Source organism: Mesorhizobium sp. BR1-1-16 (assembly GCF_020165495.1).
Classification (GTDB): domain Bacteria; phylum Pseudomonadota; class Alphaproteobacteria; order Rhizobiales; family Kaistiaceae; genus Kaistia.
Window position 1 is genome coordinate 1 of record NZ_JAIUIE010000020.1, and the last position, 48,785, is coordinate 48,785.

47 protein-coding genes, 5 tRNA genes and 1 riboswitch are annotated in these 48,785 nt (G+C 64.7%); of the genes, 27 read left to right on the top strand and 25 right to left on the bottom strand.

The window, feature by feature from the left end; genetic code table 11:
- A partial coding sequence (fcl, locus tag LB518_RS23645; protein ID WP_224580299.1) for a GDP-L-fucose synthase occupies positions 1 to 931 on the top strand: 931 nt, incomplete at its 5' end.
- A 342-nt stretch (positions 932 to 1,273) separates the two neighbouring features.
- Here the strand turns inward: fcl and LB518_RS23650 are convergent.
- Positions 1,274 to 2,524, bottom strand: a complete 1,251-nt coding sequence (locus tag LB518_RS23650; RefSeq protein WP_224580300.1) for a hypothetical protein — start codon at positions 2,522 to 2,524, stop codon at positions 1,274 to 1,276.
- A gap of 666 nt (positions 2,525 to 3,190) precedes the next feature.
- On the opposite strand from LB518_RS23650, the gene cbiB reads away from it, so the two are divergent.
- Positions 3,191 to 4,192, top strand: a complete 1,002-nt coding sequence (gene cbiB, locus LB518_RS23655) for an adenosylcobinamide-phosphate synthase CbiB (RefSeq protein ID WP_224580301.1) — start codon at positions 3,191 to 3,193, stop codon at positions 4,190 to 4,192.
- Here cbiB and LB518_RS23660 read toward each other — a convergent pair.
- The 9 genes from LB518_RS23660 to LB518_RS23700 form a co-directional block, all read right to left on the bottom strand.
- Complete coding sequence (locus LB518_RS23660) at positions 4,167 to 5,624, bottom strand: cobyric acid synthase (protein ID WP_224580302.1); 1,458 nt, start codon at positions 5,622 to 5,624, stop codon at positions 4,167 to 4,169. The genes cbiB and LB518_RS23660 overlap by 26 nt on opposite strands.
- Before the next feature lie 22 nt (positions 5,625 to 5,646).
- Positions 5,647 to 6,270 carry a cob(I)yrinic acid a,c-diamide adenosyltransferase gene (gene cobO, locus LB518_RS23665; RefSeq protein ID WP_224580303.1) on the bottom strand — a complete coding sequence of 208 codons (624 nt, stop codon included), beginning with the start codon at positions 6,268 to 6,270 and terminating at the stop codon, positions 5,647 to 5,649.
- Positions 6,267 to 9,962: a cobaltochelatase subunit CobN gene (cobN, locus tag LB518_RS23670; RefSeq protein WP_224580304.1), complete on the bottom strand. Its 3,696-nt coding sequence runs from the start codon at positions 9,960 to 9,962 to the stop codon at positions 6,267 to 6,269. Before cobN ends, cobO begins: the two co-directional genes overlap by 4 nt.
- A gap of 4 nt (positions 9,963 to 9,966) precedes the next feature.
- Positions 9,967 to 10,980 (bottom strand): cobalamin biosynthesis protein CobW, encoded by a 1,014-nt coding sequence (cobW, locus tag LB518_RS23675; RefSeq protein ID WP_224580305.1) that lies wholly within the window; start codon positions 10,978 to 10,980, stop codon positions 9,967 to 9,969.
- Positions 10,977 to 11,525 (bottom strand): bifunctional adenosylcobinamide kinase/adenosylcobinamide-phosphate guanylyltransferase, encoded by a 549-nt coding sequence (gene cobU / locus LB518_RS23680; RefSeq protein WP_224580307.1) that lies wholly within the window; start codon positions 11,523 to 11,525, stop codon positions 10,977 to 10,979. The genes cobW and cobU overlap by 4 nt, the downstream gene beginning before the upstream one ends.
- The gene (locus LB518_RS23685; protein ID WP_224580309.1) at positions 11,522 to 12,262 is read right to left on the bottom strand and encodes a CbtA family protein; all 741 of its coding nucleotides are present in this window, start codon (positions 12,260 to 12,262) and stop codon (positions 11,522 to 11,524) included. The genes cobU and LB518_RS23685 overlap by 4 nt, the downstream gene beginning before the upstream one ends.
- A gap of 11 nt (positions 12,263 to 12,273) precedes the next feature.
- Positions 12,274 to 12,462 carry a CbtB domain-containing protein gene (locus LB518_RS23690; protein ID WP_224580311.1) on the bottom strand — a complete coding sequence of 63 codons (189 nt, stop codon included), beginning with the start codon at positions 12,460 to 12,462 and terminating at the stop codon, positions 12,274 to 12,276.
- A 32-nt stretch (positions 12,463 to 12,494) separates the two neighbouring features.
- A riboswitch (cobalamin riboswitch) is annotated at positions 12,495 to 12,713 on the bottom strand.
- A gap of 35 nt (positions 12,714 to 12,748) precedes the next feature.
- The gene (locus LB518_RS23695) at positions 12,749 to 13,006 is read right to left on the bottom strand and encodes a hypothetical protein (protein WP_224580313.1); all 258 of its coding nucleotides are present in this window, start codon (positions 13,004 to 13,006) and stop codon (positions 12,749 to 12,751) included.
- Between the two features lie 250 nt (positions 13,007 to 13,256).
- Positions 13,257 to 13,332 (bottom strand) — tRNA-Asn (locus LB518_RS23700).
- A gap of 449 nt (positions 13,333 to 13,781) precedes the next feature.
- Between LB518_RS23700 and LB518_RS23705 the strand changes: the two genes are divergently transcribed.
- From LB518_RS23705 to LB518_RS23720, 4 genes are all read left to right on the top strand, one after another.
- Positions 13,782 to 13,855, top strand: a tRNA-Gln gene (locus LB518_RS23705).
- Between the two features lie 671 nt (positions 13,856 to 14,526).
- Complete coding sequence (locus LB518_RS23710) at positions 14,527 to 15,765, top strand: ABC transporter substrate-binding protein (RefSeq protein ID WP_224580315.1); 1,239 nt, start codon at positions 14,527 to 14,529, stop codon at positions 15,763 to 15,765.
- Between the two features lie 86 nt (positions 15,766 to 15,851).
- Positions 15,852 to 16,772 (top strand): carbohydrate ABC transporter permease, encoded by a 921-nt coding sequence (locus tag LB518_RS23715; protein WP_224580316.1) that lies wholly within the window; start codon positions 15,852 to 15,854, stop codon positions 16,770 to 16,772.
- Entirely contained in the window at positions 16,765 to 17,586 is an 822-nt protein-coding gene (locus tag LB518_RS23720; RefSeq protein ID WP_224580317.1) for a carbohydrate ABC transporter permease, read from the top strand. Before LB518_RS23715 ends, LB518_RS23720 begins: the two co-directional genes overlap by 8 nt.
- Before the next feature lie 21 nt (positions 17,587 to 17,607).
- Here the strand turns inward: LB518_RS23720 and LB518_RS23725 are convergent, their stop codons facing one another.
- Positions 17,608 to 18,360, bottom strand: a complete 753-nt coding sequence (locus tag LB518_RS23725) for a GntR family transcriptional regulator (RefSeq protein WP_224580318.1) — start codon at positions 18,358 to 18,360, stop codon at positions 17,608 to 17,610.
- A gap of 173 nt (positions 18,361 to 18,533) precedes the next feature.
- A complete protein-coding gene (locus LB518_RS23730; protein ID WP_224580319.1) occupies positions 18,534 to 19,691 on the bottom strand; it encodes a Gfo/Idh/MocA family protein in 1,158 nt (385 codons plus the stop codon).
- Positions 19,692 to 19,855: 164 nt separating this feature from the next.
- Between LB518_RS23730 and LB518_RS23735 the strand changes: the two genes are divergently transcribed.
- The 6 genes from LB518_RS23735 to LB518_RS23760 all read left to right on the top strand — a co-directional run bounded on the left by LB518_RS23735 (position 19,856) and on the right by LB518_RS23760 (position 26,239).
- Complete coding sequence (locus LB518_RS23735) at positions 19,856 to 20,932, top strand: Gfo/Idh/MocA family protein (RefSeq protein WP_224580320.1); 1,077 nt, start codon at positions 19,856 to 19,858, stop codon at positions 20,930 to 20,932.
- On the top strand, positions 20,929 to 21,771 hold the full coding sequence (locus tag LB518_RS23740) for a sugar phosphate isomerase/epimerase family protein (RefSeq protein ID WP_224580321.1): 843 nt from the start codon (positions 20,929 to 20,931) through the stop codon (positions 21,769 to 21,771). The genes LB518_RS23735 and LB518_RS23740 overlap by 4 nt, the downstream gene beginning before the upstream one ends.
- 521 nt (positions 21,772 to 22,292) lie before the next feature.
- On the top strand, positions 22,293 to 23,378 hold the full coding sequence (locus LB518_RS23745; RefSeq protein ID WP_224580361.1) for an ABC transporter substrate-binding protein: 1,086 nt from the start codon (positions 22,293 to 22,295) through the stop codon (positions 23,376 to 23,378).
- 100 nt (positions 23,379 to 23,478) lie between these two features.
- Positions 23,479 to 24,363 carry an ABC transporter permease gene (locus LB518_RS23750; RefSeq protein ID WP_224580324.1) on the top strand — a complete coding sequence of 295 codons (885 nt, stop codon included), beginning with the start codon at positions 23,479 to 23,481 and terminating at the stop codon, positions 24,361 to 24,363.
- The gene (locus tag LB518_RS23755; protein WP_224580326.1) at positions 24,360 to 25,142 is read left to right on the top strand and encodes an ABC transporter permease; all 783 of its coding nucleotides are present in this window, start codon (positions 24,360 to 24,362) and stop codon (positions 25,140 to 25,142) included. The genes LB518_RS23750 and LB518_RS23755 overlap by 4 nt, the downstream gene beginning before the upstream one ends.
- A gap of 26 nt (positions 25,143 to 25,168) precedes the next feature.
- A complete protein-coding gene (locus LB518_RS23760; RefSeq protein WP_224580328.1) occupies positions 25,169 to 26,239 on the top strand; it encodes an ABC transporter ATP-binding protein in 1,071 nt (356 codons plus the stop codon).
- 25 nt (positions 26,240 to 26,264) lie between these two features.
- Here LB518_RS23760 and LB518_RS23765 read toward each other — a convergent pair whose 3' ends face one another.
- A complete protein-coding gene (locus LB518_RS23765; RefSeq protein WP_224580330.1) occupies positions 26,265 to 27,251 on the bottom strand; it encodes an aldo/keto reductase in 987 nt (328 codons plus the stop codon).
- Between the two features lie 129 nt (positions 27,252 to 27,380).
- On the opposite strand from LB518_RS23765, the gene LB518_RS23770 reads away from it, so the two are divergent.
- On the top strand, positions 27,381 to 28,259 hold the full coding sequence (locus LB518_RS23770; RefSeq protein WP_224580331.1) for a LysR family transcriptional regulator: 879 nt from the start codon (positions 27,381 to 27,383) through the stop codon (positions 28,257 to 28,259).
- Between the two features lie 16 nt (positions 28,260 to 28,275).
- On the opposite strand, the gene kdsA is transcribed toward LB518_RS23770, so the two are convergent.
- The 6 genes from kdsA to LB518_RS23800 form a co-directional block, all read right to left on the bottom strand.
- Positions 28,276 to 29,112 (bottom strand): 3-deoxy-8-phosphooctulonate synthase, encoded by an 837-nt coding sequence (kdsA, locus tag LB518_RS23775; protein ID WP_224580332.1) that lies wholly within the window; start codon positions 29,110 to 29,112, stop codon positions 28,276 to 28,278.
- A gap of 80 nt (positions 29,113 to 29,192) precedes the next feature.
- A tRNA-Arg gene (locus LB518_RS23780) sits at positions 29,193 to 29,269 on the bottom strand.
- A 16-nt stretch (positions 29,270 to 29,285) separates the two neighbouring features.
- Positions 29,286 to 29,591 (bottom strand): ETC complex I subunit, encoded by a 306-nt coding sequence (locus LB518_RS23785; RefSeq protein WP_224580334.1) that lies wholly within the window; start codon positions 29,589 to 29,591, stop codon positions 29,286 to 29,288.
- A gap of 39 nt (positions 29,592 to 29,630) precedes the next feature.
- Positions 29,631 to 29,707 (bottom strand) — tRNA-Pro (locus tag LB518_RS23790).
- 81 nt (positions 29,708 to 29,788) lie between these two features.
- On the bottom strand, positions 29,789 to 30,223 hold the full coding sequence (locus LB518_RS23795) for a DUF192 domain-containing protein (RefSeq protein WP_224580335.1): 435 nt from the start codon (positions 30,221 to 30,223) through the stop codon (positions 29,789 to 29,791).
- 47 nt (positions 30,224 to 30,270) lie between these two features.
- Positions 30,271 to 30,855 (bottom strand): cold-shock protein, encoded by a 585-nt coding sequence (locus LB518_RS23800; RefSeq protein ID WP_224580336.1) that lies wholly within the window; start codon positions 30,853 to 30,855, stop codon positions 30,271 to 30,273.
- A 292-nt stretch (positions 30,856 to 31,147) separates the two neighbouring features.
- Between LB518_RS23800 and LB518_RS23805 the strand changes: the two genes are divergently transcribed.
- Positions 31,148 to 31,564: a VOC family protein gene (locus LB518_RS23805; RefSeq protein WP_224580338.1), complete on the top strand. Its 417-nt coding sequence runs from the start codon at positions 31,148 to 31,150 to the stop codon at positions 31,562 to 31,564.
- A gap of 110 nt (positions 31,565 to 31,674) precedes the next feature.
- A tRNA-Glu gene (locus LB518_RS23810) sits at positions 31,675 to 31,749 on the top strand.
- A gap of 110 nt (positions 31,750 to 31,859) precedes the next feature.
- Here the strand turns inward: LB518_RS23810 and LB518_RS23815 are convergent.
- From LB518_RS23815 to LB518_RS23825, 3 genes are all read right to left on the bottom strand, one after another.
- Positions 31,860 to 32,261: a DUF1398 domain-containing protein gene (locus tag LB518_RS23815; RefSeq protein ID WP_224580340.1), complete on the bottom strand. Its 402-nt coding sequence runs from the start codon at positions 32,259 to 32,261 to the stop codon at positions 31,860 to 31,862.
- 41 nt (positions 32,262 to 32,302) lie between these two features.
- Positions 32,303 to 32,755: a MarR family winged helix-turn-helix transcriptional regulator gene (locus tag LB518_RS23820; protein ID WP_224580341.1), complete on the bottom strand. Its 453-nt coding sequence runs from the start codon at positions 32,753 to 32,755 to the stop codon at positions 32,303 to 32,305.
- Between the two features lie 173 nt (positions 32,756 to 32,928).
- Positions 32,929 to 33,504, bottom strand: a complete 576-nt coding sequence (locus LB518_RS23825) for a methylated-DNA--[protein]-cysteine S-methyltransferase (protein WP_224580342.1) — start codon at positions 33,502 to 33,504, stop codon at positions 32,929 to 32,931.
- A gap of 158 nt (positions 33,505 to 33,662) precedes the next feature.
- On the opposite strand from LB518_RS23825, the gene LB518_RS23830 reads away from it, so the two are divergent.
- From LB518_RS23830 to lexA, 4 genes are all read left to right on the top strand, one after another.
- Positions 33,663 to 34,247, top strand: coding sequence for a hypothetical protein (locus LB518_RS23830; RefSeq protein WP_224580344.1), 585 nt, complete (start codon positions 33,663 to 33,665; stop codon positions 34,245 to 34,247).
- Positions 34,248 to 34,281: 34 nt separating this feature from the next.
- A complete protein-coding gene (locus LB518_RS23835) occupies positions 34,282 to 34,908 on the top strand; it encodes a L,D-transpeptidase (protein WP_224580345.1) in 627 nt (208 codons plus the stop codon).
- Positions 34,909 to 34,981: 73 nt separating this feature from the next.
- Entirely contained in the window at positions 34,982 to 36,004 is a 1,023-nt protein-coding gene (locus LB518_RS23840; protein WP_224580347.1) for an amino acid ABC transporter substrate-binding protein, read from the top strand.
- A gap of 159 nt (positions 36,005 to 36,163) precedes the next feature.
- A complete protein-coding gene (lexA, locus tag LB518_RS23845) occupies positions 36,164 to 36,868 on the top strand; it encodes a transcriptional repressor LexA (protein ID WP_224580349.1) in 705 nt (234 codons plus the stop codon).
- 239 nt (positions 36,869 to 37,107) lie between these two features.
- Here lexA and cobT read toward each other — a convergent pair whose 3' ends face one another.
- On the bottom strand, positions 37,108 to 38,136 hold the full coding sequence (cobT, locus tag LB518_RS23850) for a nicotinate-nucleotide--dimethylbenzimidazole phosphoribosyltransferase (protein WP_224580351.1): 1,029 nt from the start codon (positions 38,134 to 38,136) through the stop codon (positions 37,108 to 37,110).
- A 110-nt stretch (positions 38,137 to 38,246) separates the two neighbouring features.
- On the opposite strand from cobT, the gene cobS reads away from it, so the two are divergent.
- Both cobS and LB518_RS23860 read left to right on the top strand, forming a co-directional pair.
- Positions 38,247 to 39,044 (top strand): adenosylcobinamide-GDP ribazoletransferase, encoded by a 798-nt coding sequence (gene cobS, locus LB518_RS23855; RefSeq protein WP_224580352.1) that lies wholly within the window; start codon positions 38,247 to 38,249, stop codon positions 39,042 to 39,044.
- A complete protein-coding gene (locus tag LB518_RS23860) occupies positions 39,041 to 39,274 on the top strand; it encodes a DUF1289 domain-containing protein (RefSeq protein ID WP_224580353.1) in 234 nt (77 codons plus the stop codon). The genes cobS and LB518_RS23860 overlap by 4 nt, the downstream gene beginning before the upstream one ends.
- On the opposite strand, the gene LB518_RS23865 is transcribed toward LB518_RS23860, so the two are convergent.
- Both LB518_RS23865 and dusA read right to left on the bottom strand, forming a co-directional pair.
- Positions 39,225 to 40,208 (bottom strand): bile acid:sodium symporter family protein, encoded by a 984-nt coding sequence (locus LB518_RS23865; RefSeq protein WP_224580354.1) that lies wholly within the window; start codon positions 40,206 to 40,208, stop codon positions 39,225 to 39,227. The genes LB518_RS23860 and LB518_RS23865 overlap by 50 nt on opposite strands.
- Before the next feature lie 96 nt (positions 40,209 to 40,304).
- Complete coding sequence (gene dusA, locus LB518_RS23870) at positions 40,305 to 41,297, bottom strand: tRNA dihydrouridine(20/20a) synthase DusA (protein ID WP_224580355.1); 993 nt, start codon at positions 41,295 to 41,297, stop codon at positions 40,305 to 40,307.
- Positions 41,298 to 41,515: 218 nt separating this feature from the next.
- Between dusA and LB518_RS23875 the strand changes: the two genes are divergently transcribed.
- The 6 genes from LB518_RS23875 (at position 41,516) to LB518_RS23900 (ending at position 48,761) form a co-directional block, all read left to right on the top strand.
- Positions 41,516 to 42,499: a zinc-dependent alcohol dehydrogenase family protein gene (locus LB518_RS23875; RefSeq protein ID WP_224580356.1), complete on the top strand. Its 984-nt coding sequence runs from the start codon at positions 41,516 to 41,518 to the stop codon at positions 42,497 to 42,499.
- A 507-nt stretch (positions 42,500 to 43,006) separates the two neighbouring features.
- Positions 43,007 to 43,972: an acetamidase/formamidase family protein gene (locus LB518_RS23880; protein ID WP_224580357.1), complete on the top strand. Its 966-nt coding sequence runs from the start codon at positions 43,007 to 43,009 to the stop codon at positions 43,970 to 43,972.
- Between the two features lie 157 nt (positions 43,973 to 44,129).
- Positions 44,130 to 44,840 (top strand): FadR/GntR family transcriptional regulator, encoded by a 711-nt coding sequence (locus tag LB518_RS23885; RefSeq protein ID WP_224580358.1) that lies wholly within the window; start codon positions 44,130 to 44,132, stop codon positions 44,838 to 44,840.
- A 13-nt stretch (positions 44,841 to 44,853) separates the two neighbouring features.
- Positions 44,854 to 45,885 (top strand): ABC transporter ATP-binding protein, encoded by a 1,032-nt coding sequence (locus tag LB518_RS23890; protein WP_224580362.1) that lies wholly within the window; start codon positions 44,854 to 44,856, stop codon positions 45,883 to 45,885.
- Entirely contained in the window at positions 45,882 to 46,967 is a 1,086-nt protein-coding gene (locus LB518_RS23895; protein WP_224580359.1) for an ABC transporter ATP-binding protein, read from the top strand. Before LB518_RS23890 ends, LB518_RS23895 begins: the two co-directional genes overlap by 4 nt.
- 285 nt (positions 46,968 to 47,252) lie before the next feature.
- Positions 47,253 to 48,761, top strand: a complete 1,509-nt coding sequence (locus LB518_RS23900) for an ABC transporter substrate-binding protein (RefSeq protein WP_224580360.1) — start codon at positions 47,253 to 47,255, stop codon at positions 48,759 to 48,761.
- Positions 48,762 to 48,785 lie beyond the last annotated feature (24 nt).

Genomic DNA, 48,785 nt, shown 5'->3' on the forward strand with positions numbered 1-48,785 from the left:
GCTCTCGAAGCGGCGGGTCTATGTCGCGGGGCATCGCGGGATGGTCGGTTCGGCCGTTGTCCGCAGGCTCGAGCGCGACGGGGTGGAGGTCGTGACGGCGACTCGCGAGGAAGCTGATCTGCGCGATCCTGCGGCGGTCACCGCATTCCTGAAGCGAACCAAGCCGGACGTCGTGATCGTTGCGGCGGCCAAGGTCGGCGGCATTCTGGCCAACGACACCTATCCGGCCGACTTCCTCTACGAAAACCTGATGATCGAGGCGAACCTCATCCACGGCGCCTTCACCGTGGGGACCGACAAGCTGCTGTTTCTCGGCTCGTCCTGTATCTATCCGAAGGTCACGCCGCAGCCGATTCCCGAAGACGCGCTGCTGACCGGACCGCTCGAGACAACCAACGAGTGGTACGCGATCGCCAAGATTGCCGGCATCAAGCTTTGCCAGGCCTATCGCAAGCAGCACGGGGTCGACTACATCTCGGCGATGCCGTCGAACCTCTATGGGCCGAACGACTATTTCGACCCGCAGAAGAGCCATGTCATCCCTGCCCTGCTCCGCCGGTTTCATGAGGCCGAGCAGCGCGGCGATGCCTCGGTCACATGTTGGGGCACCGGCACGCCGCGTCGTGAATTCCTCTATGTCGACGACCTCGCCGATGCCTGCGTGTTCCTGCTGCAGAACTATTCCGGCTATGAGCACCTCAATGTCGGCACCGGCTCGGACATCACCATCGCCGAGCTCGCGGACACCGTCCGCCGTGTCACCGGCTTCAAGGGCAAGATCGACTGGGACCGGACCAAGCCGGACGGCACAATGCTGAAGCGCATGGATGTCGAGCGCATCAATGCTCTCGGCTGGCATGCGACGACCTCATTCGAGGACGGCCTCTCCAAGGCCTATCACTGGTTCCTCGAAAACCCGATCCGCACCTGACGGAGGCGGTGGCCGCGTCCATGCGCGGCCCGCCGACCACGGTCAATCAATTCGCGTGTACGCGACTCAGTTCGGGCGTGAACTCGGGGCGGAGCCGTTTATGAATCTTGCCAGCCAATAGGGCATCCAAAGCGGCAGCCGGCGATAGGGATGGCCGGGCGGAAGTCTCTTTCGCAGACGCCGCGCCTTTTGGGCCTCGTCGCGAGCGAGCATCGCATCGAGCGGTAGCGGATAGACGCTGACGATTGGATCGTGCGGACGAAGCTTCGATCGCTCCACGGGTTACCTTCCTTGACTGTTTCTTCTTAGTTTGCGCTCAGGCCCGGGCAAGAGCGGTCGTCCTCAGGACGCCTCATCCTTTTTGGAGCCAGCCTCTCCGCCGTTGCGGCGTCGGCCGATGTCCTCAAGTACGCGGACGACCACGTCGGCCATCGCCTTCATCCAGATCTCGAGATCGGCACGATTGGGTTCGCGGTTCGGATTATCGAGCCCGAAGCGCGGCTGGTAGTGCACATGGCCATCAGCTTCGGAAAGCCGAACAGTCCCGAGCGGCTTTGGCAGTCCTTTGACGATGAGATCGAGCCCGCCATCGACCTTTCGCAATTCGATCCGGTTGCTCGTACGGAGAGCGGCTTCGGCGAGCAACTGACCGGTCGAAAGCTGGTCAGCTGCGGCATGCAGGCGGCGCAGCCTGGGATCGGCGATCACATCAGGCTCAGGGAACGCGGCGCCAGCCTCCTCGAAGCTTTCCGCTACGTCCTCTGCCAAAACCTCGGCAGCGTCGTCCTCGACATTGGCCTCCTCCGGACGGGCGGCATCAGCACTTTGGCGACGCCCGAGGCCGGGCAGCCGGAACCGCGACAGCAGCCTTTCAGTCAAACGCTGCCTTGGCGCCTCGGTTTCGATCGCTTCCTGCAGGTCAGCCCCGTCTTCGAGATCCTCCTCGATCCATTCCGGCTCGTCGTCGGATGGTTCTTCGCTCTCCTCGTCGACGACATCAGGCGTAACGACCGGCGCGGTCGGCGGCGGCGGCAGGTCCGCCGGCTTCGGTCCGTCGCTCGATTCTTCCGCCGCGGCCGGCGCGTTTGGCGTTGCGTCGAGCGTCGGACCGGGCTGGGGTTCCTCGATCTGGGGCTTCTCCACACTGGCCCTCGCCGCAGACGCAATCATCGCCTCGAACGACGGCAGTTCGGCGCCGGGCCGGGGCCTCGCCTCCGGCTGAAGCGGCACGGCAACGATCGGGTCGCTTGGAATGAGCGGAGCCTCAGGGGACTGTTCGCCTGCAACGGGCGCCGTGCGAACCTCGGAAGGAGTTGGCGCCTGACGCGGCGGATGTTCCGATTGCGGTCCGGGATGATTGACCGTGGCGGACCGCTCGGCGGCCTCCCTTTGGGAGGTTCTCCGCATCGCCGATGCGGCTTTCGTTTCCTCGCCCGGCGATGGCTTCGCAGCCTCGGCGCCATTCTTCTCGTCGCGGTCTGGTTCGGCTGCGTTGATCAGCGATGTCAGGCGATCATCCAGCAGAATCAGGAGACGGGCGGCCTCGTTCGCGTTCAGATCCTTGATCAACGAATCCATTGCGGAATGGAGCATCGAATGGATCTTCCGCAACTCCAGAAGATGCGCCTCGGAGGCTCTCAAATTCGACACTTCAGGTGCGTCTCCGCGGCCTTTGGGGGAACGTCAGTGACGCGCATGAACACGCGCCCTCACCTTTACACCCTCACTTGAAACCCAACCTGCCCGGGGAAACCTATGGCAATGCTGGACGCGTTGCGCAACGGGCAACGGACGCAAAACGCGAATTCGCACGCGTTTCCGAGACCGGGTGACCCAATGAGCGCTGCGGACCCTCAGCAGATTGGCATGCGCCGTCGAGCCGGCGCGGGGATCTGGAGACTGGAGGGACTAGCCGATAACCTTGCACAGGATCTTGGCGACGCCGTAGGGCATCCAGACGGGGACACGGCGATAGGGGTGACCTTTGGGCAGGTGAAGGCGCTGACGCCGTGCATTGCGCGCTTCGAATTGCGCTCGCCTTGCGCTCATCGGCAAAGGAAACTGGCTGACGGCAGGGTCAAATGGCCGTAATTCGTCCATGAAACAGTCCGCATCCATTTGGTCAGCTGCCCGCCAGCCGCCGGCGCGGATTTTAGCGAGATGAGTACCAATTTTGGATGATGGATTTGTATCGAATGATTGCTGGAGTGTGGGGCGAATGACTCAAGACGACGATTTTTGCTTTCCGGCAGCATCACGGTGATCGAATCAGCCTTCGAATGGCGGCTGTGGCTTCTCGTGGCCGCCATCCTCATCGATGGTTTCATCGGCGATCCCGACTGGCTGTGGCGCCGACTGCCGCATCCCGTCGCGTGGTTTGGCAGCTTGATCGGCTGGGTCGACAGCACCTGGAACGCTGCTCCCCCGACCGCCGGCGACCGGCGCGCGGATGCGCTCCGCCGCGTGACTGGCTTGCTCGCCATCATATTGCTCGTCGCCATCTCCGCAGGCGCGGGATTTGTCATCGAGGCCCTCCTGGCGCGCTGGTCCTATGGCTTCGTCGCCATTCCCATCATCGCGTCGATCTTCCTCGCGAGCCGCGGCCTCTACGATCACGTCGCGCGCGTGCGCGATGCCTTCGCCGAAGGCGGTCTCCAGGCGGCACGCCGCGCGGTCTCGATGATTGTCGGCCGCGACCCCGACAGTCTCGACCAGGCCGGCATCTGCAGGGCAGCCATCGAATCGACTGCCGAGAATTTTTCCGACGGCTTCGTCGCGCCGGCGCTCTGGTTCGCCCTGCTCGGCCTGCCCGGCCTCTTCGCCTACAAGATGATCAACACAGCTGATTCGATGATCGGCCATCGCAGCGAGCGCCATCGCGCTTTCGGCTGGGCCTCGGCCCGGCTCGACGATGTCGTCAATCTGCCGGCGAGCCGGCTGGCCGGCTTCCTCATCGTGATGGCGGCACCGTTTGTCGGAGCATCGATCGGCACCACCTTCGTCGTTATGCTCGATAACGCCCGCAAGCACCGCTCGCCGAATGCCGGCTGGCCTGAGGCCGCCATGGCCGGTGCGCTCGATCTGGCGCTCGCGGGGCCGCGCCGCTATGGCGCGCTCGTCGTCGACGATCCCTTCCTCAATCCAGCCGGCCGTACCGATGCCGACCCGGCCGACATCACCCGCGCATTGAAGGTGCTGAAGGTCGCGACGATTCTCGCCGCGACGCTCGTCGTCATCATCGCGCTGTGGCTGCAATCTTGAGGATCAAGCCGATATCGAGATGCGCTTCGAGATGATCGGCGAGCCGGTCGAGCACGGCATCCACCTCCGCCTCATAGTCGAGCTCTGAGGGCGCCGCCCCGATCGAAGCGAGGAAATCGCGGCGGAAGGCATCGGCCGCGAACAGGCCGTGCACATAGGAGCCACGAACATGGCCATCAGGTGATACCGCGCCCTCTCCGCCCCCGGGCCCGATCAACCAGGGCCGCTGGCGATCCACGCCATCGCTTCGGCCAAGATGAATTTCGTAGCCGCTGACGGCGAGGCCGCTCGCCGCCTCATGGCCGGAAAAGGCAGTCGTCGTCTTGTCGTCGCCGAGCACCGTATCGATGGCCAGCAGCCCGAGCCCCTCCACAGTACCGGCCGTGCCCTCAATGCCGTCGGGATCGGCGATGCTGCGGCCAAGCATCTGATAGCCACCGCAGAGGCCGACCACCCGGCCGCCGCGACGATGATGGGCGCGGATATCGATGTCCCAGCCCTCAGTGCGCAGGAAGGCGAGATCGGCGATCGTCGATTTCGAACCCGGCAGCAGCACGAGATCGGCGACAGGGATCGGCTCGCCCGGCTTCACCAGCACGAGTTCGACTCCCGGCTCCTGTGCCAGCGGATCGAGATCGTCGAAATTGGCGATGCGCGGCAGCAACGGCACGGCAATGATGCAGCCCTTGCCATCAGGGCGCGTGCGGCCAAGATCCAGGATGTCTTCCGCAGGCAGCTTGCCGGCTTCCGGAAACCACGGCACGACACCCAGCGACGGCCAGCCTGTCGCACCGGTAATCGCCGTAAGCCCGGCATCGAACAGGCTGACATCGCCGCGCATGCGGTTGATCATATAGCCGGCTATCCGGTCACGATCAGCACGCGGCAGCACGGCGCGCGTGCCGACAAGGCTCGCGATGACGCCGCCGCGATCGATGTCGCCGACAAGGATGACAGGAAGCCCGACCGCCTCGGCGAAGCCCATATTGGCGATGTCACCGGCACGCAGATTGATTTCGGCCGGACTGCCGGCGCCTTCGACCAGAACTATATCGGCTTCAGCTGCCAGACGCCGATAGCTTTCCAGCACGAGCGGCAGCAATTCGGCCTTGCGGCTTCCATATTCGCGCGCCCGCATCGTGCCGAAACGCCGTCCTTGCACGATCACCTGTGCGCCGATCTCGCTTTCCGGCTTCAAGAGCACGGGGTTCATATGCACGCTGGACGGCACGCCGGCAGCGCGCGCCTGGAGCGCCTGCGCCCGGCCGATCTCGCCGCCATCGACCGTCACGGCAGCGTTGTTGGACATGTTCTGCGGCTTGAACGGCACCACCTTCATCCCGCGGCGCGCCAGCAGGCGCGCAAGGCCGGCAACGATCGTCGACTTGCCGACATTCGAGCCCGTGCCCTGAAACATGACGGCTGCGGTCATGGCGCCGGACATCCTCCGTGCCTCAAAACTCGATGCCCTTCTGCGCCTTCACGCCGGAGCGGAACGGATGCTTGATCATCTCCATTTCGGTGACGAGGTCAGCGATCTCGATGAGCGCATCCGGCGCGTTGCGGCCGGTGATGACGACGTGAACGTCGGCAGGCTTTTCCGCCAGCAGGAAGTCGATCACCTCCTGGACGGGCAGATAGTCATAGCGCAGCACGATGTTGAGTTCGTCGAGCAGCACGATGTGATGCGCCCCGCCGCGAATGAGATCCTTGGCGGTTTCCCAGGCGTGGCGCGCGGCGGCGATATCGCGTTGTCGGTCCTGCGTCTCCCAGGTGAAGCCTTCGCCAAGCGTGTTGATCGAGACGAGATCACCGAAGCGCTCCAGCGCGAACCGCTCGCCGGTCTCCCAGGCGCCCTTGACGAACTGCACCACGGCAACCGGGAACCCATGGCCGAGCGACCGGAACACCATGCCGAAGGCGGCCGTCGACTTGCCCTTGCCCTTCCCGGTGTGAACGATGATCAGCCCCTTCTCGACCGTCTTGGTCGCGAGGATCTTGTCGCGCACGGCCTTTTTCTTCTTCATCTTCTCGGCGTGGCGCGCGTCGATATCCGGGGCGACTGGTTCATCCGTCATGCTGTTGTCTCCGAAAGAGCGGTGGGCTGGCCCGAAAGGGCCGCAAGGCGGGCACGGGTGCTGTTGCGCAGCGGCGACCAGAGGCCTCGTTCGATCGCGGCCTCAAAGCGCGCCGCCATGTCGGCGAGTGCCGCCGGATTGGCATCGGCCATGAAATCCGCCACCCGCTCATCGGCGAGATAGGCGTCGTAAAGCGCATCGAAATGGTGATCGCCGACCGCATGCGTGGTTGCGGCGAAACCGAACAAGAGGTCGACGGTCGCCGCGATCTCGAAGGCGCCGCGATAGCCGTGGCGCATGGCGCCTTCCACCCACTTCGGATTGGTCGCCCGGCCCCGGACCACGCGGCCGATCTCTTCTGAAAGCGGCCGCACCACAGGATTGTCCGGAGAGGCGTGGTCGCCGTGATAAAGGCGCGGCGCCCGACCCGCGACGGCCTCCGCCGCCAGCGCCAACCCGCCCTGGAACTGGTGATACTCGTCACTGTCGAGGATGTCGTGCTCGCGGTTGTCCTGATTATGCAGGATGGCATCGACCGCGCCGAGCCGCGTGCGAAACTGGTCGCCGGCCGCCCTGCCCTCCGCGCCGCCGCCATAGGCAAAGCCGCTTGCGCCCAGAAAGGCGTCGGCGAGATCCGCGCGATCGCGCCAGATGTCATGATCCATCATGGCCTGAAGTCCGGAGCCATAGGCGCCCGGCTGGCTGCCGAAGATGCGCAGCGCATCGCCCTCCCGCCGCCGCGCCGCCGCGATCGGATTGGCATCCTCAGGCTCGTCGCGCTCGGCGATGGCGCGGATCGCCGAATCGATGAGATCAATCTGCTCGGGAAACGCATCACGGAACATGCCGGAAATCCTGAGCGTGACGTCGACACGCGGCCGCTTCAGCTCGGCGAGCGTCAAGACGCGAAAGCCAGTGACGCGGCCCGTGCCCGCTTCCCAGACCGGTTCGGCGCCGATCAGCGCCAACACCTGAGCGATGTCGTCGCCGCCCGTGCGCATATTGGCCGTGCCCCAGACGGTGAGCGCAATGGCACGCGGCCATTCGCCCTCATCCTGCATGTAGCGGAGCACAAGCGCCTCGGCCGCGCGGCGACCGATCCGCCAGGCCGCCTCCGTCGGGACAGCCCGCGTATCGACCGAGAAGAAATTCCGCCCCGTCGGCAACGAATCCGGCCGGCCGCGCGAGGGAGCGCCAGCCGGGCCAGGCGCCACAAAGCGGCCGTCCAGCGCCGTCATGACGGCGACCGTCTCGTCCATGCCGCAGCGGGCGAGAGCAGGCGCGAGATCGTCAGCGATCCAGTCCAATACCGCATCTGTTGCGGCGCCGAAACGCGGCGGGCCCTCATTCACCGTCGCAGCGACCAAGCTCAGCGCCAGCAGCTCGATGCGCTCGGCCGTGTCGCCGGCACTTCGCCAAACCGCGTCGTCGGCGGCGATGAGGGCGGCAGGCCTCGCCCCGCTCCAAGGCGCCGCGTGATCCGGCGCCAGCGGATCGAAATCCCCAAGGCCGAGATCGGCGGCGAGGGCTCGTAGCAGCGATGCATCGGCTGGGCGCCCGCCAGACCGAGAAATCCGGGCGATCGCCGCAACGGTGGTGGCCAGCGCTTTCCCGCCGGGGCTTTCACCGAAGATGTGCAGCCCGTCGCGGATCTGCAGTTCCTTGATGTCGCAGAGGTGAGCATCGATCGCCCGCAGCGCCTTTGAGGGATCGCCATCGCCGATTTCGAGATCGTGGTCGATGCCGTGGCGGGCGGCGCGTTCAAGGATCTCGCGTTCGAGATCGTCGCGCCTGCGCGGGTCGGCGCCGAGCGCCAGATGATATTCGTCAATCAGCGTTTCGAGTTCGGCAAAGGGACCATGCGCCTCGGCGCGCGTGATCGCCGGCATCAGATGATCGACGATGACGGCGGCGCTGCGGCGCTTCGCCTGGGCGCCTTCGCCGGGGTCGTTGACGATGAACGGGTAGATGAGCGGCACAGGCCCAAGTGCTGCTTCCGGCCAGCAATCCGCCGAGAGGCCGATCGCCTTGCCGGGCAGCCATTCGAGATTGCCATGCTTGCCGACCTCGACGATCGCATCGGCATCAAACACGCGCCGTAGCCAGGCGTAGAAGGCGAGATAGTGATGCGGCGGCGGCAACAGCGGGTCGTGATAGGTCGCCTTGGGATCGACGCCATAGCCCCGCGCCGGCTGCACACCGACCGCGATATTGCCGAAGCGGCGGATGGCGAGTCTGAAGGCGCCATCCACGAAGGCGGGATCCTGTTCCGGCGCGCCCCATCGGTCAGCGAGTTCTTCGCGCAGACTATCGGGCAACGCCCTATGGAACGCCAGATATTCGGCGAGCGGGATCGTAATGCCGTCTGTCTCGCCGCGCGAGCCGGGTCCCCTCGTCGACGGATCGGCGGCGGCGTGAACGGCCTCAAGCGCCGCAATGAGCGCCCTCCCCGTTTGGGGGAAGTCAGGCAGTTCGTAGCCTGCCTCTCGCATGGCCGACGCGATGCGCATCGTGCTTTCAGGCGTATCAAGGCCGACGCCGTTGCCGATGCGCCCATCGCGGCCGGGATAATTGGAAAGGATGATCGCAATCTGGCGTTGGGCGGCCGGTTTGCGGCCGAGTCGGACCCAGCGCGCCGCCTGCGCCGCGACGAAGGCGATGCGCTCGCGATCAGCATGATAGGCGACGATACGGCTGTCGGTGACACCGTCGCGCGGCAGCTCCTCCTTGAACGAAACCGGCCGCGTCAGGATGCGCCCGTCGACCTCGGGCAGCACGACGTTCATGATCATGTCGCGCGGTCCGAGACCGCGCGCTGATTGCTGCCAGGCCTCACGCGTCGTCCCGGCAAAGACGATCTGCAGCACCGGGCGGCCCGAACGATCGAGCACCGTCGGTTCCGTCCGTCGGCCAGGCTTCGACAAAGCGAAGGCCGTCCCGTTGATGACGATGTCGGGCGGTGTTTCTTCGGCAATCTCTGTGATGAACGCAGCCGCCTCGGGGTTTTTCGGGCTGCTGACGAAAACCGCTCGTGCCGCGATCCCCTCGTTCTCAAGCGCCGCGATCAAGGCATCCACCGGCCCCGTCGAGCCGCCTTCGATCAACGCGCGATAGAACACGATCAGCGCCAGTGGCCTTCCGTCCGCGCCGTCATGATGCAAGCCCGCGACCGGAAGCGGTTCAGCTTCACTCGGGCGCTCGTCGCCATCGACAAGATGACGGGCGAGCTGCAAAGCACGGTCGATATTGCCGGGGCCGCCCGCGACTGCCGCCCGCCAGAACTGGCGGCAATCTTCCAGCGCCACGGTGCAATAGGCCTCAAGCGCCGGATCCCAGCGTTCATCGCCGCCGGGAACGACGATGATCCGGGGGCCACCGCCACGCGACAGCGCCCGGAGCGCCTCCAGCCCATAGGGCCAATAGCCCGCACTGCCGATGAGCCGCAGCACCACCAGCTTCGCCTTTGCGAGCGTTTTCTCCAGATAGAGATCGACCGAATAGGGATGGCCGAGCCGCATCAGATTGGCGAGGCGGATACTCGGGCCCGCCGTCTTCCGGCCGGCTGCGGCCGCAAACGCAGCAAGCTCCGAATCGGCGGCGGAGATCAGCACGATGTCGCCGGGCGACTGATCGAGATCGACGGCTGAGCTTCCATCGTCGATCCGTTCCGTTTCGCCGGCGACCAGATGCATCGTGCTAGCCCAGCGCCGCTTCGATCGCCGCGCGGTCGAGCCCCCGTTCGCCGATCACCACAAGCCGGCCCGTCTCGCCACCGGCCGCGAAATAGGTCTCGACGCGCGGCCCGACCGCCTGCACCACGGCCGGCAGCGGCTTGCCCGTCACGCTGGCACGGCCCTTGATGCGTAGCACGCCTGGCAAGGCCATGGCGCGGGCAATACTGGCTCCGAGCGCCTCAATCGAAGCGGCAACGGGCGCCCGAACCGTGAAGCTGTCGAAATCGTCGTGGTCATGTTCCTCACCTTCGAGGTCATGATGGCTCTTGCGCTCGAAAGCATCGTCCTCCGCGGCAGCGCCAATGCCCAGCAGCACCTCAACCGGCAAGTCGCCCTTCTCCGCATGGACACTGCGAGCCGCCGGACGGGCTTCGCGGCGGACGAGCGCCTCGACCTCGGCGAGCGCCCCGGCATCAATGAGGTCGGTCTTGGACAGAACGATCAAATCGGCGCAGGAGAGCTGATCCTCGAAGAGTTCCTCGATCGGGTCCTCATGATCGACCGATGGATCGGCGATCCGCTGCGCTGTCACCGCCGCTTCGTCATGCGCAAAACGGCCATCGGCGACAGCGGCGGCATCGATCACCGTCACGACGCCATCGATGGTGACCCGGTGACGGACTGACGGCCATGTGAATGCGCGCACCAGCGGCTGCGGCAGCGCGAGGCCAGATGTTTCGATGACGATATGCTCGGGCGCCGGCTCGCGGGCGAGCAGCATTTCCATGGTCGGCAGGAAATCGTCGGCGACCGTGCAGCAGATGCAGCCGTTCGTCAGTTCAACGACCGTGTCGGGCTTGCACGCGTCATCGCCGCAATCGGACAACAGGCCGCCATCAAAGCCCATATCGCCGAACTCGTTGACGATGAGCGCGATGCGGCGTCCGTTCGACTGGGCGATGAGATTGCGGATGAGCGTCGTCTTGCCGGCGCCAAGAAAGCCGGTGACGATCGTGGCGGGAATGCGGTCGGTCAAAGCTGCAACTCCGGAGCGGGTTTGAGCCGCAGCGGCTGGCCGGCTGCGACAAGAATGACTTGGGACGCCGCGGCGGCGACGATCTGGTTGAGCCGGCCCTGGGCATCGGCGAAACGCCGGGCCAGCGCATTGATCGGCACGATCCCGGCGCCGACCTCATTGCTGACGAGAACGAGCGGACCTGTCGCCTGCGACAAGTACGAGGCGAGCGCCTTGCCCTCGGCCTCGACATCGCGATCCGCCTCGATGAGATTGGACAGCCACAGCGTCAAGCAGTCGACAAGCACGACCGCATCCTCCGACGCGGCCGTCTCAAGCGCCGCGACGAGAGCGAGTGGCTCCTCGACCGTCGTCCAGCCGGCGTCAGAGCGCATCCGTTGATGCGCCGCGATCCGCGCGGCCATCTCTTCGTCCCGCGCCTCGGCCGTTGCCACATAGACCGGCACCAGCCCCGTGCCGAGCGCCAGGCGCTCCGCAAACCGGCTCTTGCCGGAACGGGCGGCGCCGATGATCAGCGCCGTCCGCTGCGGGACGTCGGTGCTCATCCGGGCGCGCGCGACAGGCGCTGGTAGAACCACGCCGAGGACAGCCCGGCCAACGACCAGAGCAGCGCGCTTGCCACCAGCGAGGCCACGACGAACTCCGCGCCGAGCGCCGCCGGATAGGCCGCCTCCAGCGTCGGCGGCTGCGGCGCGCCGATGACATGCGGCACGATGGCGAGCATGACACCGAGCAGCTTGAGGAGATAGCCTCGCGCGAAGACGACGAGACCGAGCGCGACGGCCGAGGCCGCGGCCGTGCCGAGCCACCAGAACTGGCGCGAGCCGATTTCGGCTGGGGCCGTGCCTGGCAATTCCGGTGCGAGACCAAGCGCCGGCATCAGGCTCGCTGCGAAGAAGCCGCCAAGCCCCCAGAGCACGCCGCGCCGGGCGTCGATCGGATCGCCTTTCAGCGTCATGACGCCGAGCAGGATGGCGGAAACGGCAACGCCCATGAGCAGATTGGCCAGCAGCGTATAGGCCGAACGCTCGAAGCCGTCGGCCGGCTGCCAGGCATTGCCATCGTGATGATGCGCCTCGCTGGCCGCTGCGGCGCCGTGGTCATGCGTCGCCATCGACATGGCGGGAGTTGGCGCAGCCTCAGGCGCCGGAGCCTCCGCGGCCTGTTCATAGGTTTCGCCGTGAAGAATCAGCGGCTCGGTGGTGACGAACTGCACGGCGGTCAGAATAACGCCCACGAGCAATCCAGCGCCGAAGGCGCTCAAAACGATCGATTTCAGCATGATGCACCCCGTCAGTGGCAGGGCAGGCCGAACGCGTGACGCGTGTCATGCGTCGCGTTGTGGATCTGGCTCGGCGCGGCAAAGCCGGTCGCGAGGAAGACCACGAGCCCGAAGGCGAGCGCAGCAAATCCGGCAGCGAAACGTGTCGCAGCCAGCGGCCGGCCGGAAATGGACGGGGAGGAAGCAGTCGAAGCGTTCATGTCGTCTCCTTGGCCGTCCCACCGACGGCCGGCTCGAGTTCCATGCGCTGGCTGGTCTCCTGGCTTGCGGGTCGCAGCTTCCTCGACGCCTTCCCGGTTTCCCAGTGGCCTTCATGCGAGGTCGCTCACCGCTCACAGTTGCGGGGGCAGCTCCGGTTTCCGAGCCCCGTCAGGGTCACTCGTCACCGGATTCCCATTTCATCCCCCAGGGTCTCAGACCCATCGGGGGAACCAGTGCAATAAACAACGCTAGTGCCGTTCGCCGCGCCGCGCAAGGCGGCACGACTTATTCCGCGGGTGTCACGGCACGGCCGCGAAAACGCGCCCAGCGGCGCGCGAGGCGGACGTCCCATTTGCGTCGAAAACGGCGGATGCGCGGAAAATCATGCGACAGCACGATCAGCCCCACCGGCAGCATCCAGATCCCGAGCACAGGGAGGAACGAGAACACGCCCCCGGCCACGAAGGCACCGCCGATCCCCACGCGAAGGAGGCGGCTCTGCGGCAGCTTGATCGACTTCTTGCCAAACCGGATCGATGGCATGGGGCGGGCGAGGCTCGCGGTTCACAAAATTTGACTATTGTTAGCGGATCGCGACTGCCGCCCGCAAGCGCCGAGCGCAGAAACAGCCGATGGCGACTGGCCGCCCCACCCGGTTTTGCGCTGCGGCCGGCGATCTGACCCGGCGCCATTTCATGCTGCGCGACGACCCGGACTGCATCGGAATTTCGACAAATGACCGCCCAAAACGATCAAGGGGCTGAGCCTATCCGGCTCAACCCCTTGAAGAATCTGGCTCCGCGAGTTGGACTCGAACCAACGACCCGGTGATTAACAGTCACCTGCTCTACCAACTGAGCTATCGCGGAACAGCACGTCTCGTGCCGCGGGCGTCGCTATAGCAAAGGCTTGATCGGCTTGCAAAGCCTTAAAATGGCGAAAGCCACCCGCCATCCACAGGCGCGGCCGCAGATCCCGGCTAAATGGCGCGGCGGCACGATGCCAGGGACGGTCGATCTCGCGGATCGTCGGAATTTCGTCGACCCGAGGGTTCGACCTGCACTGTGCCTCCGACAAGAGACGTCACGAAGCCAAGAGCGCGCCGACGGGTCGCAGCCGAGATGCGTAGATGACCACACTCCCAGCCACAGACGGCTTCGGGATAGCCTGTCATTGCCCTGTCATCCACAGCTCGCCAAGCGCTCGGATTGAGTGTTGACGCTGCCAACGCGGCGCTGTACGTAACTGCCGCCGAACGCAATCCGGCTGCGCAACATTTACCGCGCTTCAGGATAAGGCCGTAACAGGCTGATGCGATTGGGGAATAGTTTAATGGTAGAACAGCGGACTCTGACTCCGCTAGTCTTGGTTCGAATCCAGGTTCCCCAGCCACCTTCCTGAAATCGGCGCTCAACGCCTCGAATACCGGCTCGCAAACCAGCGCGACACCAAGTCCGAAGCAGCGGTCGATGGTGCGCAATCGTTTAGCGCTTGAGGCGGTCGCGCCAGTGCGCAGCACCCGGATGCAGCCGCAGTCGATGTCGGCCAGACGGTTGATAAACGGGGCGATCGCCGACAGCGTCGGCGGCAGGTTATGAGATCAGCAGCCGTACTCCAGGACCGGTTGATCAACTGAGCTGTGCCTTATGTGACGCGGCCGACATGTCGACCCGCCCCTGCCGAAACCAGCCGGCTTCCCCCTAGGCGCCTCGGCGGTGTAGCGCACCGCAGCGACAGCCCTCGCCTCATTATGCAGAGCCTTATCAAGGTCTTGGGGCGGCTTGCTCTGTTGAGCCGTTCTGAAACGCCCTCGGTTTGAACTGCACGACGCCCCACGAATGAAGTGTGCCTGGATTAGGGCTCAAGCCGGCGCGGGAGCCAGCAAAACGCGAAGCCGTTCCGTCGTCGAAGCGAGCGCCGGCCTGACGCCTCCCTAGCGGCTCCGCTTCTTGACACGTTATGCTAATATAACGTACGCCTGTCTGGCCGGGCGGAGAGATCAAAGCGCGCGCCAAGAATGCGCCTCGCATGCGATGCCGGCTGTGATCCAGGGAGGATTGAAGATGCAGTTGAGCACACTGGCTCGCGCAGCCGCGGCTGCGCTCGCGCTGGCCTTCGGCGGCGTGGCGGCCGAGGCGGCACCGGTCGAGCTGACCTTCGCGAATGCGCTGTCGCTGCCCCAGGTCGAGCCCTATCAGAAGGCGATCGACGAGTTCAACGCCGCCAATCCCGACATCCATGTCACGATGCTGAATGCGCCGTGGTCGGAATACTGGCAGCAGCGGCAGGTCGATACCGCCTCCGGCAAGCTGCCCGACGTGTGGCTGTTCGTGCCCGGCTTCGGCGCACAGTGGCTCTATGGCGACCAATTGCTGCCCCTCGACGACTACATCGCTAAGGATCCCGGCATCAACCTGCCCGACGCCAATCAGACCATGCTCAAATACATGACGCTGAACGGCAAGCTCTACGGCATCGGCTACGACTTCAACGGCGTCGCGATCTTCTACAATCCGGCCCTCTTCGAGGAAGCCGGCGTTCCGCTGCCCAAGGATGGCTGGACGACGGACGATTTCGCCAATGCGGCGAAGACGATCAGCACGAAGCTGTCCAAGGATGGCCGCAAGGTCTGGGGCCTCGCCGGCATCGGCACCGACTGGGTGCTCGACGGCTGGTATCGCGCCTTCGGCACGACGATGATCGGCGCGGACGGGAAATACGACGCCAACAATGACGCTGGACGCGCCACGATCCAGTTCTTCGCCGACATGGTGAAGGACGGCGTGGCCCCCATTCCGGACCAGAAGGACTCGTCCGGCCAGGCCCAGTCGCTGTTCATCTCGGGCAATCTCGCGATGGCCCTCGGCGTCGGTCACACAGTGACAATCCTCGACGATGCCGGTGTCGACTACAACATTGCTCGGCTGCCCGTTGGCCCTGCGGGTCAGGCCGGCGTCGGCCTCGGCGGCTCCTATGTGATTTCCGCTGCGACGCCCCATAAGGACGAGGCCTTCAAGTTCCTCTCCTACATCACCAGCGGCCCGGTGCTCGCCAAGGTCGTGACGACGGGCGTACCAGCGCGTGAGTCGGCGTGGTCGAACCTCTCGGAGCACATGGCGGACTTCGCCAAGAAGATCCAGGGCTTCGCCGCGTTCAACGCCCCCAAAGGCTCGTTCCAGGTGATGGACCTGCAGAACCAGGTTCTGTCCGGCGTCTGGAACGGCTCCGTCGACGTCCCGACCGCCATGAACGACCTGACGCAGAAGGCCGATGCCGCGCTCGCCGCGGCCGCAGGCAACTGACCGAGCCGAAGCCCGGCCGGGCGGCCGACGACCTGAAGTCGTCCGGCCGCCCGATCCTTTCTCCTCCACCACAAGGAAGACGGGGCATGTCCGTGCTGGCAGCCGAGAATGCATCCGAGCGGCGGAGCGGTTTCTTCGCGCGGATGTCCCGCGAGGAAGCTGCTGCCTGGCTGTTCCTCGTCCCCTCGCTGATCCCGTTCGTCATCTTCACGCTGATCCCGGCGGTCGCGACCTTCGTCCTGACCTTCTACCAATGGGACTTCATCGGCGCGCCGCGCTATGTCGGGCTCAAGAACTGGATCGACCTGTTTTCCGGCGGGGTGGCGGGCTACAGCGTGATGGTGACGCTGCTCTTCGCGGCGATCACCCTGCCCTGCTCGCTCGGCCTCGGTCTCGCCCTCGCGATGGCCCTCGATCGTATGCCCTTCGGCAAGATCGTGTTCCGCTCGATCTTCTTCATGCCGATCGTGACGTCGCTGGTAGCGATCTCCTTCGTGTTCCAGAACATGTTCGCGACCGAGACGGGACTGATCAATTACGGCCTCAGGCTGGTCGGGCTCGGGCCTGTGGCGTGGCTGACCTACCCGGGTATGGCGATCGTCTCCGTGTCGATCATGATGGTCTGGTCCATGACCGGCCTCGCCATGCTGATCTACCTCGCCGGCCTGCAACAGATCGATCGCGCGCTGCTCGAGGCGGCGGCGCTCGACGGCGCCAGCCCCTGGCAAAGCTTCTTCCATGTCGTCCGGCCACTGCTCGCCCGCTCGACGCTCTTCCTCGTCGTGACGCAGACAATCTCGGTCCTGCAGACCTTCGAGGCCGTCTATGTGCTCACCAATGGCGGCCCGGGTCAGGCGACCACGACCATCGGGCTCTTCATCTACAAGTCGTCCTTCCGCAATTTCGATGTCGGCAGCGGCACGACCGCCTCAATGGCGCTGTTCGGCCTGATGCTGCTCGTCACGATCTTCCAGCTGCGGATGCAGAAGAGGGTGCTCAATGTCTAGGTCGAGGACAGTCGAGATCCTTCGCTACGTCTTCGTGCTGATCATCGCGGCGATCTTCCTCTTGCCGTTCGTCTGGATGGCGTCGCAATCACTGAAGGCCCTTGGCCAGTATTATGCGCTGCCACCCCAGATCATCCCGACGAAGATCCGCTGGGACAACTACACCAAGATCTTCGCCAATTACGGCGTCATGGCCGCGGCCATCAACAGCCTGATCGTCGCCGTGGCGGTGACGGCAATCCAGCTCGTGACGGCCTCGATGGCCGGCTTCGCCTTCGCAACGCTGAAATTCCGCTTCAGCCGCGCCACCTTCCTCGTCCTGCTGACCCAGACCATGCTGCCCGTCGCGGTGGTTTTGATCCCGATGTTCAAGGTCGTCCAGGCGCTCGATCTCGTCGGCACCTACTGGGGCATGATCCTGCCCTTCGCCTTCACGGCCTATGGCACGTTCCTGATGACGCAGTATTTCCTCGGCATTCCAAAGGAAATCTTCGAGGCCGCGCGCGTCGATGGCGCATCCTTTTTCCGCATCTGGTACCAAATCTACCTGCCGCTCGCCCCCGCCGGGCTGGCGACGCTCGGCGCGCTCTGCTTCGTCTATTATTGGAACTCGCTGCTGTGGCCGCTGCTCATCTCGGCCGGATCGGGAACGCAGACGCTGCCCGTTCTGCTGGCACAAATGGTCGGCATCAGCGCCTCGAGCCCGCAATTAGTGATGGCGGGCGCCGCCTTCGCGGTGTTCGTGCCGCTCTGCCTGTTCCTCGCGCTGCAGCGCTTCTTCGTGGCGGGCGTGGTCTCGGGCAGCGTCAAATAGACTGGGTGGCGGAGCTCATGCTCACGCCGCCGGGGCGCGCCCGATCCCCGACTGGTAGCTGTCGAGAAACTCGATCGAGTTGCGCAGCGACGTCTCGAGATGGCGCCGGAGCGCCTGCAGCGAGGACTTCGCCTCCCCCGTTTGGAGGGCGGCAATGATGGCCCGGTGCTGGGCGATCGTCTCGCTGCCATAGCCAGGCTTCGGAAGGCTCAGCAGCCGGCAGCGGTCCATCTGGGCCTTGTAGGTGTCGACGACCTTCCAAAGCATCGGCAGTTCGCTGATCTGGGCGATGTAGCGGTGGAAGTCATCGTCGCGCTGGATGGCCTCGTCATAGCGCTGGCGGGCAAGCGCCGTCTCATGCGCCTGGATGATGTCGCCAAGATTGAGCAGATGCTGCTCGTTGATCAGGGGCACCGCTCGCTTCAGGCTCTCCGCCTCAAGCGCGCTGCGGATGATATAGGCCTCCTCGACCTCCTTGCGGCTGATCTCGGCCACGAAGGTGCCGGCCTGCGCCAGCACGTCGATCAGCCCCTCGTCGCTCACCTTCTTGACGGCCTCGCGCACCGGCGTCCGCGAAACACCGAGGCTCGCCGCGATCTCGATCTCGTTGACGGGCGCCCCAGGCTTGAGCTTGCCCGTGACGATCGCGCGGCGGACCAGCACATAGATCTGGTCGCGCAGCGGCGCGGACCGGTTCAGCGTCGCATTGCCGAGAAATGCCGCCGTCGACGATGCGGGCGGCGTGGCCGGAGGAATGCTCGTCAGGTCGCTCATGCGTGCCATCCGTTGACCCCAAATCGGTGGGTCGAAAATCCATCCGCGCCAAGGCCTTCGATCTCAAGAAATGCGCCGACGCGCCTGCCGTGCCCCAATCAGTCCCCCGATGTCCATCCGCTCCACGCGCCTCATCCACCGCCCGATGGATTTCGTCAAGCGGACGGCTTCCCTCAAGCCGCGGCCACCTTCGTCCAGCGTCGCTCCGCCGCCGAGTTCAACACGGCTTCGGTGACGAGATCGGTCGCGAGCGCTTCGCGGAAGGTCGGAACCTCGGACGGCCCGCCAAGGGACCCGCCAAGGCCGGCAAGGAAATCGGCAACCTGATGGATGAAGGTGTGCTCGTAGCCGATCTGCAGGCCCGGCACCCACCAGTTCTTCATATAGGGATGGTCGCTGTCGGTGATGTGCAGCGTGCGCCAGCCGCGCAGCCCGCTCTTGTCGCCATGGTCGAAGAATTCGAGCAGGTGGAGATTGTGCAGGTCCCAGGCGATCGAACCGCGCTCGCCATTGATCTCGAATGTGTGGAGAGCCTTGTGGCCGCGGGCATAGCGCGTCGCCTCGAAATTGCCGAGCGCGCCATTGGCAAAACGAGCGATCACAAGGCTGGCATCGTCGATCTTCACCTCGGTTCGTGCGCCGGTGAGGCTGTGCACCCGTTCCTTGATGAAGGTCTCGGTGGCCGCCGACACCTCGTCGATGCCGCCGTTCAGCCACAGCGCCAGATCGACCGAATGGGCGAGGAGATCGCCGGTCACACCGCTGCCGGCAACCTCGGCGTCGAGGCGCCAGGTCGCCGTCCCACCCTGCGGGACATCAGGCGAGATCGTCCAATCCTGCAGGAACTTTGCCCGGTAGTGGAAGATCCGTCCAAGACCGCCATCGGCGATCAACTGCTTGGCGAGGGTCACCGCAGGAGCGCGGCGATAGTTATACCAGACCATGTTGGCGACGCCGGCGGTCTCCACGGCCTCGGTCATGGCGCGGGATTCGGCTGTGTTGCGGCCGAGCGGTTTCTCGCAGAGCACCATCTTCCCCGCCTTCGCCGCAGCGATGGCGATCTCGGCATGGGTGTCGTTCGGGCTGGCGATGTCGATGATATCGATGTCGGCGCGCTCGATCATGCGGCGCCAGTCGGTCTCATGGGTTGCATAGCCCCAGTTCTCGGCAAAGGCCGCCGCCTTGTCCGCCGAACGCGAGCAGACCGCGGCGAGTTCGAGCCGATAGGGGCTCTGGAAGAACTGGCCGACCTGGCGGAATGCGTTGCTGTGTGCTCGCCCCATGAAGCCCGTGCCGATCAGCCCGACGCCCAGTCTCTCCTTGCCCGCCAACATCACCTCCCTCGGTCGCGGCACCGTTCAGCCGTGCCATCACATTGCATCGAGCATTATATTAGTGTAACAAGATTTGCAATTGAGCGTCGGATTCCACCGCCGCCGCGGCCGGCCCCGAGCCGGCAGGCATTCTTCAGCCACCCAGGGAGACGACCCCCCAAATGACTCGATACAGTGTAGCCATCGCCGGCTGCGGTCCGCGTGGCGCCTATCATGCCGAAGGTTTCGCAGCGAATGCCGATCGCTTCGACGTCACCGCATGCTGCGATCTCGATGTCGGGCGCGCCGAGGAATTCGCGCGCCGCTTCGGGATCGGGAAGGTCTATAGCGATGTCGATGCGATGCTGGCGGCAGAGAAGCCCTATGTGTTCTGCTTCGCGACACTTCCCGATGTCCGCCTCTCGCTCGTCGAGCTCGGCATCAAGCACGGCGTCAAGGTGATCGCCTTCGAAAAGCCGGTGGCGACCGAGCTTGCCGAGGCCCAGCAGATCTTCGAGCGCTGCAGGGAGGCGGGCATCAAGCTGGTGGTCTCGCACCAGCAGAAATACGGCCCGCATTTCCAGGCGGTGAAGCGGATCGTCGAATCGGGCGAAATCGGCAAGGTCACCAAGATCCATGCCACAGCGCGCCCCTGGCTAAGCCAGCTCGGCACGCATTTCATGGACTACATGCTCTATTTCAACGGCCGCAGTCCGGTGAAATGGGTCGTCGCGCAGGCGATCGGCACGGGCATGCTGACCGATTCCCACCCTTCGGCGGACTATGTCATCGCCGATATGGAATTCGAGAACGGCGTTCGCGGTATCTTCGAATGCGGCGCCCACGCACCGCATTTCGTCCCCGGTGAGAACCCGCTGCGCGACATCAAATTCTGGACAGACTCCTCCATTACGATCCACGGCACGCACGGCTATGCCGAAGTGACGACCGGCAATGGCTACCGCGCCTTCACCCGCAACAGCCAGGGCGAGATGATCGAGGGCGACGGTAATTTCAATCCGTCCTACGAGCAGCCGCTGTATATCCGCGACCTCGCCGACTGGCTCGACGGCAAGATCGCGACGCATCCATGCGACGGCGACATCGCCTATCACGGCTTCCAGGCGGTGATGGCGATGTACATGTCGGCGCTCGACCGCAAGCGGGTTGACCTGCCGCTTGCCGAGATCCCGCAAGGCTCGCTGATCGCGCGGCTTGGCGAAACCCTCCCCCACAGCGATGAGTATCAGGGACAATGATCAGGCTTGGAGGCTATGGCATCCCGATCGCCGCCGACGCGGATGCCGATCCGAAGGACATCGCCGCCGCCCATCTTGCGATGGGCTACAACGCTGCCTATTGCCCTGCGGTCGCGCTCGAGGACAGCAGTCGCATCAGCGCCATCCGCAATGCGTTCGCGGCTGCCGATATCGAGATCGCCGAGGTGGCTGCCTGGCGCAACATCTCTCCGCCCGAGCCAGACGCGCGCAAGGCGGCGCGCGACTATGTGAAGGAGCGGCTGGCGCTGGCCGACGAGGTCGGGGCACGCTGCGCGATCACCTATATCGGCTCGATGGCACCCGGTTCGGATTACGAGCCACACCCAGACAATTTGAGCCAGAAGGGGTTCGACACCTTCGTCGACGCGGCGCGCGAGATCATCGATGCGGTCAAGCCGAAGCGGGCCAAGTTCTGCCTCGAGATGATGCAGTGGGAACTGCCCGACAGTCCGGAGATCCTGGTCGATCTGATCAAGGCCATCGACCGGCCGGCCTTCGCCGCGCATCTCGACCCGGTCAACCTGATTGTCTCGCCGCGCCAGTATTACGACACAGCCTCGCTCATCCGCCGCTGTTTCGAACTGCTCGGCCCCTGGATCATCAGCTGCCATGCCAAGGACATCACGATGGGCAGCACGCTCTCGCTGCATTTCGACGAGGTGATCCCCGGCCGCGGAGCGCTCAGCTATCCGACCTATCTGAAGGAACTGGACGGTCGCGGCATCCCGATCATGCTCGAGCATCTCGCCGATTCCGATTATCCGGAAGCGCGCGATCATTTGAAGAGCGTTGGCCGCTCGCTGGGCATCACCATCTGACTTAGGCAGCGGATTTCCGTGGACGAGATACCGCGGCGAAGCTGCGCTGCGCTGGTCCGCCCTTGCCTGCATGGCGGGGCGGCTCTGGCGCAGCGATGAACCATGCCGGAGAACGGCGTCCCTGCCGGCGCAGCGCCAGCGCTTGATCAGATGCCGGCACGTGATCGAGAGGCGCGGCGCGCGGCGCGCGGCGCGCCGGATTCTCTCGATCGAGAGAGCCTGACGCTATTGGTCGCGCATGTCATGCCCGCTTGTCCATTGCCGAGATGGGCGCGACACCCGTCCTCACGCCTCCCTGTCAACGTGTCAGACTCCGTCAACCCTCGATCATGGCCCGGAAGTCCCCGGTCGCCGGCACCGCTGCGCATGTCCAGCGTGCGCTTTGCCGAAGAATGACATCTAAGCTTCAAAGAGGCATGATAGCGTCTGCAAATAGACGGCTTAGGATCCATGATTTCTATGGGGACGGGCGCTCGGGGCGTCAGGCCGCGAACGGGAGAAAAAGAATGAAGACCATCGGGATGCGGTTGACAGTATCTGTGCTGGCCCTGACCGCTTCGGCAGGGCTCGCCTTCGCGCAGAGCGACGAGCTCATCGCTGCGGCCAAGAAGGAAGGCACGCTCACCACGATCGCGCTGCCGCATGACTGGTGCGGCTATGGCGACGTCATCGCCGGCTTCAAGGCGAAATACGGGCTCGAGGTCAACGAGCTCAATCCGGACGCCGGCTCGGCGGACGAGATCGAGGCCATCAAGGCCAATAAGGGCAATACCGGCCCGCAGGCCCCCGACGTCATCGATGTCGGCCTCTCCTTCGGCCCCTCGGCCAAGGCCGAAGGCCTGATCCAGCCCTACAAGGTCTCGACCTGGGACTCGATCCCGGACAGCGCCAAGGATGCCGACGGCTACTGGTATGGCGACTATTACGGCGTCATGGCCTTCATGGTGAACAAGGACCTCGTCAAGACGATGCCGGCCGACTGGTCGGACCTGCTCTCGGATGAATATGCCAACGCGGTTGCGCTCGCCGGTGCCCCGCAGACCGCCAATCAGGCGATCCAGGGCGTGTTCGCGGCCGGTCTCTCCGCCGCCAAGGGCGACGTGGCCAAGGCTGGCGAGGAAGGGCTGAAGTTCTTCGCCGAGATGAACAAGAAGGGCAATTTCGTCCCGGTCACCGGCAAGTCGGCCTCGCTGGCGCAGGGCACCACGCCGATCATCATCGCCTGGGACTATAACGCCCTCTCCTGGCGCGACGTTCTCGCTGGCAATCCGCCGGCCGAGGTCATCATCCCGAAGACGGGCGTCGTCGCCGGCGTCTATGTCCAGGCGATCAGCGCCTTCGCCCCGCACCCGAACGCCGCCAAGCTCTGGATGGAATATCTCTATTCGGACGAAGGTCAGCTCGGCTGGCTGAAGGGCTATTGCCACCCGATCCGCTTCAACGCGCTCGCCAAGGAAGGCAAGATCCCTGCTGACCTCCTCGCCAAGCTGCCTGCAGCGGAATCCTACGCCCCGGCCATCTTCCCAACGCTCGAACAGCAGGCCGCGGCCAAGGAAGTGATCGCCAAGAAGTGGAGCGAAGTGGTCGGCGCCGACGTCGCCAAGTAATCGAAAGCCGAGGCGGGCGCCGACCCTGGCGGGTTGGCGCCCGTTTCAAACAAGCCGGGTCGCTTTGCCGGCTCACGTTGCACGCCTCTCCCGGGACACCATGAGCACCACCGCCCTTCCGGCCACTGCCGCACGCGAAAGACGGATCGCTTGGTCCTGGCTCGGCATTCTGCCGTTCCTGCTGTTCTCGCTGATGTTTCTGCTGCTGCCGGCCGCCAACCTCATCGTCGGCGCGTTCCAGGATCCGAGCGGCAACTTCACGCTGCAGAACATCGTCAATCTCGGCCAACCCTCGATCATCCGCTCCTATACGCTGAGCCTCGAGATCAGTGCGGCCTCGGCGTTTGGCGGCGTGCTGATTGGCTTCGCCTTGGCGCTCGCGACGATCCTCGGCGGCCTGCCGCGCTGGGTTCGGCCGACGCTGATGACATTCTCCGGCGTCGCCTCGCAATTTGCCGGCGTGCCGCTCGCCTTCGCCTTCTTGGCGACGCTCGGGCGTACTGGCCTAGTGACGGCGCTGCTGTTCGGCATTTTCGACATAAATATCTACCGCGGCGGCTTCAACCTCCTGTCATTCTGGGGGCTGACCATCACCTATCTCTATTTCCAGATCCCGCTGATGGTGCTGGTGGTCTCGCCGGCGCTGGATGGGCTGAAGCGCGAATGGCGCGAGGCCGCGGCGATTCTCGGCGCGACGGGCACACAGTACTGGACGATGATCGCGTTGCCGATCCTGTGGCCGAGCCTTCTCGGGGCGTTCCTGCTGCTGTTTGCGAATGCCTTTGGCGCCATCGCCACCGCTTATGCGCTGACGGGTTCATCGTTCAACATCGTCACGATCCTGCTCTATGCCCAGATCCGCGGCGACGCGCTGCATGATCCCAATCTCGGCTATGCGCTGGCGCTCGGCATGATCGTCATCACAGGCGTCTCGAACGGCGCCTATATCTGGCTCGCCTCGCGCAGCGCGAGGTGGATCCGATGAAACAATCGCGGCTCTTTCCCTGGATCGGCTTCATCTTCGGCGCGATCTATTTTCTCGTTCCGCTGATCGCCACATTCGAGTTTTCGCTGCGCATGCAGCGGGGCATCTACTCGTTCAAGGCCTATCAGGTCGTGCTCGCCGATCCGGGCTTTCAGGCCAGCTTCTCCTATTCGGCGCTGATTGCGCTCGCGACCATCATCGTCGGCGTCGCGCTCGTGGTGCCGACCGCCTATCTGGTGCAGCTGAAGCTGCCGCGGCTGCGGCCCGTCGTCGAGTTCATGACGCTGCTGCCGCTGGTCGTGCCGGCGATCGTGATCGTCTTTGGCTATCTCAGGATGTACAATTCGTCGTCCTGGCTGCCGATGACCGGCAGTGCTCGCAGCACGGACCTTCTGCTCATCTTCGCCTATGTGACGCTGTCGCTGCCCTATATGTATCGTTCGGTCGATACGGCGCTGCGAACCATCGATATCCGCACGCTGACCGAGGCGGCGCAGAGCCTTGGCAGCTCCTGGCCCCGTATCCTGATCCAGGTGATCCTGCCGAATATCCGGGTCGGCGTGCTCTCGGGCGCGTTCCTGACCTTTGCCATCGTCATCGGCGAGTTCACGATGGCCAGCCTTCTCAATCGCCCGGCCTTCGGACCCTATATGCAGTTGATCGGCGCCAACCGCGCCTATGAGCCGGCAGCGCTTGCCGTCATCGCCTTCGCCATCACCTGGGCCTGCATGGGCCTCATCCAGCTCGTCGCCAGTTTCTCGCCCGGCCAGAAGCGCTGACGCCAAAGGAAGACCCGAGGACCGCCATGGCTTTTCTCTCCATCGAGCGCATCACCAAGACCTTCGGCACATTGACGACCGTGAAAGGCGTCGACCTGGCCGTCGAGCGTGGCGAGTTCATCACCCTGCTTGGGCCGAGCGGCTGCGGCAAGACGACGATCCTCCGCATGGTCGCCGGCTTCGAGACGCCAACGAGCGGGACGATCCGGATCGACGGCAAGGACGTGACCAACCTGAAGCCGCACCAGCGCAATATCGGCATGGTGTTCCAGGCCTATGCCCTGTTCCCGAACATGACGGTGGCCGACAACATCGCCTTCGGCTTGAAGGTGGCGCGCAAGAGCGGGTCCGAGATTGCCAGCCGGGTCAAGGAAATGCTGGAGCTGATCAAGCTGCCGCAGGTTGCCGAGCGCTACCCTTACCAGCTCTCAGGCGGGCAGCAGCAGCGCGTGGCGCTGGCCCGCGCGCTGGCGATCAAGCCGCAAATCCTTCTCCTCGATGAACCGCTCTCGGCGCTCGACGCCAAGATCCGCGTCTCGCTGCGCGAGGAAATCCGAGCCGTCCAGCGCCAGCTCGGCATCACAACGATCTTCGTGACGCATGACCAGGAAGAAGCGCTGTCGATGTCGGACCGCGTCTGCGTGATGAGCGAGGGGCGCATCGAGCAGCTCGGAACGCCGTTCGAGATCTACAATTATCCGAAGACCCGCTTCGTCGCGTCCTTTGTCGGAACGCTGAACATCCTGAGCGGTCGCGTCTCCGACGGCGCCGAGGGCCGCATCGTGGTCGACGGTCAGGAGATCGTCACGAGCCGCGGCCTCAACGGCGCGTCGACGGGCGACGCGCTCGCCGTGGCGCTCCGGCCCGAGGCGCTTTCCATCGGCCGGGCCAATGGCAGCAGCAACAATCTCGAAGGCACGATCGACGAAGTGCACTTCCTTGGCTCGGTCGTGCGCATCCGCGTCCGCTTCAAGGAAAGCGCCGTCTCGCTCGACACGTTCAACCGGCCGAATGCCGCGCCGCCAGAGCGCGGCCAGCCGATCACCGTCAATTTCGGCCGCGAGGACATCCTTGTCCTCGAGGGCGCGCCGAACTAGCCGCGAAGGCGGCTGACGTTCAGCCTCACGCCGGAACAGGCGCGCGGCCAAGCAGCCGGTCGATCTCGGCCATCGCGTCCGGCGGCAGCGGCCCCAAGGCCAGCGCGCCCGCATTTTCCTCGGCCTGCGCGACGGTTCGAATGCCGGGGATCGGCAAGGTCCGGGGCGAACGGCCCCAGAGCCAGGCCAATGCACCCTGCGTCAGCGAGCGTCCACCCAGCCTGAGGAGATCGCGGATCGCATCGAGCCGCGCCGTGAACGCGGGCGAAACGCGGCCGTCCTTGAAATAGGTCATCCACTCGACATCGGCCGTGCGCACATCGTCCTTGGCAATCTCGGTCGCCGGCGTGAACTTGCCGGTCAGTAGCCCCATCGCCAGCGGACCGCGGTTGATCGACAGCAGCCCAGCGCGCTCGATCACGGCGATCATCGCGTCGGCGGGGTCGAGCACGTTCATCTGGTGCTGCACCGCGACGAAACCCTCGCGGCCGGCGAAGGCGGCGGCGCTTTCCGGCGTGTCCGTGCTCCAGCCAAAGGCGGCGATCTTGCCGGCCTCGCGAAGCCGGCCGAGATGTTCGAACACCGCTTCGGCCTCGGCAACCGGCAGGTAACCGACATGCAGTTGCAGCAGATCGATCTGCTCGCGGCGGAGATTGCGCAGCGAGCGCTCGACGATACGCGTGATGAACTCCGGCGAGACGTCATCGTCCTGCGCCTGCTTGGTGTCGGGATCGACGACATGGCCGAACTTGGTGGCGATGACCACATCGTCGCGCCCGGCCAGCGCCGCGCCGATCACCTCTTCGGAATGGCCACCGCCATAATTGCTGGCCGTATCAAAGAAGCGGATGCCGGCGTCGAGCGCGCGGTGGATCGCGGCGGTCGATTCGCGATCGTCGACCTTACCCCAGCCAAGCGGGACCTCCCCGGCAAAGAACGGTCCGCCGATTGCCCAGCCGCCAAATCCGAGCGCCGGGATCGTCTGGCCATTCCAGAGCGTGATGCTGTGCATTTGCATGTCCTTGTCGTCATGATCCGGCCGTTGCAGAATTGAATGACGGCCAGTGGCCGTTCGGCCCCGATTGATGGTTCGCCCGCAATTTACGGCCGTTCCCAAGCCTTCCCAAGCACTGGTTTCGCAATGCTCGTTTCAGATCTGAAAGACATCGAATGGTCTGATCTCCGTCTCTTCATCGCGGTGGCGCGGAATGGCGGCCTCGGTCCGGCGGCGCGCGTCTCGAGTGTCAGCGCACCGACACTCGGCCGCCGCGTCGCCGTGCTCGAACGCCAGCTCGGCATGCGGCTGTTCCTGAAGAGCCGCGAAGGCTACACGCTCACCGAGGGCGGCCGCCGCCTGCTCGGTCATGCGCAGGAGGTCGAGGCAGCCGTCGCCGGCATCACCCGCTGGCGAAGCGAGACGGCGGGCCCGCTTGCCGTGCGCATCTCCGCCGGCCATTGGATGACGCGCTTTCTGGCCCGACATATCGGGGCCATCCGCCTTGATGGCGACGACTGGACGCTCGATTTCGTCACGGCTCACGCGCGGCTCGATATCGGGCGGCGCGAGGCCGATATCGGCATCCGCAATCGCCGGCCGGATGAGCGGTCACTGGCCGGAAGGCGCGTCGCGACGGTGGCGTTCGCGGCCTATGCGACACGCGATTCGGATGGCGCTGCGCTCCCCTGGATCGGCCTTGCCGGCGACGCCGCGGTGACGCCCTCGGCGCAGTGGCTGGCGCGCGAAGCGGACGCACCGATCGCTTATCGCTGCACCGATCCCGGGACGCTGCTCGATCTCGCCCGCGGCGGCGTTGGCCGCGCGGTCCTGCCCTGTCTCGTGGGCGATGCTGATCCTCAGCTTGTCCGCGCAGGCGGGCTGATCACGCCCCTTACATCGGAGCAATGGCTCGTCACGCATCATGACGACCGCCATGATGCGTCGATTCACGCGACAGCCGGCCGGATCGCGAAGCTGATCGGCAGCAGCAAGCGTCTCTTCGCGGGCGACGAGCCGAACTGAAAGCAAATCCTGGGGTTCAGGCAGACTTGGCGATGCGGTCGAAGGCCAGCAGCCGCTCGAGCAGCGCCGGCATATCGGCGAGCGGCACCATGTTGGGACCATCCGACGGCGCGTTGTCCGGGTCTTCATGCGTCTCGATGAACACGCCGGCGACGCCGACCGCGACCGCCGCCCGCGCCAACACGGCAACGAACTCGCGCTGCCCGCCGGTCGAGCCACCCTGCCCGCCCGGCTGCTGAACGGAATGGGTCGCGTCGAACACGACCGGCGCGCCGAGGCCCGCCATGATCGGCAGCGAGCGCATGTCCGAGACCAACGTATTGTAGCCGAAGCTGGCGCCGCGCTCGGTGAGGAGAATGTTCGGATTGCCGCTAGTTGTCAGCTTGTCGACGACGTTCTTCATATCCCAGGGCGCGAGAAACTGGCCCTTCTTGACGTTGACGACACACCCGGTTTCGGCGGCGGCGATGAGAAGATCGGTCTGGCGGCTGAGGAAAGCCGGAATCTGGAGGATGTCGACCACTTCAGCGACCACAGCGCATTGCTCGCGCTCATGCACATCGGTGATGACGGGCAGGCCAAGCTCGCGGCGAAGGTCGGCGAAGATCGGCAGCGCTGCGTCCAGACCCATGCCGCGCTTGCCGGAAAGGCTGGTGCGGTTGGCCTTGTCGAACGAGGTCTTGTAGACGAGCCCGATGCCAAGCTTCGCCGTCATCTCCTTCAGCCGGCCGGCGATCTCGAACGCATGGTCCCGGCTCTCGAGCTGACAGGGGCCGGCGATGAGCGTCAGCGGCAGGTCATTACCGAAGGTGGCCGAGCCAGCGGCGACATGGGCGTTCGGGCGAAGGGTCATGGTCGGAGGGTCTCGCGTGAATGGCGCGCTCTCCATACACCGGGAGCGCGGCAGAGGCGACCCGTCCGGACCCGGGCGAATGGTGACCCCTGTTGGATTCGAACCAACGACCACCGGCTTAGAAGGCAGGTGCTCTATCCAGCTGAGCTAAGGGGCCGGATCGCGGCGACGGCCTAATGGGTCCAGGACTGGAGGCGGCCGTAGCGGAAATTGTCGGAATAGGAAATCTTCTTGCGCGTGTCAGCATGCGGCTCGAACACGCGATAGGGAATTCCGTTCTTCTGCGCATAGGCAACGGCTTCTTCCTGCGTGTCGAAATGAAGCTTGATCTGTCGCTTCATGTCGGCGCTGGACGTGTAGCCCATCAGTGGTTCCACGGCGAGCGGAACCTCAGGCTCATAAGTCAGCATCCAGCGATCGGTCTTGGCCTTGCCGGACTGCATGGCGTTACGGGCCGGCTTGAAGATACGTGCAACCATCTCTGCGCTGCTTCCTGAACGAGCGGTCCGAAAGGTCAATGGTCGGGGCAGCAAGATTCGAACTTGCGACCCTCTGGTCCCAAACCAGATGCGCTACCAGACTGCGCTATGCCCCGACATTGAACACGGGCCTCGATTAGCATTTCCCCGCGCCCGCCCGCAAGGATGCGATTGGCCGCAAAACCCTCCGAACACCATCATCGCGCCGGGATCATCACCTTGTCCCCCGGCACGAGCCGCAGCGCATCGGCCTTGCCACCGTTGATTTCAAGCACATAGCGCACGGAGGCCCCGCCGGGGATAATGTCCTCCGAAAACGGCTTCGCGCGCTTGGCGATCCGCCGCACGGTGCCGTCCGCGCCGATGAACACCATGTCGAGAGACAGCGGTGTGTTCTTCATCCAGAAATCGACGCTTTGCTCGGAGCCGAAATCGAACATCATGCCGCTGTCGGTCGGCATGCTCTTGCGGAACATCAGTCCGCGCGCGCGCTGGTCCGGCGTCACCGCCCATTCAACGGTAATGGGGTGGCGACCTGAAGCAGTCACCAGTTCCACGACGTCGCCGCTGCCGGACGCAGCGGCAAACGCGGGAGCCAGCCAGAATGAGAAAAGAAGCAGCAGCGCCGCCAAGCATGACGGACCAGACGGTCGGAGAGCCCGGAACAATGCCATTCCGATCAATGTGATGAAGCCGGGCCGCCGGCTGAACCTTCTGGCCGAATCTCGGCCGCCATCAGCCCCTTGTCGCCCGGCCCGAAGCGCACCAGCACGATCTGCCCCGGCCGCAGCTCCATGAGCCCATAGCGGCGGAGAGTCTCCATATGGACGAAAATGTCCTCGGTGCCCTCGCCGCGCGACACGAAGCCGTAGCCCTTGACGCGGTTAAACCATTTGACGACGCAGCGCTCGAGCCCGCTTGTCGGCGTCACGACCTGATGGGTGCGCGCCGGGCCGGCCTGGGCGGGATGCACCGCGGTCGATTCGTCCATCTGGAGAATGCGGAACGCCTGGAGGCCACGCGTGCCCTGCTGCGCCTCGCAAACGATGCGTGCGCCTTCGTAGGCAGTCTGGAAGCCATCGCGGCGGAGGCATGTCACATGCAGGAGAACGTCAGGCGCGCCGTTGTCGGGAACGATGAAACCATACCCCTTCGAGGCGTCGAACCATTTGATGGCGCCGACAACCTCAACAAGGTCCAGCCCCGCTGCATCGTCGCCATCCGCGACCGATGCCGAAGAGCCGGTGTGATTCTTGGACCCCATATGCTTCGGCCCCCAATCCGGCCAACATCCGCGGCCCACAATACACAGTTCGATCAGCAAGTCTGCCTGCCGCAGTTGGTTGCATGATCGATTCCTCAGCGCAACAATAGCATTGGCATATCCGCTGAACAGTGACTTAGCGGCCACAAGTCCGGATTTCCACGCCGGAGCGAACAAGGCGCCGCTGCGTTTGTTCTTTGGCGGCCGGGACAATATGGTGCCCCGAAGGAAGGCTCGGCACGCAGCGTGCTGGACCCGCCGCTCCGACATGAGACGGGAGATCAGTCAGGCTATGAAATATCTTCACACCATGGTGCGCGTCACCGATGTCGACGCCTCGCTGGCGTTCTACAAGCTTCTGGGCCTCGACGAGGTTCGGCGGATTGAAAACGAAAAAGGGCGCTTCACCCTGATCTTCCTTGCCGCGCCCGGCGACGAGGCGGCACAGGTGGAACTGACCTACAACTGGGATCCGGAAGTCTATGGCGAGGGCCGCAATTTCGGCCATCTCGCCTACCGCGTCGACGACATCTATGCGCTCTGCGACAAGCTGCAGAAAGCCGGCGTCACCATCAACCGCCCGCCGCGCGATGGCCATATGGCTTTTGTTCGCTCGCCGGACAACATCTCGGTCGAGCTGATCCAGGCCGGCGATGCGCTGCCGTCACAGGAGCCCTGGGCCTCGATGCCGAATACCGGCAAATGGTAATCCGGGGGCATTGAAAAGCCTCTGTCGGCATGGCTTCCGATGAAGCTGTCCACAGGCGCGGCACAGCGATCTTGTCTCGGCAGGGAATCGCCTCTATAAGCCGCGCCGACGCGCCCTTCGTCTATCGGTCAGGACGCCACCCTTTCACGGTGGAGAGAGGGGTTCGATTCCCCTAGGGCGCGCCAAATTCTTCCCGTTCCAGACCTAGACTGGCCCTTGAGCGTAGTCGGGCTCAATGCGCAGGTCGACCGGGCGATCGATCGGCTGAAGTTCGGAGGGCAACAGTGGGGCCCTGTTACTTCGGAAAGAGCTCCACATGGGTCTCGGCCGTGCGACCGAAATAGACGACGCGGCGACCCAGGAACGAGACGAGATATCCCGCGCATCCCGCGACCTTCGCCTTTTCGCAGAAGGCGATGTAGCTGTAGTCGGCAGGGTTCGCCTGCGCCCAACGCACGAGCCGTTCGACCTCTGCGGCATCGAAAGCAGCAGCGACGCTGCCGTCAGAGGGTTGCATATCCATCGTGACGCTATCGCCGTCCGGCAAATAGAATGTCTGGCAGTTACGGCGATAGTCGACCGTGTAGCCCTCGAAGCCGGCGGTGATGAGCTTGCCGACAATGACCGGAAAGCTCAGGCTTCCGTCGTGAGCAGCCTTCAGGCAGGTTTCCGCAATAGAAATCCGTTCCGCGTCCATGGCGGTTTCCTTTCATTTCAAGATTGATATTACCGGCGGCTTCAGTCCACCGGTGTTGCTTTCAGCCCGAGCCGCCCAGCGAGTACTTTCAAGATACGGTCGAGCGTCTCGTGCTCTTCTTCTGTCAATACGCCGAAGTACTCGGCGTCGTTCTTGTCGGCGAGTGATGCGAGAAGCGGGATCTTGGCCCGCCCCTCCGCCGTCAGGGACAGGCTGTGAGCGCGCTTGTCCTTTGGGTTGTCCGCCCGCTCAACCAATCCTTTGGCGATCAGCCTCTCGGAAAGCTTGCTGATCGCCCCCTTCGTCATGCCCATCCTTTCGGCCAGAACGGATGGAGGTGTCGGGTCCAGATCGTAGAGCGCCCGCATGAACGACCACTCCGCGACGGTGACATCTGCGCCTGATACCTTGCGAGCGAACGCCTGCGACACGGCGTTTGAGACCATCCGCATCCAGTAGCCGGTGTGATCAGTGAGCTCGGAAGCAGAGGTCATGGCAGGCCTTTCGTTGACTAGGAAACTAGATCAATAAGGTTTCCTAGTCAACAAGACTTCTGGACCGAATGGAGTTGGAATGAGTCTGAGCGCCTCACGGCGTCGCCGTTTCAGCCTCCCCGCAGGGCGCCCAGCAGCATCGCGGCGTCACCTAATCGGGAACGAGCGGCGCGTTATGGCCGTTTCGCCGCGAGCGGCAGGCCGATGCCATCGAAGAGCCCCGGCGCATCTGCCGTGCGGGCTCGCTCACGCGTCAGCATGACCAGCTTGGTTGCAACGCCGCCCGGCGCCGAGAAGCCGCCGGCTTTGCCCCCAGCTGCGAGAACCCGATGGCACGGCACAATGATCGGAAACGGATTGCGGCCCAAAATGGCACCGATCGCCCGGGCCTCGCCATCAGCGCCCACCTTTGTCGCGAGCGCGCCATAAGTGATCGTCTCGCCCGGCCCGACCCGCCGCAGGGCCTCATAGACGCGCGCCGGAAAGGGCTCGACACCGGTCATGTCGAGCGGCGCCTCACGCAGATCCTCGCGGCCACCCTCCAGCAGGGCGCGGATCGCGACGATGGTCGCGGCGATGTCACCCTCAGCTTCGATCTCCGACGACGCCGGAAAGAGCTTCATCACCAGACGGTGCGTCTCGGCCGCCTCGGCCTCAGGCAGAAGCGTGCGACGGATGCCACCAGCGCCCCAGACAATGGCGGAACGGCCGATCGCGGTTTCGAACAGCGTGAAGTTCAGATCGCTCATGGCGCCAGATTAGCACGAAAGCAGAACATGCGGCACAGGCCTCCGCTTACAGGAAGCGGTTGCGTTTGCCGCGGCGGCTCTTCATCATGCCGCCACATCCGGGGCGACGCCGACGGAGATCGCGCGCCTGCCGGACGCCAACCGTGGGAGAGAGACGGATGGGCCTCGTGTCGATCGATTTTACCGGCGGGCTGCGCAGTGTTCGCAGGCATGGCTCCGTGGTGCTCGCTCTTGCCTTTGCGGGCGGACTTGCAGCCTGTACGTCCGACAATGCTTTGCAAGGCGCGAGCCTGACCGCGCCATCGCCTGCTGTCGCGTCGATCAGCGCCGATCAACTCGTTGGCAAATGGGGACTTGGTTCCTTCCGCAATGAAGCGGATCTCGCACGCACCACCAATGAGGCGCGGCGCTATTGCAGCAACCCCTATGTCATCGGCAAGGGATCGAATGGCGGCGTGATGATGTATCTCGCCGATCAGACGCAGCCCTCGGAGGTGTTCGTCAAGAGCGCGGGCGGGCGCGTCTATATCGGTCCGCAGGGCCCCGCCGGTGTCATCCAGGACCGGCAGGTGACATCGTTCCAAAATGGCGTCCTGGTGGCCGCCTGGGTCGACCCGACAGTTGCCGCCCGCTATGGCACTATGGTTTTCGTGCGCTGCGATGCGCCCGCAACGACCGCCGCCGCGACGCCTTCAGCCCCGGCAACTGCGCCCGTGCCGGCTCCGCCGCCGGCCACGCGCTAGGCAATCCCCTCGCCTTTCAATGGAAGAGGCACTGATGCGACAGAAAAAACGATACCTCGCGCTAGGCGCCCTCGCCGGCATGCTCATGACCGGCCTTGCGACGGGAGCGGCGATCGCTGCGCCGTCGGTTTCCGATGCGCGCGCGCCGCTGCAAATCGGAGACCAGCCGGGCCTCGTCCCGACGGCGCAGGATTCGCTGCTGCCGCCGGAATTCCGCCTGCAGCCGGTCTATTTCCGCACGACGGAGAAACCTGGAACCATCATCATCAACACCGATGAGCGCTTCCTGTATCTCGTCCAGGGCGACAATCGAGCGCTGCGCTACGGCGTCGGGGTCGGCCGCGACGGCTTCCAGTGGTCGGGCCTTCTCAAGATCTCGCGCAAGCAGGAATGGCCCGATTGGCGGCCGCCGGCCGAGATGATCCAGCGGCAGCCTTATCTGCCGCGTTTCATGGCCGGCGGCGAAGGCAATCCGCTCGGCGCGCGCGCGCTTTATCTTGGCGACACGATTTATCGCATTCACGGCACCAATCAGCCGCAGACCATTGGCCATGCGCTGTCGTCCGGTTGCTTCCGGATGGTGAATGGCGACGTCGTCGATCTGTTCGAGCGCGTTCCAGTCGGAACCAAGGTCGTCGTGCTGCAGCGCACCAAGCTGTGACGGCGAGCGGCCTGCGGATCGCGCGGGCCGTCCATCAAGACCGAGACGACAGACCACCCCGGGGGGATTTCTCATGCCCAATCCATCGACCATTCCTTCGCTCGCCGCGGCGGCGTTTCTGCTTGCCGGCTGCCTGACGGCCGGCGCCGCGACGCTCGACGACGTCAAGGCGCGCGGCACCTTGAATTGCGGCGTCAATGAAGGACTTCTCGGCTTCGGCATGAAGAATGCCGACGGTGCCTGGACCGGGTTCGATGTCGATTTCTGCAAGGCCGTTGCGACCGCGATCTTCAACGATCCGGCCAAGGTCACCTATCTGCCGCTCTCGGCCACCGATCGTTTCGACGCGCTCAAGACCGGCAAGGTCGATCTGCTTTCGCGCAATTCGACATGGACGCTCGGACGCGAGGCCGATCTCGGCATCGTCTTCACAGGCGTCACCTATTATGACGGCCAGGGCTTCATGGTGAAGCGCGCCAGCGGCAAGACGTCGGCGCTCGAACTCGATGGCGCCACGGTCTGTGTGCAGGCGGGCACGACGACGGAGCCGAATTTCATCGACTATTTCACGACCAACACGATGAAATACACGGAAGTCTCGGCAGCGACGCCATCAGAGGCGCTCGCCGCCTATAGCTCCGGCAAGTGCGATACGATCACGAGCGACGTCTCGCAACTCTATGCTGAAAAGGCCGGCCTTTCCGATCCGGGCGACAGCATCATCCTGCCGGAGGTGATTTCCAAGGAGCCGCTAGGGCCGGCCGTCCGCGCCGACGATGAAGCGTGGCGCCTGCTCGTGCAGTGGGTCAATTTCGCGCTGGTCAATGCCGAGGAACTCGGCGTTTCGTCCGATCGCATCGACGAGGCAAAGGCCTCGAAGAAGCCGGAGGTTATGCGCCTCATCGGCACGGATGGCGACTTCGGCACCAAGCTCGGACTCACCAACGACTGGATCGCCAATATGGTCAAGGCGGTTGGCAATTACGGCGAGGTCTACGAGCGCAATCTCGGCGTCGATTCGAAGCTTGGCATCCCGCGCGGCCTCAATCAGCTGTGGAGCCGCGGCGGCATCCAGTACGCACCGCCGATCCGCTGAGCCAGCGAAGGAACGGTCCGGCGGCCGTCGCCGCCGGAACACCCCATTCGAGCCAGTCCTCTCACACCCGCTCTCAACCCGCGGTGCTTGCGGAACACATACAGAACATGTAAGTTGTTCGTGTTTTGTACCGGATGATTCTGGCGCGCGGATCGGGAAATGCTCACACGCAAACAATATGAGCTTCTGCTCTTCATCCATGAACGACTGAAGGAGGCTGGTGTGCCCCCCTCATTCGACGAGATGAAGGATGCGCTCGACTTGCGCTCCAAGTCTGGCATTCATCGCCTGATCAAGGCGCTGGAGGAGCGAGGCTTCATTCGCCGGCTTCCCAACCGCGCCCGTGCGCTCGAGGTGGTCCGACTGCCGGAGGCCATGGCGCCGACCTTGGCGCGGCCGCGCAAGACCGGCTTTGCGCCGAGCGTGATCGAAGGCAGTCTCGGCCGCATGCGGTCGGCCGAGGGTGCTGAGCCTTATCATGAGCCGGTCATCGTCCCGGTCATGGGCCGCATCGCTGCCGGCGTCCCGATCTCCGCCATCCAGTCGCAGAGCCATTCGATCACCGTCCCGCCGGAAATGCTGGGCGGCGGAGAGCATTTCGCGCTTGAAGTGCGCGGCGATTCGATGATCGAGGCCGGCATTCTGGATGGTGACACCGTCCTCATCCGCAAGACGGACAATGCCGACAATGGCGACATCATTGTCGCGCTCGTCGACGAGGAGGAGGCGACGCTGAAGCGCCTTCGCCGCCGTGGCGCCTCCGTCGCGCTTGAAGCTGCGAATCCCGCTTACGAGACGCGCATCTTCGGACCCGACCGTGTCCGCATCCAGGGCCGTCTCGTTGGGCTCATGCGTCGCTATTGATCGGGCGACACTTGCTCGCACATCGCGGCGCTCGTTTTTCCATGTGATCGCCGGGCTGACCCCGGCAATCGAGGTTTCGCTACTCAGGTACGACAGGTCGTATCAGCGCCGCGAGGAAATGGATTGCCGGGTCGAGGCCCGGCAATGGCAGGTCCAGGGTCGTCGATCGCGGGGCACACAGGCTCTTGGACCGTACCGCGGCGCGTTGCCTAGCCGAAGTCGAGGAGCCCGGCCTCAGTTCAGTCGTCCTTGCCGGAAACACCGGCCTGCGTGAAGGTCGCCATTCCCTCATGCACGAGCGCTGCCGCGCGGACGATGCCGGCGGCGAGAGCTGCGCCGGTGCCTTCCCCGAGCCGCATGCCGAGATCGAGCAGCGGTGTCTTGCCCATGGCATCGAGCAGCCGGCGATGCGCCGGCTCGGCCGAGAGATGGCCGAACTGGCAATGATCGAGGCTTGTCGGATCGAGCCGATAGAGCACGGCGGCGGCCGCCGTCGCGACATAGCCATCGAGGATCACCGGGATACGGCTCATCCGCGCCGCCAGCACGGCACCTGCGATCGCCGCCAGTTCCCGCCCGCCAAGCCGGCGGAGCACTTCGAGCGGATCGGCAAGATGCCCTGCATGGACCGCAAGCGCCGCATCGACGGCTTCGGCCTTGCGCTCCACGCCGGCCGCATCGAGGCCGGTGCCGGGACCGACCCAGTCCGCGCCCGTTCCACCGAACAGACCAGCGCAAACTGCCGCCGCGACGGTCGTGTTGCCGATGCCCATCTCGCCGAGGATGAGCAGGTCGACACCGTCGGCCGTCGCTTCCATGCCAAAGGCCATGGTGCCGGCACACGCCGCTTCGCCGAGTGCTGGTTCGATAGTGATGTCGCCTGTCGGCAGATCGAGCGCCAGGTCGAAGATCTTGAGGCCGAGGCCGTTCGCCGTGCAGATCTGGTTGATCGCCGCCCCGCCGGCTGCGAAGTTCTCGACCATCTGCTGCGTCACCGAGGCTGGGAAGGCGGAGACGCCCCGTGCGGCGACGCCGTGGTTGCCAGCGAAGATCGCGACATGCGGGCGGTTGACAGCAGGACGGGCCTTGCCCTGCCAGGCGCCCAGCCATTCTGCGAGATCTTCTAGCTTTCCTAGCGAGCCGGCCGGCTTGGTGAGCTCCGCATCGCGCGCTCGAATGGCGGCGATCGCCGTCTGGTCCGGTCCCGGCATGGTCGCAACGAGCGCGCGGATATCATCGAAGGGCAGGCCGGTGGCGGATCGGGACATGGGGCGCTCATTCGCGAGGGATCGGCGGCGCTGGCCGGCCGCAGGCGGGCGATCTATAACCCTCGACGGGCGGTGCGGAAAGTCACGTCGCTGTCGCGGAGGGACACGTCATGCCAGGATCAGATCGAGGCCTTGAGGACATCGGCCGCGATATCGCGGTTTCGCTTGTTTTCATGACCCGGATTCCGGCATCCCGGCTTGGTCTCGATCCTGCCGCGGCGACAAATCTTCAACGCGCCGTCCGTGTCTTTCCCCTCGCCGGCGCGCTGATCGGCGCGATTGGCGCGCTGGTGCTGCTGCTCGGCAATGCGCTCGGTCTGCCGCCGCTCGCCGCCGCGCTGCTTGCGATCAGCTCGCTCGTCATCGGAACCGGCGCACTGCATGAGGATGGACTGGCCGATACCGCCGACGGCTTCGGTGGCGGCCGCACCCTCCCCGCCCGCCTCGCGATCATGCGGGATTCGCGCATCGGCAGCTATGGCGCCCTGGCGCTCATCCTGTCGATCCTTTTGAAGGCGAGCCTTCTCGCCGCATTCCTGCCGCTGACGCCGCTTTCAGGAGCCTTCGCCCTCATCGCCGCCGAAACGATCGGCCGTGCGGCGATCGTCTATCACTGGGCGAAGCAGCCCGCGGCGCGGCCAGACGGCCTCGCTGGCAGCATCGGCCAACCTGCAGACGACACGCTCTGGATGGCGCTAGTTTTCGCGCTGGCGATCGGTCTCGTCGCCGGCACCGCGGCCGCAGGACCGATCGCGGCGCTGGTCGCGCTCGCCTTGGCCGCGCTGGTGACACTCGGCTTTGGACAGGTGGCCAGCCGCATGATTGGCGGCCACACCGGCGACACGCTCGGGGCCGTTGAACAGCTGGCAGTGCTGGGCACTCTGCTCGCCTTGGTCGCCTTCGCATGATTTCGCCCTGCGTCCGCATCTGCACGATGGATGCTGAGTCCGGACTGTGCGAGGGCTGCGGACGGACGATCGACGAGATCGCGAACTGGACGAGAATGAACGACACGGAACGGCAGGTCGTGATGGACGCCCTTCCCGCCCGGCTTGAGGCAAAACGGGCTGCCGAACAGGAGGCCGACCTCAGGCCTCGGCGAGAGCGAGTTGCGCCTGGCGGTTGGCGATCACGCTGACGATCACAAGCTGGCAGAAATGATAGAGCATGATCGGCGCGATGATGAGGCCGAGGCCCGGGATCGTTCCGAAGATGATCGGCGCGAGCGGCACGCCGGTCGCCAGTGATTTCTTCGACGCGCAGAAGAGGCAGGCGATGGTATCGGCCCGGTCGAAGCCGAACAGGCGGCAGGGAATGTGCATCAGCCAATAGATGATGAAGAACAGCGCGATGACGCCCACGATGATCTCGATGATCAAGGAGGCATCATGGCCGCGCCAGACCCCTTCCACCATCGAGTCTGAGAACGAATTGTAGACGATCGCCAGGATGATCGCGCGGTCGGCGAGCTTTATCCGCTTGTTGTTGCGTCCCGCCCAGCCAGCGAACCAGTGACGCGCGATCTGGCCGACCACGATCGGCAGCAACACGAGCAGCAGGATCTTGCCGATGACCGGCAGCAACGGCATCGACAGGCCGCTCGTCGACAGGAACCAGGCCATCAGCAGCGGCGTCGCGAAAACGCCGATGAGGCTCGACAGCGTCGCATTGAAGATCGCCGCGGGGACATTGCCGTGGGCAAGCGACGTCATCGCGACGGAGGACGAGACGGTCGAAGGCAGCGCCGCGACATAGAAGAAGCCGATCCAGACCTCGGGGGGAACGAAGCCCTTGAGCGGCGTACCGAACAGCAGGATGACGACCGGAAACAGCACAAAGGTGCAAAGCTGGACGCAGAGATGCAGCCGCCAGTGCCTGACACCTGCCTTCATCTTCTCCGGCGCCAGTGTCAGGCCGTAGAGGAAGAAGATGACGCCGACGCCATAGGTCGCGACCTCGTTCATGTGCAGGATGCCGCCTGTGGCGCCCGGGCCCGGCAGGATGATGGCGATCGCCACCACGGCGACCAGAGCAAGGAGGAAGCCGTCGATCGTGAAGCCGCGGATGGTCATGTCGGGTTATCCGGAAAAGGTGCTGCCAGACCGCAGCCTCCGCCCTCAATAGCGTGCACTGCGGCAAGGATAAAGAGCGGTGCCGGCAAAGGTGCTTCAGGCTGCGAGCGATGACGCCTCTTCGACAGCCGCGACCGCAGCGCGAAGCACCGAGACGCCGGCATCGCGCCGCGCGCCCTCGACGGTGAGTATCTGACGGAAGCGGCGCGCGCCTGGCTGGCCATGAAAGAGCCCCAGCATATGGCGGGTGATGCGGTGCAGCGGCGCGCCACGGGCCCGTTCTGCCTCGACATAAGGGATCATCGCTTCGATGACGTCTTGCGGATCCGGATCGGCCCTCTCGCTGCCGAAAAACACTCGATCGACAGCCGCAAGCAGCGCCGGCTCCTGATAGGCCGCCCGACCGAGCATGACGCCGTCGACCTTATCCATCTCAGCCGCGGCGTCTGGGATCGTCTTCAGCCCACCATTGAGGCCGATTAAGAGACCGGGGAAGCGGGCCTTGAGCCGGTGGACGCGATCATAGTCGAGCGGCGGAATGTCCCTGTTCTCCTTGGGCGACAGGCCGGCGAGCCAGGCCTTGCGCGCATGAACCCAAAGCCCATCGACACCGGCGGCGACAACGGCGTCAGCAAATGCGTCGAGCGCAACCTCGGGGTCCTGCTCGTCAACGCCGATCCGGCATTTGACCGTGACGGGGATCGCGACAGCCGCTTTCATCGCCGCGACGCAATCCGCGACGCGCTGCGGCTCGCGCATCAGGCAGGCGCCGAACGTGCCGGATTGCACGCGGTCGGACGGGCAGCCGCAATTGAGATTGATCTCGTCATAACCGAAATCCGCGCCGATCCGCGCGGCAGCCGCGAGCTTCACAGGGTCCGAGCCACCGATCTGCAAGGCGATTGGATGTTCCGCCTCGTCAAAACCGAGCAGCTTGGCGCGGTCGCCATGGATCACCGCATCTGCCACCACCATTTCGGTATAGAGCAGCGCATGCTTCGACAATTGGCGGTGAAAGAACCGGCAATGCCGATCCGTCCAGTCCATCATCGGCGCGACGGCAAATCTAGATGATTGATTCTTAATCATTATTTTCGCAGCTTCAGGAAACTGAGCCTCATCGTGTGCGCTCGATCGTTCGCCACGATACGTTACAGTTTCCGATTGTTCGACGCGTGCGCGCATCGGGCGCACACACGGGATTGCGCCTTCACTAAACTAAAATCGTGCTTCTGAAGAGACCAGATCCGTCGGACGCTATGTATCCCGTTGCTCGTCCGACTGCCGGAATGGGAAGGGGAGCCTCGATGCATGCAATGGTGTTGAACGCGATCCGGACGCCGCTCGAATGGACGGAGTTGCCGGATCGTCAGCCCGGACCGGGGCAGATCCGCGTCAAGGTCACGGCTTGCGGTGTCTGCAGAACGGACCTGCATGTCGTCGATGGCGAACTGCCGAATCCCGTCGTGCCGATCATTCCGGGGCACGAGATCGTCGGTCGCATCGATGCGATCGGGGCCGGCGTCGCGGGTCTCGAGATGGGAGAGCGTGTCGGTATCCCCTGGCTTGGCCATACCTGCGGAGTCTGTCCCTATTGCCGCATGCAGCGCGAGAACCTTTGCGACGATCCGGTCTTCACCGGATTTACCCGCGACGGTGGTTTCGCCACGGCGACCATCGCCGATGCGCGTTTCGCATTTCCGCTTGGCGAGACGGGCAGCGACGTTTCGCTCGCCCCGCTTCTTTGCGCGGGACTGATCGGCTGGCGGTCGCTGAGCATGGCCGGCGAGGGCAAGAAGATCGGTCTGTACGGCTTCGGCGCTGCCGCTCACATCATAGCCCAGGTTGCACAATGGCAAGGGCGCAGCGTCTACGCCTTCACCAAGCCTGGCGACACCGTCACGCAGGATTTCGCGCGCGCGCTCGGAGCCGTCTGGGCCGGCGGGTCCGACGTTGCGCCACCCGAGCCGCTCGATGTCGCGATCATCTTCGCGACGGTCGGCGACCTCGTGCCAGTTGCGCTCAAGTCGGTTCGGAAGGGTGGCAGGGTCGTCTGCGCCGGCATTCATATGAGTGACATCCCGAGCTTCCCCTACGCGACCCTCTGGGAAGAGCGGGAGCTGCTTTCCGTCGCCAATCTGACGCGACAGGACGGCCTCGATTTCCTGCGCCAGGTGCCGGCCATGGGGATCGTCACGCGGACGACGACCTATCCCCTTCAAAGGGCCAACGAGGCCCTGGCCGATCTCAGGGCCGGTCGCTTCGACGGTGCTGCCGTCCTGTTCCCTTAAACTGCACCGGCTCCTGATCGCACCGGAGAGACGGGCGCTCGAAGTTCGAATGCCCAGAACCCGGCCTCCCCGCGTCTGCAGAGGCGGCATTGTGCTTGTTGTTTAGGCAAGCGCATTTTTTACTCTTGCGCGGATCGATGTTTGGGATTTTCCTGCACCAATCGAATATTGGTTCACGCACATCGGACTGAACGCCGACTGCCCGCCGAAGCGCGAGATGGACGAGGCGATGGGGCCGCGCACAGATCGAGCCGGCCAAGCGGCTGTCCGACATCGGGCAGATCGCAGCGCGCGCCGATGGTTGTCACTGTCGAGAGACAGACGCCCGCAGCTGCACCAACGCGCGAGGCCGGCTGCGTCGGCACCACCACGGAGACGGCTCGATCCGCGCCTCTCGCGCCCGCTGCTGCCGGGCGCTTCGATTCAGTCGCTCCGCCGCAGCGCGTTTGGCCGGCGACATTGTCTTGCTTCGACCGACATTCGCTCGCTAACCGCCCGGGGACAACGATGACACTGCACACGCTTGCCGCCACGCCTGACACAACCGTCTGGGGGCGCTTTGCGGCCAACCAGACCCCCGTCCTGACCATTCAGCCGGGCGACACCGTGGTCATCGAGACCTTCAATGGCGGCGAATATGCGTTTCCGCCCGAAGGTTCGGCCATGCACCTGGCGGAGGCGCAACGCGTGATCGTCGCGACGCCGACGCCCGGTGGCCGGCCCGGACACCTGATGACCGGGCCGATTGCCATTGCCGGCGCCGAGCCAGGCGATGTGCTGGAGGTCCGAATCGAACGGGTCGAACTCGGCGCTGACTGGGGCTTCAATGCCCTGTCGCCGCTGGGCGGTACGCTTGCGGGAGACTTCGACCTGTCGCGGCGGACCATCACGCACCTGCCGGTCGATCGCACAGCCATGACAGCGCAGTTTTCCCATGGCATCGAGCTCGCGCTGTGGCCATTCTTCGGCGTCATGGGCGTCGCACCGCCCGCAAGCTTTGGCGAGATCACCTCGATCCAGCCGCGGATCCATGGCGGCAACATGGATAACAAGCTGCTGACAGCAGGCTCGACACTCTGGCTTCCCGTGTGGGCCGACGGCGCCCTCTTCTCCTGCGGCGATGGGCACGGCATTCAGGGCGATGGCGAAGTTTGCATCAACGGGCTCGAAATGGCCCTGACCGGCACGTTCACCTTCATTCTTCACAAGCAAACCGAGATGCAGCTTGGGTATCCGCGGGGCGAGACGCCCGAATACCTTATCTCGATGGGCTTTCACGCCGACCTCGACGACGCCCTCATCATCGCCTTGCGCGAAATGATCGCCATCATTTGCGAGCGGACCGCGCTCAACCCGACCGAGGCCTATCAGCTCTGCTCGCTGGCGGCCGACTTTGCCATCACACAAGCGGTGAATGGCGAGAAGGGCGTCCACGGCAAGATCGCCAAATCCCTGCTGAAAACGACGCCATGACAACCTCGAGGCCGCGCGGCATCAAGCTGATCGAGAGACGTCCGCCTATTAGGCAGGCAGGCCTCTTATTTGCGCTTGCGCCGATCCGTGGTCCGCGTTTTTCTGTACCAAATGATAATTGGTTCGGCCCGATGCCGCGGAGGCAGAGCAGAGCGTGATGGCTATCGACGACAGCAACGACAACTCGAACTATGCGCTGAAGCGCATCCGATCGCTGCTGGATCCGGCTTTGCTCGGTCCCGATCGAAAGCTGCCGACCGAGCGCGCGCTGTGCGAGATGCTGGAGGTGAGCCGCCGCTCGGTTCGCCGCGCGCTGGCCGTGCTCGAAGCCGAAGGCCATATCTGGCGCCGCCAGGGCTCGGGGACGTTTGCCGGCCCTGCCCCGGTGCCGATCCTGCTCTCTCTTGAAGCTGTTGCCTCGCAGAGCAGCTATTTGGAAGTGATGGAGATCCGGCTGCGGCTGGAGCCTGAATTTGCGGGACAGGCGGCGACCCGCGCCACGCCGGCCGATATCGAGCGGCTGCGCACACTGATTGGCCATATCAACGCCAGCGCCGATGCCGACGAGCGTGAGTTGTGGGACAGTTCCTTCCACCGGACGGTGGCGGAAATCGCCGGCAACCGCCTCTATCTGGCGATATTCGACCTCGTCGACCGCGTCCGCCAGGAAGCGGCCTGGCTTGAGTTGCGCGAGCGGGCCCGCAGCGCCAACACCAATAAGCTCTATCGCAGCCAGCACGAAGCCGTCGTCGACGCCATTGCGGATGGCGATGCCGCAAGCGCGGCCGCGGCGATGCGGGTGCATCTCCTGGCGCTGCAAAAGAACCTCAGGCGGCTCGCGACACAGGAGAGCGCCGATGTTTCCTGAAGCCGCTATGCCGATGCCGCCGCACGCGAACATGCCGGACCCGGCAGCTTTTGCCGAACCGGCGCTGTTGCGGGTCGAGAATCTGTCGATCGGCTTTGCCGGAACAGCGGCCAATGTCGTCGATAGCGTCAGCTTTTCGATTGCCGCCGGCAAGACGCTCTGCCTCGTTGGCGAGAGCGGCTGCGGCAAGTCGGTGACGTCCCTCGCCATCATGGGCCTGTTGCCGCCGAAATCGACGCGCATCCCGAGCGGGCGGGCCGAGTTCGATGGCCGCGACCTGCTGCATCTGCCGCGCGCCGAACTCGAGACGATCCGCGGCGACCGTCTGGCGATGATCTTTCAGGAGCCGATGACGTCGCTCAATCCGAGCTTCACAGTCGGCGACCAGATTGCCGAAGCCGTGCGGCGTCATCGCAAGGTGTCGCATGAGGCGGCGCGCGAGCGGGCGCTCGAGATGTTCCGCCGGGTGCGGATTCCGAGCCCCGAGCAACGGCTTCGCGAATATCCCTATCAGCTCTCCGGCGGCATGCGGCAGCGCGTGATGATCGCTATGGCGCTCGCCAACGACCCGCAACTCTTGATCGCCGACGAGCCAACAACCGCGCTCGACGTCACCATCCAGGCGCAGATCCTCGAACTCATGCGCGAGTTACAGCGCGAGACGGGCACGTCGATGCTGCTGATCACCCATGATCTAGGCGTGGTCGCCGAAACCGCCGACATGGTCGCGGTGATGTATGCAGGCCATATCGTCGAGAGCGGCCCGGTCGAGGCCATCTTCCGCGATCCGCAGCATCCCTACACGATCGGCTTGATGGGCTCGATGCCATCGCTAGGCGCGCGCACGGGTCGGCTGGCCACGATCCGGGGCTCCGTGCCGCCGCCGCAGGCGATGCCCGCCGGCTGCCGCTTCTCGACCCGCTGTCCCTTTGCCGACGACCGCTGTAGACGCGAGGTGCCACCGTTCGTCCTCGGCGCCGATGGGCACGGCGCCGCCTGCTTCAAGGCGCCGCTGGAAATCCATATCGAGGGGAAAGCCGGATGACCGCCGAGGCGCCCATTCTCGAGACCCGCGATATCGTCAAGCATTTTGGCGGCGGTACCGGCTTGGCTGCCGGCCCGCTCGTCCATGCCGTCGACCCGATCTCGCTCAGTGTCAACCGTGGCGAGACCTTCGCCATTGTCGGAGAATCCGGCTGCGGCAAGTCCACTCTGGCCCGGCTGCTGCTGCGCCTGATCGAGCCGACCAGCGGGCAGGTCTACTATGAGGGGCAGGATCTGACCGCCTTGACGCCGACGCAGATGCGCAAGCTCAGAGCCGAGATGCAGTTCATCTTTCAAGATCCGTTCTCCTCGCTCAATCCGCGCATGAAGGTGAGAACGCTGGTCGAAGAACCGCTCCTCGTTCACACGCGCCTTTCGGCGCGCGAGCGGCGGACCCGTGTCGATGAACTGCTGCGGCAGGTCGGCCTCAGGCCTGAATATGCCGATCGTTATCCGCACGAATTCTCGGGTGGGCAGCGCCAGCGCATCGGCATCGCGCGCGCGCTCGCTTCAGGACCGAAGCTGCTGATCGGCGACGAGCCGGTCTCGGCGCTCGATGTGTCGGTGCGGGCCCAGATCATCAATCTGCTCGATGAGCTCAAGGGCGCCTTCGGGCTGACGCTCGTCATCATCTCGCACGACCTCGCCGTCATCCGCCATATGAGCGATCGCGTGGCGGTCATGTATCTCGGCCAGATCGTCGAGACCGCGCCCGTGGAAAGCCTGTTCGAGCGACCGCTCCACCCCTACACGCAGGCCCTGATTCAAGCCATTCCGGTGCCGGCGCCGGGGGCTCGCGATCCGGGCGATCGCAAGCTCAGGGGCGATATCCCCTCCCCGGTCGCGCCGCCGCCGGGTTGCCGCTTCCACACCCGCTGCCCGCACGCCGTCGAGATCTGCCACCAGAAGGAGCCGTTCCTCGAGGCCGCCGGAGAGGGACGCTTCGTCGCCTGCCATCGCTGGAGCGAGCTGCCGCATCGCGGGCTCACTGGCAAGGTCGGAGCCGCGCTGACGCCCGGCGCGGAACGCCGCTTCGCGCTCTATCGGGAGCGCAGCGCGGCCGATGCCGGAGGGTCGCCATGAAACGCCTTTCCCACCCTCATCGTCCATGCCGTGCAGAACGGCATCGGCCAACGCGCCCTCATCCAGGAGGTGCCCATTCGCAATGACCGATCTGACATGGCACGTCGCGCCTTCTAGTCGCGGCGGACCTATCCGGCGGGACACAGCCGACCCGAACTGAGCCGCAGCACGAACTGTAGCCGACATCGGCTCGCCGGCCGACAGATGCACCTTGTCCGACGTCCGCGAACCAGCTTCGCGGCGGCAGGAGGAGGTTTGCCTACACCCAACCGAGGAACCAGAACGATGAAACTCAGGAAATTCGCCTTCTCCCTGGCCATGCTGGCCTCCATAAGCGCCCCTGCCCTCGCCGCCGATCTCAAGATCGGCATTGGCGAGGATCCGGATGCGCTCGATCCAGACCAGTCGCGCACCTTTGTCGGCGAAGTCGTCTTCGCGGCCATGTGCGACAAGCTGGTCAACATCCAGCCCGACCTCACCATCATTCCGCAGCTCGCGACGGACTGGAGCTGGGCGCCGGACGGCAAGACGCTGACCATGCATCTGCGCGAGGGTGTCACCTTCCAGGATGGCACGCCGTTCGACGCCGCCGCGGTGGTTGCCAACATTCAGCGTTCGCAGACGCTGCCGGAATCGAGCCGCAAGAGCGAGTTGTCCTCGGTGGAATCGGTCACGGCGAATGGCGACTATGAGGTGGCGTTCCATCTCAAGAATGCCGATGCGACGCTCCTCGCGACCCTGGCCGCACGCTCCGGCGCCATGAAGTCGCCGACCGCCTTCGGCAAGGGCACCGCGGCCGATTTCGCCAATCATCCGGTTTGCGTCGGCCCCTACACCTTCGACAGCCGTGTGGCGCAGGACCGGATCATTCTGAAGAAAGACCCGAAATACTGGGACGCGCAGAACTTCCACTTCGACACGATCACCTATCTGCCCATTCCCGACCAGACGGTTCGCCTGGCTAACCTGCGTGCCGGCGATCTCGACATGATCGAGCGGGTCGCGCCGACCGATCTGAAATCGGTGCAGGCCGATGCCAGCCTCTCCAACGCGCAGGCGGCGGGCCTTGGCTATAATGCCATCACCTTCAACGTCGCCAACGGCGCGGGCGCCAAGGATAGCCCGATGACCAACCCACTCCTGCGGGAAGCCTTCTCGCTGTCGCTCGACCGCGAGGCGATCGCCCAGGTGGTGTTCGAGGGCATGGCGACGCCCGGCAATCAGTCGGCGCCCCCGAACAGCCCGTGGTTTGACAAGGCAGATCCGGTGCCAGCCCGCGATATCGCCAAGGCCAAGGATCTGCTCAAGCAGGCCGGTGTCAGCAGCGTCGACTTCACCTTGAGCGTCATCAACGATCCGATTTCGGGCCAGATCGCGCAGGTCATCCAGTCGATGGCGGCCGAGGCCGGCTTCAACGTGAAGATCAAGGCTTCCGAGTTCGGCACGCTGCTGTCAGCGCAGGCCTCCGGCGACTACCAGGCCGACCTGATCGGCTGGTCGGGCTATGTCGATCCTGACGCCAACTGGTACCAGTTCGTCGTCTGCAACGGCAGCCTGAACGATGCGAAATACTGCAATGCCGACGTCGACAAGCTGATGAACGCAGCCCGCGCTTCGACCGATCCTGCGGTGCGCAAGCAGAACTACGATGCGGCGCGAACCATCCTCAGCAAGGAAAGCCCGATCGTCTATCTGTACCACCCGACCTGGATTTGGGCGACCAAGAAGTCCGTCACCGGCTTCGTCCCCTATCCCGATGGCCTGATCCGCCTCGGCGGCGTCGCCAAGAGCTGATCCGACCCTAAGAAGCGGCCCCCG

Bases quoted from the DNA above. Each gene is read 5' to 3' on its own strand.
- LB518_RS23650 (WP_224580300.1), bottom strand. From the start codon at position 2,524: ATGCTCCATTCCGCAATGGATTCGTTGATCAAGGATCTGAACGCGAAC.
- LB518_RS23660 (WP_224580302.1), bottom strand. From the start codon at position 5,624: ATGACCGCAGCCGTCATGTTTCAGGGCACGGGCTCGAATGTCGGCAAG.
- cobO (WP_224580303.1), bottom strand. From the start codon at position 6,270: ATGACGGATGAACCAGTCGCCCCGGATATCGACGCGCGCCACGCCGAG.
- cobN (WP_224580304.1), bottom strand. From the start codon at position 9,962: ATGCATCTGGTCGCCGGCGAAACGGAACGGATCGACGATGGAAGCTCA.
- cobU (WP_224580307.1), bottom strand. From the start codon at position 11,525: ATGAGCACCGACGTCCCGCAGCGGACGGCGCTGATCATCGGCGCCGCC.
- LB518_RS23685 (WP_224580309.1), bottom strand. From the start codon at position 12,262: ATGCTGAAATCGATCGTTTTGAGCGCCTTCGGCGCTGGATTGCTCGTG.
- LB518_RS23690 (WP_224580311.1), bottom strand. From the start codon at position 12,462: ATGAACGCTTCGACTGCTTCCTCCCCGTCCATTTCCGGCCGGCCGCTG.
- LB518_RS23695 (WP_224580313.1), bottom strand. From the start codon at position 13,006: ATGCCATCGATCCGGTTTGGCAAGAAGTCGATCAAGCTGCCGCAGAGC.
- LB518_RS23710 (WP_224580315.1), top strand. From the start codon at position 14,527: ATGCAGTTGAGCACACTGGCTCGCGCAGCCGCGGCTGCGCTCGCGCTG.
- LB518_RS23715 (WP_224580316.1), top strand. From the start codon at position 15,852: ATGTCCGTGCTGGCAGCCGAGAATGCATCCGAGCGGCGGAGCGGTTTC.
- LB518_RS23720 (WP_224580317.1), top strand. From the start codon at position 16,765: ATGTCTAGGTCGAGGACAGTCGAGATCCTTCGCTACGTCTTCGTGCTG.
- LB518_RS23725 (WP_224580318.1), bottom strand. From the start codon at position 18,360: ATGAGCGACCTGACGAGCATTCCTCCGGCCACGCCGCCCGCATCGTCG.
- LB518_RS23735 (WP_224580320.1), top strand. From the start codon at position 19,856: ATGACTCGATACAGTGTAGCCATCGCCGGCTGCGGTCCGCGTGGCGCC.
- LB518_RS23740 (WP_224580321.1), top strand. From the start codon at position 20,929: ATGATCAGGCTTGGAGGCTATGGCATCCCGATCGCCGCCGACGCGGAT.
- LB518_RS23745 (WP_224580361.1), top strand. From the start codon at position 22,293: ATGCGGTTGACAGTATCTGTGCTGGCCCTGACCGCTTCGGCAGGGCTC.
- LB518_RS23750 (WP_224580324.1), top strand. From the start codon at position 23,479: ATGAGCACCACCGCCCTTCCGGCCACTGCCGCACGCGAAAGACGGATC.
- LB518_RS23755 (WP_224580326.1), top strand. From the start codon at position 24,360: ATGAAACAATCGCGGCTCTTTCCCTGGATCGGCTTCATCTTCGGCGCG.
- LB518_RS23760 (WP_224580328.1), top strand. From the start codon at position 25,169: ATGGCTTTTCTCTCCATCGAGCGCATCACCAAGACCTTCGGCACATTG.
- LB518_RS23765 (WP_224580330.1), bottom strand. From the start codon at position 27,251: ATGCACAGCATCACGCTCTGGAATGGCCAGACGATCCCGGCGCTCGGA.
- LB518_RS23770 (WP_224580331.1), top strand. From the start codon at position 27,381: ATGCTCGTTTCAGATCTGAAAGACATCGAATGGTCTGATCTCCGTCTC.
- kdsA (WP_224580332.1), bottom strand. From the start codon at position 29,112: ATGACCCTTCGCCCGAACGCCCATGTCGCCGCTGGCTCGGCCACCTTC.
- LB518_RS23785 (WP_224580334.1), bottom strand. From the start codon at position 29,591: ATGGTTGCACGTATCTTCAAGCCGGCCCGTAACGCCATGCAGTCCGGC.
- LB518_RS23800 (WP_224580336.1), bottom strand. From the start codon at position 30,855: ATGGGGTCCAAGAATCACACCGGCTCTTCGGCATCGGTCGCGGATGGC.
- LB518_RS23805 (WP_224580338.1), top strand. From the start codon at position 31,148: ATGAAATATCTTCACACCATGGTGCGCGTCACCGATGTCGACGCCTCG.
- LB518_RS23815 (WP_224580340.1), bottom strand. From the start codon at position 32,261: ATGGACGCGGAACGGATTTCTATTGCGGAAACCTGCCTGAAGGCTGCT.
- LB518_RS23820 (WP_224580341.1), bottom strand. From the start codon at position 32,755: ATGACCTCTGCTTCCGAGCTCACTGATCACACCGGCTACTGGATGCGG.
- LB518_RS23825 (WP_224580342.1), bottom strand. From the start codon at position 33,504: ATGAGCGATCTGAACTTCACGCTGTTCGAAACCGCGATCGGCCGTTCC.
- LB518_RS23830 (WP_224580344.1), top strand. From the start codon at position 33,663: ATGGGCCTCGTGTCGATCGATTTTACCGGCGGGCTGCGCAGTGTTCGC.
- LB518_RS23835 (WP_224580345.1), top strand. From the start codon at position 34,282: ATGCGACAGAAAAAACGATACCTCGCGCTAGGCGCCCTCGCCGGCATG.
- LB518_RS23840 (WP_224580347.1), top strand. From the start codon at position 34,982: ATGCCCAATCCATCGACCATTCCTTCGCTCGCCGCGGCGGCGTTTCTG.
- lexA (WP_224580349.1), top strand. From the start codon at position 36,164: ATGCTCACACGCAAACAATATGAGCTTCTGCTCTTCATCCATGAACGA.
- cobT (WP_224580351.1), bottom strand. From the start codon at position 38,136: ATGTCCCGATCCGCCACCGGCCTGCCCTTCGATGATATCCGCGCGCTC.
- cobS (WP_224580352.1), top strand. From the start codon at position 38,247: ATGCCAGGATCAGATCGAGGCCTTGAGGACATCGGCCGCGATATCGCG.
- LB518_RS23860 (WP_224580353.1), top strand. From the start codon at position 39,041: ATGATTTCGCCCTGCGTCCGCATCTGCACGATGGATGCTGAGTCCGGA.
- LB518_RS23865 (WP_224580354.1), bottom strand. From the start codon at position 40,208: ATGACCATCCGCGGCTTCACGATCGACGGCTTCCTCCTTGCTCTGGTC.
- dusA (WP_224580355.1), bottom strand. From the start codon at position 41,297: ATGATTAAGAATCAATCATCTAGATTTGCCGTCGCGCCGATGATGGAC.
- LB518_RS23875 (WP_224580356.1), top strand. From the start codon at position 41,516: ATGCATGCAATGGTGTTGAACGCGATCCGGACGCCGCTCGAATGGACG.
- LB518_RS23880 (WP_224580357.1), top strand. From the start codon at position 43,007: ATGACACTGCACACGCTTGCCGCCACGCCTGACACAACCGTCTGGGGG.
- LB518_RS23885 (WP_224580358.1), top strand. From the start codon at position 44,130: ATGGCTATCGACGACAGCAACGACAACTCGAACTATGCGCTGAAGCGC.
- LB518_RS23890 (WP_224580362.1), top strand. From the start codon at position 44,854: ATGCCGCCGCACGCGAACATGCCGGACCCGGCAGCTTTTGCCGAACCG.
- LB518_RS23895 (WP_224580359.1), top strand. From the start codon at position 45,882: ATGACCGCCGAGGCGCCCATTCTCGAGACCCGCGATATCGTCAAGCAT.
- LB518_RS23900 (WP_224580360.1), top strand. From the start codon at position 47,253: ATGAAACTCAGGAAATTCGCCTTCTCCCTGGCCATGCTGGCCTCCATA.